The organism is Streptomyces sp. NPDC056883 (assembly GCF_042788835.1).
Taxonomy (GTDB): domain Bacteria; phylum Actinomycetota; class Actinomycetes; order Streptomycetales; family Streptomycetaceae; genus Streptomyces; species Streptomyces stoeckheimensis.
Window position 1 is genome coordinate 10058 of the sequence record NZ_JBHUBS010000022.1, and the last position, 53165, is coordinate 63222.

At 72.4% G+C, this 53165-nt stretch carries 60 protein-coding genes (1 of these 60 cut by a window edge); 38 read left to right on the forward strand and 22 right to left on the reverse strand.

From position 1 onward, the window contains the following. Window positions 1-144: 144 nt before the first annotated feature. Both ACFRU2_RS35645 and ACFRU2_RS35650 read right to left on the reverse strand, forming a co-directional pair. On the reverse strand, window positions 145-561 hold the full coding sequence (locus tag ACFRU2_RS35645; protein WP_382980158.1) for a pyridoxamine 5'-phosphate oxidase family protein: 417 nt from the start codon (window positions 559-561) through the stop codon (window positions 145-147). 144 nt (window positions 562-705) lie between these two features. Then, window positions 706-1368 carry a response regulator transcription factor gene (locus ACFRU2_RS35650; RefSeq protein WP_250738766.1) on the reverse strand — a complete coding sequence of 221 codons (663 nt, stop codon included), beginning with the start codon at window positions 1366-1368 and terminating at the stop codon, window positions 706-708. A 325-nt stretch (window positions 1369-1693) separates the two neighbouring features. On the opposite strand from ACFRU2_RS35650, the gene pdhA reads away from it, so the two are divergent. The 6 genes from pdhA to ACFRU2_RS35680 all read left to right on the forward strand — a co-directional run bounded on the left by pdhA (window position 1694) and on the right by ACFRU2_RS35680 (window position 8357). Continuing rightward, window positions 1694-2896, forward strand: coding sequence for a pyruvate dehydrogenase (acetyl-transferring) E1 component subunit alpha (gene pdhA / locus ACFRU2_RS35655; protein ID WP_382980160.1), 1203 nt, complete (start codon window positions 1694-1696; stop codon window positions 2894-2896). Between the two features lie 5 nt (window positions 2897-2901). Next, the gene (locus tag ACFRU2_RS35660; protein WP_351371472.1) at window positions 2902-3882 is read left to right on the forward strand and encodes an alpha-ketoacid dehydrogenase subunit beta; all 981 of its coding nucleotides are present in this window, start codon (window positions 2902-2904) and stop codon (window positions 3880-3882) included. 13 nt (window positions 3883-3895) lie between these two features. Continuing rightward, window positions 3896-5344 (forward strand): dihydrolipoamide acetyltransferase family protein, encoded by a 1449-nt coding sequence (locus ACFRU2_RS35665; protein ID WP_382980162.1) that lies wholly within the window; start codon window positions 3896-3898, stop codon window positions 5342-5344. 128 nt (window positions 5345-5472) lie between these two features. Then, window positions 5473-6414 (forward strand): GNAT family N-acetyltransferase, encoded by a 942-nt coding sequence (locus tag ACFRU2_RS35670; RefSeq protein ID WP_382980163.1) that lies wholly within the window; start codon window positions 5473-5475, stop codon window positions 6412-6414. A 183-nt stretch (window positions 6415-6597) separates the two neighbouring features. After that, window positions 6598-7566: a hypothetical protein gene (locus ACFRU2_RS35675; RefSeq protein WP_382980164.1), complete on the forward strand. Its 969-nt coding sequence runs from the start codon at window positions 6598-6600 to the stop codon at window positions 7564-7566. Window positions 7567-7607: 41 nt separating this feature from the next. Further along, the gene (locus ACFRU2_RS35680; protein ID WP_382980165.1) at window positions 7608-8357 is read left to right on the forward strand and encodes a hypothetical protein; all 750 of its coding nucleotides are present in this window, start codon (window positions 7608-7610) and stop codon (window positions 8355-8357) included. A 12-nt stretch (window positions 8358-8369) separates the two neighbouring features. On the opposite strand, the gene ACFRU2_RS35685 is transcribed toward ACFRU2_RS35680, so the two are convergent. Together ACFRU2_RS35685 and ACFRU2_RS35690 are read right to left on the reverse strand one after the other, a co-directional pair. Continuing rightward, a complete protein-coding gene (locus ACFRU2_RS35685; protein WP_382980166.1) occupies window positions 8370-8780 on the reverse strand; it encodes a PPOX class F420-dependent oxidoreductase in 411 nt (136 codons plus the stop codon). Window positions 8781-8873: 93 nt separating this feature from the next. After that, window positions 8874-9233, reverse strand: coding sequence for a winged helix-turn-helix transcriptional regulator (locus ACFRU2_RS35690; protein ID WP_382980167.1), 360 nt, complete (start codon window positions 9231-9233; stop codon window positions 8874-8876). 96 nt (window positions 9234-9329) lie between these two features. Here ACFRU2_RS35690 and ACFRU2_RS35695 point away from each other — a divergent pair, with 96 nt between their 5' ends. Further along, window positions 9330-9983 carry an FMN-dependent NADH-azoreductase gene (locus tag ACFRU2_RS35695; RefSeq protein ID WP_382980168.1) on the forward strand — a complete coding sequence of 218 codons (654 nt, stop codon included), beginning with the start codon at window positions 9330-9332 and terminating at the stop codon, window positions 9981-9983. A 3-nt stretch (window positions 9984-9986) separates the two neighbouring features. Here ACFRU2_RS35695 and ACFRU2_RS35700 read toward each other — a convergent pair whose 3' ends face one another. Next, window positions 9987-10961 carry a LysR family transcriptional regulator gene (locus ACFRU2_RS35700; RefSeq protein WP_382980169.1) on the reverse strand — a complete coding sequence of 325 codons (975 nt, stop codon included), beginning with the start codon at window positions 10959-10961 and terminating at the stop codon, window positions 9987-9989. Window positions 10962-11082: 121 nt separating this feature from the next. Between ACFRU2_RS35700 and ACFRU2_RS35705 the strand changes: the two genes are divergently transcribed. Next, the gene (locus ACFRU2_RS35705) at window positions 11083-12042 is read left to right on the forward strand and encodes a DMT family transporter (protein ID WP_382980170.1); all 960 of its coding nucleotides are present in this window, start codon (window positions 11083-11085) and stop codon (window positions 12040-12042) included. Window positions 12043-12077: 35 nt separating this feature from the next. Continuing rightward, complete coding sequence (locus tag ACFRU2_RS35710) at window positions 12078-13295, forward strand: DUF418 domain-containing protein (RefSeq protein WP_382980171.1); 1218 nt, start codon at window positions 12078-12080, stop codon at window positions 13293-13295. Between the two features lie 18 nt (window positions 13296-13313). On the opposite strand, the gene ACFRU2_RS35715 is transcribed toward ACFRU2_RS35710, so the two are convergent. Genes ACFRU2_RS35715 through ACFRU2_RS35725 form a run of 3 tightly spaced genes read right to left on the reverse strand, consistent with a single transcriptional unit; the run spans window position 13314 to window position 15539 of the window. Then, window positions 13314-13907: a GNAT family N-acetyltransferase gene (locus tag ACFRU2_RS35715; RefSeq protein WP_382980173.1), complete on the reverse strand. Its 594-nt coding sequence runs from the start codon at window positions 13905-13907 to the stop codon at window positions 13314-13316. Continuing rightward, window positions 13904-15133, reverse strand: coding sequence for a DUF1266 domain-containing protein (locus ACFRU2_RS35720; protein ID WP_382980174.1), 1230 nt, complete (start codon window positions 15131-15133; stop codon window positions 13904-13906). The genes ACFRU2_RS35715 and ACFRU2_RS35720 overlap by 4 nt, the downstream gene beginning before the upstream one ends. Before the next feature lie 10 nt (window positions 15134-15143). Beyond that, complete coding sequence (locus tag ACFRU2_RS35725; RefSeq protein ID WP_382980176.1) at window positions 15144-15539, reverse strand: ATP-binding protein; 396 nt, start codon at window positions 15537-15539, stop codon at window positions 15144-15146. Window positions 15540-15766: 227 nt separating this feature from the next. Here ACFRU2_RS35725 and ACFRU2_RS35730 point away from each other — a divergent pair, with 227 nt between their 5' ends. The 5 genes from ACFRU2_RS35730 to ACFRU2_RS35750 all read left to right on the forward strand — a co-directional run bounded on the left by ACFRU2_RS35730 (window position 15767) and on the right by ACFRU2_RS35750 (window position 19758). After that, a complete protein-coding gene (locus tag ACFRU2_RS35730; protein WP_382980359.1) occupies window positions 15767-16642 on the forward strand; it encodes a helix-turn-helix domain-containing protein in 876 nt (291 codons plus the stop codon). Further along, complete coding sequence (locus ACFRU2_RS35735) at window positions 16639-16809, forward strand: DUF397 domain-containing protein (protein WP_382980177.1); 171 nt, start codon at window positions 16639-16641, stop codon at window positions 16807-16809. The genes ACFRU2_RS35730 and ACFRU2_RS35735 overlap by 4 nt, the downstream gene beginning before the upstream one ends. After that, entirely contained in the window at window positions 16806-17297 is a 492-nt protein-coding gene (locus ACFRU2_RS35740) for a GNAT family N-acetyltransferase (protein WP_382980179.1), read from the forward strand. Before ACFRU2_RS35735 ends, ACFRU2_RS35740 begins: the two co-directional genes overlap by 4 nt. 42 nt (window positions 17298-17339) lie before the next feature. Beyond that, window positions 17340-18548 (forward strand): FAD-dependent monooxygenase, encoded by a 1209-nt coding sequence (locus tag ACFRU2_RS35745; protein WP_382980180.1) that lies wholly within the window; start codon window positions 17340-17342, stop codon window positions 18546-18548. Between the two features lie 277 nt (window positions 18549-18825). Further along, a complete protein-coding gene (locus ACFRU2_RS35750) occupies window positions 18826-19758 on the forward strand; it encodes a hypothetical protein (protein WP_382980181.1) in 933 nt (310 codons plus the stop codon). 70 nt (window positions 19759-19828) lie between these two features. On the opposite strand, the gene ACFRU2_RS35755 is transcribed toward ACFRU2_RS35750, so the two are convergent. Beyond that, window positions 19829-20416 carry an alpha/beta fold hydrolase gene (locus ACFRU2_RS35755; protein ID WP_382980182.1) on the reverse strand — a complete coding sequence of 196 codons (588 nt, stop codon included), beginning with the start codon at window positions 20414-20416 and terminating at the stop codon, window positions 19829-19831. A gap of 89 nt (window positions 20417-20505) precedes the next feature. On the opposite strand from ACFRU2_RS35755, the gene ACFRU2_RS35760 reads away from it, so the two are divergent. Further along, complete coding sequence (locus ACFRU2_RS35760) at window positions 20506-21165, forward strand: TetR-like C-terminal domain-containing protein (protein ID WP_382980183.1); 660 nt, start codon at window positions 20506-20508, stop codon at window positions 21163-21165. Here the strand turns inward: ACFRU2_RS35760 and ACFRU2_RS35765 are convergent. Then, window positions 21131-21649 (reverse strand): antibiotic biosynthesis monooxygenase, encoded by a 519-nt coding sequence (locus ACFRU2_RS35765; RefSeq protein WP_382980184.1) that lies wholly within the window; start codon window positions 21647-21649, stop codon window positions 21131-21133. The two genes, ACFRU2_RS35760 and ACFRU2_RS35765, sit on opposite strands and share 35 nt — an antisense overlap. A gap of 280 nt (window positions 21650-21929) precedes the next feature. On the opposite strand from ACFRU2_RS35765, the gene ACFRU2_RS35770 reads away from it, so the two are divergent. From ACFRU2_RS35770 to ACFRU2_RS35785, 4 genes are all read left to right on the forward strand, one after another. Beyond that, complete coding sequence (locus ACFRU2_RS35770) at window positions 21930-23849, forward strand: C1 family peptidase (protein ID WP_382980185.1); 1920 nt, start codon at window positions 21930-21932, stop codon at window positions 23847-23849. 25 nt (window positions 23850-23874) lie between these two features. Beyond that, window positions 23875-24180, forward strand: a complete 306-nt coding sequence (locus ACFRU2_RS35775; protein ID WP_382980186.1) for a protease inhibitor I42 family protein — start codon at window positions 23875-23877, stop codon at window positions 24178-24180. 71 nt (window positions 24181-24251) lie between these two features. Continuing rightward, entirely contained in the window at window positions 24252-24911 is a 660-nt protein-coding gene (locus tag ACFRU2_RS35780) for a GntR family transcriptional regulator (protein ID WP_382980187.1), read from the forward strand. After that, window positions 24908-26440 carry a nitrate/nitrite transporter gene (locus ACFRU2_RS35785; protein WP_382980188.1) on the forward strand — a complete coding sequence of 511 codons (1533 nt, stop codon included), beginning with the start codon at window positions 24908-24910 and terminating at the stop codon, window positions 26438-26440. The genes ACFRU2_RS35780 and ACFRU2_RS35785 overlap by 4 nt, the downstream gene beginning before the upstream one ends. A gap of 241 nt (window positions 26441-26681) precedes the next feature. Here the strand turns inward: ACFRU2_RS35785 and ACFRU2_RS35790 are convergent, their stop codons facing one another. Both ACFRU2_RS35790 and ACFRU2_RS35795 read right to left on the reverse strand, forming a co-directional pair. Beyond that, the gene (locus ACFRU2_RS35790) at window positions 26682-27308 is read right to left on the reverse strand and encodes a helix-turn-helix domain-containing protein (protein WP_382980189.1); all 627 of its coding nucleotides are present in this window, start codon (window positions 27306-27308) and stop codon (window positions 26682-26684) included. A 32-nt stretch (window positions 27309-27340) separates the two neighbouring features. Then, window positions 27341-28171, reverse strand: a complete 831-nt coding sequence (locus ACFRU2_RS35795) for a maleylpyruvate isomerase family mycothiol-dependent enzyme (RefSeq protein ID WP_382980190.1) — start codon at window positions 28169-28171, stop codon at window positions 27341-27343. 172 nt (window positions 28172-28343) lie between these two features. Between ACFRU2_RS35795 and ACFRU2_RS35800 the strand changes: the two genes are divergently transcribed. Together ACFRU2_RS35800 and ACFRU2_RS35805 are read left to right on the forward strand one after the other, a co-directional pair. Beyond that, window positions 28344-29123, forward strand: a complete 780-nt coding sequence (locus ACFRU2_RS35800; RefSeq protein WP_382980191.1) for a carbon-nitrogen family hydrolase — start codon at window positions 28344-28346, stop codon at window positions 29121-29123. An 88-nt stretch (window positions 29124-29211) separates the two neighbouring features. After that, a complete protein-coding gene (locus ACFRU2_RS35805) occupies window positions 29212-29964 on the forward strand; it encodes a hypothetical protein (RefSeq protein WP_382980192.1) in 753 nt (250 codons plus the stop codon). A 6-nt stretch (window positions 29965-29970) separates the two neighbouring features. Here ACFRU2_RS35805 and ACFRU2_RS35810 read toward each other — a convergent pair whose 3' ends face one another. Next, on the reverse strand, window positions 29971-30477 hold the full coding sequence (locus ACFRU2_RS35810) for an LURP-one-related/scramblase family protein (protein WP_382980194.1): 507 nt from the start codon (window positions 30475-30477) through the stop codon (window positions 29971-29973). Between the two features lie 32 nt (window positions 30478-30509). Between ACFRU2_RS35810 and ACFRU2_RS35815 the strand changes: the two genes are divergently transcribed. Continuing rightward, the gene (locus ACFRU2_RS35815; RefSeq protein WP_382980196.1) at window positions 30510-31313 is read left to right on the forward strand and encodes a hypothetical protein; all 804 of its coding nucleotides are present in this window, start codon (window positions 30510-30512) and stop codon (window positions 31311-31313) included. On the opposite strand, the gene ACFRU2_RS35820 is transcribed toward ACFRU2_RS35815, so the two are convergent. Continuing rightward, on the reverse strand, window positions 31310-31726 hold the full coding sequence (locus tag ACFRU2_RS35820) for a hypothetical protein (protein WP_382980198.1): 417 nt from the start codon (window positions 31724-31726) through the stop codon (window positions 31310-31312). The genes ACFRU2_RS35815 and ACFRU2_RS35820 overlap by 4 nt on opposite strands. Window positions 31727-32014: 288 nt before the next feature. Here ACFRU2_RS35820 and ACFRU2_RS35825 point away from each other — a divergent pair, with 288 nt between their 5' ends. The 4 genes from ACFRU2_RS35825 (at window position 32015) to ACFRU2_RS35840 (ending at window position 36446) form a co-directional block, all read left to right on the forward strand. Next, a complete protein-coding gene (locus tag ACFRU2_RS35825; RefSeq protein WP_382980200.1) occupies window positions 32015-32536 on the forward strand; it encodes a SigE family RNA polymerase sigma factor in 522 nt (173 codons plus the stop codon). Beyond that, complete coding sequence (locus tag ACFRU2_RS35830; protein WP_382980201.1) at window positions 32533-33420, forward strand: hypothetical protein; 888 nt, start codon at window positions 32533-32535, stop codon at window positions 33418-33420. Before ACFRU2_RS35825 ends, ACFRU2_RS35830 begins: the two co-directional genes overlap by 4 nt. A 197-nt stretch (window positions 33421-33617) precedes the next feature. Then, the gene (locus ACFRU2_RS35835; RefSeq protein ID WP_382980203.1) at window positions 33618-34550 is read left to right on the forward strand and encodes a serine hydrolase; all 933 of its coding nucleotides are present in this window, start codon (window positions 33618-33620) and stop codon (window positions 34548-34550) included. A gap of 57 nt (window positions 34551-34607) precedes the next feature. Further along, window positions 34608-36446 (forward strand): NHL domain-containing thioredoxin family protein, encoded by a 1839-nt coding sequence (locus ACFRU2_RS35840; protein WP_382980205.1) that lies wholly within the window; start codon window positions 34608-34610, stop codon window positions 36444-36446. Window positions 36447-36548: 102 nt separating this feature from the next. On the opposite strand, the gene ACFRU2_RS35845 is transcribed toward ACFRU2_RS35840, so the two are convergent. The 4 genes from ACFRU2_RS35845 to ACFRU2_RS35860 all read right to left on the reverse strand — a co-directional run bounded on the left by ACFRU2_RS35845 (window position 36549) and on the right by ACFRU2_RS35860 (window position 41665). After that, window positions 36549-37847: a M18 family aminopeptidase gene (locus ACFRU2_RS35845; protein WP_382980207.1), complete on the reverse strand. Its 1299-nt coding sequence runs from the start codon at window positions 37845-37847 to the stop codon at window positions 36549-36551. Between the two features lie 99 nt (window positions 37848-37946). Then, window positions 37947-38690 (reverse strand): hypothetical protein, encoded by a 744-nt coding sequence (locus tag ACFRU2_RS35850; RefSeq protein ID WP_382980209.1) that lies wholly within the window; start codon window positions 38688-38690, stop codon window positions 37947-37949. 272 nt (window positions 38691-38962) lie between these two features. Beyond that, window positions 38963-40789: an acyl-CoA dehydrogenase gene (locus ACFRU2_RS35855; protein ID WP_382980211.1), complete on the reverse strand. Its 1827-nt coding sequence runs from the start codon at window positions 40787-40789 to the stop codon at window positions 38963-38965. Between the two features lie 207 nt (window positions 40790-40996). After that, window positions 40997-41665 carry an NADPH-dependent F420 reductase gene (locus tag ACFRU2_RS35860; protein ID WP_382980213.1) on the reverse strand — a complete coding sequence of 223 codons (669 nt, stop codon included), beginning with the start codon at window positions 41663-41665 and terminating at the stop codon, window positions 40997-40999. Window positions 41666-41775: 110 nt separating this feature from the next. Between ACFRU2_RS35860 and ACFRU2_RS35865 the strand changes: the two genes are divergently transcribed. Continuing rightward, the gene (locus tag ACFRU2_RS35865; RefSeq protein WP_382980214.1) at window positions 41776-42252 is read left to right on the forward strand and encodes a winged helix-turn-helix transcriptional regulator; all 477 of its coding nucleotides are present in this window, start codon (window positions 41776-41778) and stop codon (window positions 42250-42252) included. Here ACFRU2_RS35865 and ACFRU2_RS35870 read toward each other — a convergent pair. Continuing rightward, the gene (locus tag ACFRU2_RS35870; RefSeq protein ID WP_382980216.1) at window positions 42163-42519 is read right to left on the reverse strand and encodes an ATP-binding protein; all 357 of its coding nucleotides are present in this window, start codon (window positions 42517-42519) and stop codon (window positions 42163-42165) included. The genes ACFRU2_RS35865 and ACFRU2_RS35870 overlap by 90 nt on opposite strands. Then, the gene (locus ACFRU2_RS35875; RefSeq protein WP_382980218.1) at window positions 42516-42722 is read right to left on the reverse strand and encodes a hypothetical protein; all 207 of its coding nucleotides are present in this window, start codon (window positions 42720-42722) and stop codon (window positions 42516-42518) included. Before ACFRU2_RS35875 ends, ACFRU2_RS35870 begins: the two co-directional genes overlap by 4 nt. Before the next feature lie 120 nt (window positions 42723-42842). Between ACFRU2_RS35875 and ACFRU2_RS35880 the strand changes: the two genes are divergently transcribed. From ACFRU2_RS35880 to ACFRU2_RS35895, 4 genes are read left to right on the forward strand one after another with little or no spacing between them, the layout of a single operon-like run. After that, window positions 42843-43694 carry a helix-turn-helix domain-containing protein gene (locus ACFRU2_RS35880; protein WP_382980219.1) on the forward strand — a complete coding sequence of 284 codons (852 nt, stop codon included), beginning with the start codon at window positions 42843-42845 and terminating at the stop codon, window positions 43692-43694. Then, window positions 43675-43878, forward strand: coding sequence for a DUF397 domain-containing protein (locus ACFRU2_RS35885; protein ID WP_382980221.1), 204 nt, complete (start codon window positions 43675-43677; stop codon window positions 43876-43878). Before ACFRU2_RS35880 ends, ACFRU2_RS35885 begins: the two co-directional genes overlap by 20 nt. A 48-nt stretch (window positions 43879-43926) precedes the next feature. Next, window positions 43927-44388, forward strand: coding sequence for an SseB family protein (locus ACFRU2_RS35890; RefSeq protein WP_250738814.1), 462 nt, complete (start codon window positions 43927-43929; stop codon window positions 44386-44388). 23 nt (window positions 44389-44411) lie between these two features. Further along, window positions 44412-45371: a helix-turn-helix domain-containing protein gene (locus ACFRU2_RS35895; RefSeq protein ID WP_382980223.1), complete on the forward strand. Its 960-nt coding sequence runs from the start codon at window positions 44412-44414 to the stop codon at window positions 45369-45371. A 4-nt stretch (window positions 45372-45375) separates the two neighbouring features. Here the strand turns inward: ACFRU2_RS35895 and ACFRU2_RS35900 are convergent, their stop codons facing one another. Then, window positions 45376-45813, reverse strand: coding sequence for a hypothetical protein (locus tag ACFRU2_RS35900; RefSeq protein WP_382980224.1), 438 nt, complete (start codon window positions 45811-45813; stop codon window positions 45376-45378). A 205-nt stretch (window positions 45814-46018) separates the two neighbouring features. On the opposite strand from ACFRU2_RS35900, the gene ACFRU2_RS35905 reads away from it, so the two are divergent. From ACFRU2_RS35905 to ACFRU2_RS35935, 7 genes are all read left to right on the forward strand, one after another. Further along, window positions 46019-46381, forward strand: coding sequence for a hypothetical protein (locus tag ACFRU2_RS35905; protein WP_382980226.1), 363 nt, complete (start codon window positions 46019-46021; stop codon window positions 46379-46381). 91 nt (window positions 46382-46472) lie between these two features. Then, window positions 46473-46637: a hypothetical protein gene (locus ACFRU2_RS35910; protein WP_382980227.1), complete on the forward strand. Its 165-nt coding sequence runs from the start codon at window positions 46473-46475 to the stop codon at window positions 46635-46637. A 134-nt stretch (window positions 46638-46771) separates the two neighbouring features. Beyond that, a complete protein-coding gene (locus tag ACFRU2_RS35915; protein ID WP_382980229.1) occupies window positions 46772-47770 on the forward strand; it encodes a pirin family protein in 999 nt (332 codons plus the stop codon). A 285-nt stretch (window positions 47771-48055) separates the two neighbouring features. Continuing rightward, window positions 48056-49615 (forward strand): peptidoglycan-binding protein, encoded by a 1560-nt coding sequence (locus ACFRU2_RS35920; RefSeq protein ID WP_382980231.1) that lies wholly within the window; start codon window positions 48056-48058, stop codon window positions 49613-49615. Further along, the gene (locus ACFRU2_RS35925; protein WP_382980233.1) at window positions 49612-50355 is read left to right on the forward strand and encodes an ABC transporter ATP-binding protein; all 744 of its coding nucleotides are present in this window, start codon (window positions 49612-49614) and stop codon (window positions 50353-50355) included. The genes ACFRU2_RS35920 and ACFRU2_RS35925 overlap by 4 nt, the downstream gene beginning before the upstream one ends. A gap of 5 nt (window positions 50356-50360) precedes the next feature. After that, window positions 50361-51611, forward strand: coding sequence for an ABC transporter permease (locus ACFRU2_RS35930; RefSeq protein WP_382980361.1), 1251 nt, complete (start codon window positions 50361-50363; stop codon window positions 51609-51611). A 52-nt stretch (window positions 51612-51663) separates the two neighbouring features. Continuing rightward, window positions 51664-52428 carry a hypothetical protein gene (locus ACFRU2_RS35935; protein ID WP_382980234.1) on the forward strand — a complete coding sequence of 255 codons (765 nt, stop codon included), beginning with the start codon at window positions 51664-51666 and terminating at the stop codon, window positions 52426-52428. Here ACFRU2_RS35935 and ACFRU2_RS35940 read toward each other — a convergent pair. After that, a protein-coding gene (locus ACFRU2_RS35940; RefSeq protein WP_382980235.1) for an NAD(P)-dependent oxidoreductase crosses the window boundary here: on the reverse strand, window positions 52394-53165 show its 3' portion. Its footprint extends 119 nt past the window's final position; the window shows 772 of its 891 coding nt (coding positions 120-891); the start codon falls outside the window, past its right edge — the gene reads right to left on this strand; it ends in the stop codon at window positions 52394-52396. The genes ACFRU2_RS35935 and ACFRU2_RS35940 overlap by 35 nt on opposite strands.

The window sequence follows — 53165 nt, forward strand, 5'->3', positions numbered from 1 at the left end:
CCCTTAGAAAGAACGACGCGAGCCCGAGGCTGGTATAAGACGGACCCCTCCCCCCCCCCCAAACCGCCCCCCGATCACTCCCCCCGCACCCCCCCCCCCCCCCGGGCCGTTTCCGTACGGGACCAAAGTCCCGGAGCGGATGGGTCAGAGCGCGTGCTGGTACTGCCGGTCCAGGTTGCCGGCGAGGGTGTGGACGGTGACGAGGTGCGGCTCGATCCGCATGTAGACGGGGTCGAAGACCGCGCCGTCCACGAAGTGCGGACCGGGTCCGAACAGTTCCAGTTCGGCGGTGGTGGGTTCGACGAGGTTCGCGGTGCCGGTGAACTGCACCGACCACAGGTGCGACTCGCCGGAATTGAAGTTGTCGGCTCCGTAGGCGACCACACTGCCGTTGCAGGCCTGGTGGTAGCCGAAACCGGAATGCATTCTCAGGAGGACCTTGCCGTTCACCACGATGTGGCGCGCGACGGCGAGGAAGGGCAGCGCGCGCATGCTGGTGGCGGCTCGGCCGTACGGCACGCGGCGCAGCAGTTCGATGGCGTGGAGTTCCTCTGGGGACATGTCATCCACTGTCGGGTACCGACACCGTGTGGGAAAAGAGGAGCCCGCCCCGCACATGAAGGACGTTGGTCCCGAATTAAACAGTGCGCCCCGTGGAATCGTGCAACCACGGGGCGTGACACTGAGTAACGGAATTCCGTGAAGCTAGTTCCGCTTCTCGGCCTGCAGGCGGGCCACGTAGGCGGCGGCCTGGGACCGGCGCTCCATGCCGAGCTTCGACAGCAGGCTGGAGACGTAGTTCTTGATCGTCTTCTCGGCCAGGTGCAGCCGCTCGCCGATCACGCGGTTCGTCAGGCCCTCGCCGATCAGGTCGAGGATCTTGCGCTCCTGCTCGGTGAGGTTGGAGAGCCGGTCGTCGCCCTTGCCGTTCTTGCCGTCGCGCAGCCGCTCCAGCACCCGCGCCGTGGCGACGGGGTCCAGCAGGGACTTGCCGGCCGCCACGTCACGCACCGCGTTGAGCAGCTCGTTTCCGCGGATCGCCTTGAGCACGTAGCCCGAGGCGCCGGCCATGATCGCGTCGAACAGCGCCTCGTCGTCGGCGAACGAGGTCAGCATCAGGCACTTGATGTCCTCGTTTTGGGAGCGCACCTCGCGGCACACCTCCACACCGCTGCCGTCCGGGAGGCGGACGTCGAGAACGGCCACGTCGGGGCGGGTGGCGGGGATCCGGACCAGTGCGTCGGCGGCCGTACCGGCCTCACCCACGACCTCGATGTCCGATTCCATCGACAGCAGCTCGTGAACACCCCGACGTACCACTTCGTGGTCGTCCAGGAGGAATACCTTGATTTTTCCGTTTTCGCGCACGAACTCAGTTTCACACACTCACCCCTTCCCTGCCGGTGACGAGCGGGATAACGTGCCGTTGTTCCGGCCCCCTGCAAGGCTGTGACCAGTGGTTGTTCCCGGTTCCGCCGATTTACTTGGAAATCCAAGCAAAATCGCAGGTCAAACGGGGTTTCGCAGTTATGCGACGCACTGGGTAACGTGCATTGCGCAGGGCACTCGCCGGGGCACCTGTCACGCCTGAATCCCAGACCCGAAGCGCACCCACCCCGTGCGCGGGCAGAGATACAGGTGAGCCGCACTGGACCCCGGAGAACCCGGGTGCCGGACCGACGGAGGAGCAATCGTGACCGTGGAGAGCACTGCCGCGCGCAAGCCGCGCCGCAGCGGCACCAAGCGGCCGGCCGCGGCAAACGCCGCCAAGCCCGCCGCTGCCACCGCGAAGACGCATGACGCTGAGCCTCAGCTCGTACAGCTGCTGACGCCCGAGGGGGTGCGCGTCGACGTCGCGGAGAATCCCGACGTCGCGGAATTCGCGCCCTTCGTCGCCGACATCACCACCGATGACCTGCGCGGTTTCTACCGCGACATGGTCATGACCCGCCGCTTCGACGGTGAGGCGACCGCCCTCCAGCGCCAGGGCGAGCTGGGCCTGTGGGCCTCGCTGCTCGGCCAGGAGGCCGCTCAGATCGGCTCCGGCCGGGCCCTGCGCGACGACGACTACGTCTTCCCGACGTACCGCGAGCACGGCGTGGCCTGGTGCCGCGGGGTCGACCCGACCAACCTGCTCGGCATGTTCCGCGGTGTGAACCACGGTGGCTGGGACCCGACCACCAACAACTTCCACCTGTACACGATCGTCATCGGCTCCCAGACGCTGCACGCGACCGGGTACGCGATGGGCGTGGCCAAGGACGGCGCCGACTCGGCCGTCATCGCCTACTTCGGCGACGGCGCGTCCAGCCAGGGCGACGTCATGGAGGCCTTCAACTTCTCCGCCGTCTACAACTCGCCCGTGGTGTTCTTCTGCCAGAACAACCAGTGGGCGATCTCCGAGCCCACCGAGCGCCAGATGCGCGTACCGCTCTACCAGCGCGCGCAGGGCTTCGGCTTCCCGGGCGTCCGGGTGGACGGCAACGACGTACTGGCCTGCCTCGCGGTGACCCGCTGGGCACTGGAGCGGGCCCGCCGGGGAGAGGGACCCACCCTGGTGGAGGCCTTCACGTACCGGATGGGTGCGCACACCACCTCCGACGACCCGACGAAGTACCGGCGCGACGAGGAGACGGCGGCCTGGGAGGCCAAGGACCCGATCCTGCGCCTGAAGGCCCACCTGCTGGCCACCGGAGGCGCCGACGAGGCGTTCTTCGAGCAGCTGGAGGTCGAGAGCGAGGCGCTCGGCAAGCGGGTGCGCGAGGTCGTGCGCACGATGCCGGACCCCGACACGATGGCGATCTTCGAGAACGTCTACGCGGACGGGCACGCGCTCGTCGACGAGGAGCGCGCGCAGTTCGCCGCCTACCTCGCGTCCTTCGAAGGCGGGGAGTGACCGTCATGGCCGTACAGAAGCTCACCATCGCCAAGGCGCTCAACGACTCCTTGCGCAAGGCCATGGAAGAGGACCCCAAGGTCCTGATCATGGGCGAGGACGTCGGCAAGCTCGGCGGCGTCTTCCGCATCACCGACGGACTCCAGAAGGACTTCGGCGAGGAGCGGGTCATCGACACCCCGCTCGCCGAGTCGGGCATCGTCGGCACCGCCATCGGCCTGGCCCTGCGCGGGTACCGGCCGGTCGTGGAGATCCAGTTCGACGGGTTCGTCTTCCCCGCGTACGACCAGATCGTCACGCAGCTCGCCAAGATGCACGCGCGCTCGCTCGGCACCATCAAGATGCCGGTCGTCATCCGCATCCCCTACGCGGGCGGCATCGGCGCGGTCGAGCACCACTCGGAGTCCCCGGAGACGCTGTTCGCGCACGTCCCGGGCCTGAAGGTGGTCTCGCCGTCCAACGCGAGCGACGCCTACTGGATGCTCCAGCAGGCCATCCTCAGCGACGACCCGGTCATCTTCTTCGAGCCGAAGCGCCGCTACTGGGACAAGGGCGAGGTCGACGTCGAGGCCATCCCCGACGCGCTGCACGGCTCGCGCGTGGCCCGTACGGGCACCGACGTCACCCTGGCGGCCTACGGCCCCATGGTGAAGGTCTGCCTGCAGGCGGCCGAGGCCGCCGCCGAGGAGGGCAAGTCGGTGGAGGTCGTCGACCTGCGCTCGATGTCCCCGGTCGACTTCGACGGGATCCAGGCGTCGGTGGAGAAGACCCGCCGGCTCGTGGTGGTCCACGAGGCGCCGGTGTTCCTCGGTGTGGGTTCGGAGATCGCCGCTCGCATCACGGAGCGGTGCTTCTACCACCTGGAGGCGCCCGTGCTGCGCGTGGGCGGCTACCACGCCCCGTACCCGCCGGCCCGCCTGGAGGACGAGTACCTGCCGGGCCTGGACAGGGTGCTCGACGCAGTCGACCGCTCGCTGGCGTACTGAGGAGAGCCCTGCGATGACGATCCGCGAATTCAAGATGCCCGATGTGGGCGAGGGCCTCACCGAGGCCGAGATCCTCAAGTGGTACGTCCAGCCGGGTGACACCGTCACCGACGGCCAGGTCGTCTGCGAGGTGGAGACGGCGAAGGCGGCCGTCGAGCTGCCGATCCCCTTCGACGGGGTCGTGCACGCGCTCCTCTTCGAGGAGGGCGTCACGGTCGACGTCGGCCAGGTGATCATCTCCGTGCAGACGGGTCCGGCGGACGAGGCTCCGGCCGAGGCCGCAGCCGCGGCCCCGGTTGCTGCCGCACCGGCCGCCGCCGCGGAGCCCGAGGCCCCCGCGGCCCGGCAGCCCGTCCTGGTCGGCTACGGCGTTTCCACCGCCTCTACGAAGCGCCGCCCGCGCAAGGCTCCGCAGCCCGCGGTCGCCGCGCAGAACGGCACGGGCGTGGCCCACGCCGCGGCCGCCCCGGCGGCCCCCGCGGTTTCCCCCGCGGTGGTCCCCGCCCAGGGCGGCGCGGGCAAGGCACTGGCGAAGCCGCCGGTGCGCAAGCTCGCCAAGGACCTCGGCATCGACCTGGCCGCGGTGGTCCCCACCGGCGACGGCGGGGTCGTGACCCGCGAGGACGTCCACGCGGCGGCCGCGGCGGCCATCGCGCCGCAGACCGTGGCTCCGGCCGTCCCGGTGGCTCCGGCTGCCCCGGTGGTCCCCGCGGCGGCCCAGGCGGCCCCCGTACAGGCCCCGGCCGAGGTGTCCGGGTCCGCCCGCGAGACCCGCATCCCGGTCAAGGGCGTCCGCAAGGTCACCGCCCAGGCCATGGTCGGCTCGGCCTTCACCGCGCCGCACGTCACCGAGTTCATCACCTTCGACGTGACCCGCACGATGAAGCTGGTCCAGGAGCTCAAGGACGACCCGGACCTCGCCGGTCTGCGGATCAACCCGCTGCTGCTGATCGCCAAGGCCGTCCTCGTGGCCATCCGCCGCAATCCCGACGTCAACGCGTCCTGGGACGAAGCGGCCCAGGAGATCGTGCTCAAGCACTACGTCAACCTGGGCATCGCGGCGGCCACCCCCCGCGGGCTGATCGTCCCGAACATCAAGGACGCGCACGCCAAGACGCTCGGCGAGCTGTCGCAGGCCCTGTCCGGGCTGGTCGCCACGGCCCGCGAGGGCAAGACCTCCCCGGCCGACATGCAGCACGGCACCATCACCATCACCAACGTCGGCGTCTTCGGCGTCGACACCGGTACGCCCATCCTGAACCCCGGCGAGTCCGCGATCCTCGCGGTCGGCGCGATCAAGCTCCAGCCGTGGGTCCACAAGGGCAAGGTCAAGGCGCGCCACGTCACCACCCTGGCGCTGTCCTTCGACCACCGCCTCATCGACGGCGAACTGGGCTCCCGCTTCCTCGCGGACATCGCCGCCGTCCTGGAGCACCCCCGCCGTCTGATCACCTGGTCCTGACGGCCCGGCGTTCCGGCCTCCGGGTATCCCACCCGGAGGCCGGAATTTCGCATGAAACCGCCCCTGCACTGCCTCTGACGTGCAGAAATCCCTTGGGGAACGACTCCGCAGGGTGTGATCATCGGCCCATGCACTTCCGCGCTGCCACAGCAGACCCCACCGACCTGGACCGCGCCCTCGCCTACCCGGCAGACGGCCCCGTCCCCGCCCTCACCCCCGAGAAGATCCGCGAGGAGCTCGCCGAGGGCCGGATGCGTCCCGAGTGGACCTGGTTCGCCGAGGACGAGAACGGCGAGGTCCTGGCCCGCGCCCTGTGGTGGGGCCGCGCCCACAGCGAGCGCCCGGCCGTCCTGGACTGCCTCCAGGTCCGTGCCGACGTGGCCGACCCGGCCGCCGTCGCCGCCGGACTGCTCGCCGCCGGGCACGAGGCCTTCGGCAAGCTCCCCGACTACAACATCTCCCTGCCGCGCGACTGGCGCACCTCCCCCGACGGCCTGGCCGAGGCGGTCGCCTGGCGGCAGAAGGCGGCTGCCGAAGCCGGCCTGGTCCGCGAGATCGAGCGGCTCCGCTTCGAGTGGACCCCGGCCGCCGGCACCGCGGAGCCCACCGGCCGGCTGGTCTTCCGCGAAGGCACCGACGAGGAGTTCCTCGACGCCTTCGTCCGCCTCTCGCAGGGCAGCCTGGACGTGCACACGCAGAGCGAGCTCCGCACGATGGACGCCGAGGCGCTGGCGCGCGACGACATCGAGTTCTACACCGACTGCCCCGGCGAGCGCTCCTGGTGGCGCCTGGCATACCTCCCGGACGGCACCCTCGCCGGTATGGCGATCCCCTCCGCGACCCCGTACCACCGCAACGTCGGCTACCTCGGCGTCGTCCCCGAGCAGCGCGGCAAGGGCCTGATCGACGAGATCCTCGCCGAGATCACCCGCTTCCACGCGGGCGAGGCCGCCGACCGCATCACCGCCACCACGGACACCGTGAACGCCCCGATGGCCGCCGCCTTCACCCGCGCCGGCTACGAGGTCACCGAGATCCGCCTGGTCCTGGAGCCGGCCCCGGGGGCCTGACCGCTCGCCCGGCGGCGGTGGCCGTACGGCTGCTACTCCGTCAGCCAGCCGCGCTGCACGCACCGTACGCCGGCCTCGAACCTGCTGCGCGCGCCGAGGCGTTCCATCAGGTCGGCCGCGCCCAGATCGGCACCAACTGGTAACCGCGGGACCGTACGCGGGCCGAGGGACGAGGATGGGAGGATGCTGCACCCCATCGAAGCCCTCGAAGCAGAGCGGTCCCGGACGTCCCTCCGGCCGGATTTCGCCTCCGCGCCACCGGTCCTGGCCTCCGTCGAACTGGCCGTGGACGGGGACCCGGTGCGGTACGCGAGCAGACTGCGCGGGGTCCTGGACGCCGTCCTGCGCATCGCCGCCGCGGAGTCATTCGACGGGGACGACGGCCTGCCCGCCGGCACCGTCCCGGGCTGGTTCTCCGGCGTCTGCCGGGGCGGAGGTCCCCCGGAGCACTTCGCGGCCGAGGGGCGTGACCGCTACACCGAACGGACCGGCGGCGCGCCCTGGGCACTGCAGAACTGGCTCTCCCGCTTCGACCCCGACCTGGAGGTCCGCGGCTGGGCCTGGTGGGACCTGACGGCCGCGCCCACCGGGAACGGGGTGCTGCGGCTCTGGGTGGACACCTGGGGCGAGCCCTCCTTCGCTTGGGAGGACCTGCGGTGGCTCGCCTTCGTGGCGGGCGCGCGGACGGTGGCGGACCCGGTGCTGTTGAAGCCGGAGGTCTGGGCGGGCGAGCTGTCCGTGGGCGGCGGCGGGGAGAGCGCCCTGATGGTCGACTGGACCCCGGGGGACACCACGGTCCGGTGGAGCGGCCCGGCGGGGAGCGTGGAGAAGACGTACGCGCTACCGCCCCGGTCCGTCATGGCGTGGCGGGAACGCGGCGAGACGCTGGTCCTGGTGGTGGAGGAGTGCGATTCCGCACCCTTCACCCCGTCGGACAACGCCGTGGTCCACCGGGCCGACGGCTCGGAGCGGTTCCGCCTGCACCCGCCGCACGATCTGCTCCGCACCCCGTCCGACGTGCACGGTTTCTACTTCGCCATGCCACAGGATGGACGGCCGCTGGTCATCATGGTCACGCGCAACGCGGGCGATTTCCAGGGCCGCATCGACCTGGAAACGGGCGAGATCACCGACACCAACACCTGGCGCTGACCTGAGGGGTAACCTCCCCGCCGGGAGAGGGGTGGGACGGGGTGTCCATCGCGGAGTTGCAGGTGTGTGCCGTCGAGGCGGCCGACGTCACCGGCGGGGTGTGCGTCGTGCGGTGCATCGGGGGAGTGGCGCGGGCCGGGCAGGCGTACGCGGCCGGCGAGCTGCGGACCAGGCTGCGGGGGATCGAGCGGTACGGGCGCACGGTCGGGTCCTTCGACGCGGGGCACGTGGCGAAGGTGCACCTCACAGGGCCCGTGGTCGCGTTGCTCGCGCGCGGGCAGGTGCTGACGTACGTACCGCCGGACGGGCACGGGCTGGCCGACCTGGAGGAGTGGCTGGCCACCGGGCCCCCGCTGCTGGAGGAGCCGCATCCGGAGCAGCTGCGGTCCCTGGCGACGAGCCGGATGCAGGGCGAGGAGCTGCCCGAGCGGGTGCGGCTGCGCTGGGGCCGGGTCGCGCTGGCGGCCATCGAGCGGTCGGAGCGGTCGGAGGAACGGCCGTACGTACGCAGCTACTTGATCCGGTGCTTCGGTCCCGGCGAGGACGGGGATCCCGACCGGGACCCCGCCGCCCTGTGCCGGGACGTACTGGCCCGCTTCGAGCTGACCCCGGCCCAGGCGGCGGCGCAGGCCCGGGTCTGGCGGGAGCTGCCGCGCCCCGACATCCTCCGGCTGCGCCGCATCAAGAACCTGATCCGCTGCACGGAACCGGCCCGGCCGTACCTCGCGCCGACCGACCCCCTGGCGCTGGCCGTGGACGCCTGGACGGCGGTGCGGCCGGGGCTTCCGTAGGCCTCGGGGGCCTCAGCGGGCCGCGTTGCCGAGCACCTTGGCCGGGGTGAGGCGTACGACGACCCGGACCTGCTCGGCCGGAGCGTTCGCGTACTCCTCGCCCGCGCCCGGCCCCTCGTACTCCTCGGCGATGCGGACGGCGACGGCCCGGCCGGCGTCCTCGGTGACGGTGGCGGTGCCGCGGATCTCGGCGTAGAGGAAGGGGTTGGCCAGGTCGAAGACGGTGAGGCCGATCCTGGCGTCCCGCGCGATGTTGCGCTCCTTGCGGCGGCCGCGCTCGGTGGAGATCAGGATCTCGTCCCCGTCCCGGGTCACCCACACCACCGAACTCTGCGGGCTGCCGTCGGGGTTGAGCGTGGCGAGCACCGCCGGATGCGGGGCGTCGAGCAGCTTTCGTACGGTGTCGTTCAGCACAAGAGTCATGGGGGGAACGGTAGACGGGGAGGGTGGCGGCTCGCCGTCGATTTCCCGTGGGCGCGGGCGACTAGGGCAGGTCGGCCGGTGCGGGGCGCCCGGTCAGCAGGAGTCCTCGCCCTTGAGCAGGCACTTCTCCGCCCACTCGCCCAGCTCCGTGAGCGCGGGCTTGAGTGCGGCTCCCCGGTCCGTCAGCCGGTAGGCGACCCGCAGGGGCGGGCCCTCGTCGACCTCGCGCAGGACGAGGCCGGCCGCCGCGAGCTCGACCAGGCGGTCGGACAGCATGCGCTCGCTGATGCCGGAGATGGACCGGCGCAGGTCCGCGAAGTGCACCGGGCCCTCCATCAGCGAGGCCAGGATCACGCCCGTCCAGCGCTTTCCGAGCAGCCCGAAGACCTGGGTGATGCCGTCGCTCACCCGGCTGCAGGCCCCGGTTTCCTGGTGCTTCCCCTTGTCCGCCATGGCTTCAGGGTACTACCTGCGCCTTAGGGGGTGAGAAAAAGTAAGCGACTGTGCTAATAATAGTGACGTACGAAATTGCACTCACTGGAGGTTCTCATGGTCACCCTTCTGCACCTGGACTCGTCGCTGAACTCCGCTGCTTCCTCCTCGCGTGCGGTGACCGCCGCGTTCCGCAAGGCCTGGGAGGAGCAGCACCCCGAGGGCACGGTCGTCTACCGCGACCTGGCGGCCGACCCCGTTCCGCACCTCGACGGCGCCGCCTGGTCCGCCGCCTTCGCCGACCCCTCCACCCACAGCCCCGAGCAGGCCGCGGCCTTCGCCGAGCGGCTGAAGCTGGTGGCGGAGCTGGAGCAGGCGGACGCCGTGCTGATCGGCGCCCCGATGTACAACTTCTCGATCCCCTCCACGCTGAAGGCATGGCTGGACCAGGTCATCGTGATGGGCCGCACCGCGGGCGCCGACTCGCCCCTCAAGGGCCTGCCGGTCACCGTCGTCGCGAGCCGCGGCGGCTCCTACGCGCCCGGCACCCCGCGCGAGGGCATGGAGTACGTGCAGAACTACCTGGCCGGCGTGCTGACCGAGATGTTCGGCGCCGAGGTCGACTTCATCGTCCCCGAGCTGACCCTGGCCACGTCCGTCCCGGCGATGGCCGGACTCATCCCCCTCGCGGAGGCCTCGTACGCGCAGGCCCTCGCGGACGCGGAGTCGAAGGGCAAGGCCCTCGCGGTACGCCTCGGTTCGGCCGCCTGAGGCCTAGGCCTGGATCGGCCCCGCCTGGATCGGGGCCGCGCCCTGCCGGAGTGCTTCGAGCAGGGCGCGTACGGGGGGTCGGCCCAGGGACACCTTGCGCACGGCCGCGTACACGGACCGGACCGGGCGCGGATCGCGGACCGGGCGTACGACGACCCCCGGATGGCGGCCGCCCGCCACTGCCGTTGCCACGGCCCCCGTCCCTGCCGCGGTCTCCGCCCCGGGACCGGGCCCCAGCCCCATGCGGGGCATCAGGCCGATGCCGAGCCCGGCCGCGACGAACCCCTGCGCCGTCGGGTAGTCCTCGCTCTGCACCACGAAGTCCGGGCTGAAGCCCGCCGCCGCGCAGGCTTCGAGCACCGGCTCCAGGCAGGGGCCGGGCGGCTCGCTGCCAACCCACTGCTCCTCCGCGAGCTCCACGAGGGCGATCGTCTCCCTGGACGCGAGCCGGTGCCCGGCCGGGAGCACGGCGTCGTACGCGTCGTCGAGCAGGTGGATCAGCTCCACGTCCTCGCGCGGCCGGGTCCGGGGCGCGATGACCAGGGCGAGGTCCGCGCGGCCCTGCTCCACCTCCTTCAGCGGATCCTCGGGGTCGGTCATCCGCAGGTCGATCCGCACGCCGGGGTGCTCGCGCCGCAGCCCGGCCAGGGCCGGGGCCACCAGGGCCGCGCCCGCCGTGGCGAAGTAGCGGACGGCGAGCCGGCCGGTGCGGCCGGCCCTGAGGTCGGCCAGCGCGGTCTCCGCCTCGGCGAGGTCGCGGCTGATGACCGCGGCGTGGTCGGCGAGCAGCCGGCCCGCCGCCGTCGGCCGGACGCCCCGCCCGACCCGCTCCAGCAGGGGGATGCCGGCCTGCCGCTCCAGCGCCGCCACCTGCTGGCTCACCGCGGAGGGGGTGTACCCCAGGTGGGCCGCGGCGGCGGTCACCGATCCGCTGGTGACGACCGCCCTCAGGACCTGCATCCTTCGCACATCGAGCATGTAGTACACGTTAACGGTTGGTGCAGAACCATTTGCTTGTCCTGTCGTATCGGGTCCCGCACCGTGGGAGGAGGAGACCGCGGCCCCAGAGGCGTGCGGCCCGATACCCGAGGAGAAGACCGTGATCGGTGCCGGACGCGTCGGTGTGCTCGCCCTCCTGTGGGGCTCGACGTTCTTGTGGATCGACCTGGCCCTGAAGGGCTTCACCCCCGTCGAGGTCACGGCGGTCCGCTGTGCGCTGGGCGCCCTCGTCCTCGGGATCGCGTGCAGGTTCGCGCGCCAATGCCTGCCCCGCGGGCGGGCGGTGTGGGGTCACGTCCTGGTGGCGGCGTTCTTCTGCAACGCGCTGCCGTTCGTCCTGTTCGGCATCGGCCAGCAGAGCGTCGATTCGGGACTCGCCGGCGTGCTGAACGCGACGACCCCGCTGTGGTCGCTCCTGATCGGCCTCGCCACCCGCGCCGAACGCCGCCCGCACGCGGTCCGGTTGGCCGGTCTGCTGGTCGGACTCGCCGGAACCGCGCTGATCTTCGCCCCGTGGCAGCGGTCGGGGCACGCGGGCTGGGGCGCCCTCGCCATCCTGGGGGCCGCCGCGAGCTACGCCTTCGCCTTCACGTACATGGGCCGCCACCTCGTCGGAAAGGGCGTGCCCACGCTGTCGCTCGCCACCGCCCAACTCCTGGCGGCCACCGGCCTCACGGCGCTCGCGCTGCCCTTCGGCGGCCCGTCCTCCGGCGGCCCGGCCGCGGTCCGGTTCCAGACGGTGCCCCTGCTGGCCGTCGTGGTCCTCGGCGTCTTCGCCACCGGCGTCACCTTCTACCTCACGTACCGGATCATCGCCGACGAGGGCGCGACCAACGCCGCCACCGTCGGCTACCTCCTGCCGGTGGTCTCCGTGGCGCTGGGAGCGCTCGTACTCGGCGAGGAGCTCAGCCCGCGCGTGGTCGCCGGCATGGCAGTCGTCCTGCTGGGCGTGGCCCTCACCCGCCGCCGGGCTACGGTCTCCACTGAAGGCAGGCGCCTTTTCCCCCGGCCGGACGACCGAACGATCCCGGCCGCAGCCGCCGTACGGCGCCCGGGGTAGGTGCCCTGCGCACCTACGACCACTGGGGGGAACCAGTGCCCACGACCGCCGCCGCACACGAACGGACGGACCGGCCGGACCAGCCGGACCGGCCCGCCCGAATACCGGAGGTCGACGCCCTGCGCGGCTTCGCCCTCCTGGGGATCCTGCTGGTCAACGCGCTGATGATGGCCGGTCCGTACGGCACCGGGGGCGGCGTCGATCCGGACGCCTCCCCCCTCGACCGGGGCGTCGACGGGGTCGTACAGGCCTTGGCCGTCGGCAAGTTCTACCTGATGTTCTCGTTCCTCTTCGGCTACAGCTTCACCCTCCAGCAGGCCTCCGCCGCACACGACGGCGCGAGCCCCGCCCCGCGGATGCTCCGCCGTACGCTCGGCCTGCTCGTCCTGGGCGTCCTGCACGCCGTCCTGCTGTACACCGGCGACATCCTCATGACCTACGCACTGCTCGGTCTGATCCTGATCGCCGCACGGAACTGCGCGCCCGGGACGGCCCTGCGCGCGGCCCGGATCGTCTACGGATGCACGAGCGCCTTCCTGCTCCTCCTGGGGCTCGGCTCCGTATTCGTGCCGGACGCCGAGACGGCCCGGGCGGACGAGGAGCTCACCGCGGGCTTCGCCGCGATGGTCGCCGACTACCGCGGCGACGCCGCGTCCGTCGTGCGGGCCAACCTCGGGCAGCTGCCCGACGCGCTGCTCGCCGTACCGCTCATGGGCGGCTTCGTGCTGGCGGCCTTCCTGACCGGCCTGTACTGCGGCAAGCGGCGGCTCCTCGCCGACACCGGACGGCACGTGGCGCGGATGCGCCGCATCTGCGTGCTCGGCACCGCCGTGGGCCTGCCCGGCAGCCTCTTCATGGCCGTGGCCGCCGGCGGCGCACTCGGCCCCCGGTGGGCGCTCCTCGGCACGGTCGTGGGCATGGTCACGGCCCCCGCGCTGACCGCCGCGTACGTCTGCGGCCTGCTCCTCTTCATGAAGACGGCCCGGGGCGGGCGCGCCGCGCTCCTCCTCGCCCCCGCCGGCCGGATGGCCCTGACGAACTACCTGAGCCAGTCCCTCGTCATGGCCCTCGTCTTCACCGCCTACGGCCTCGCCCTGTACGACCGCCTCGGCGCGGCCGTCGTCGTACCCGGCGCGCTCCTCCTGTACGGGTCCCAACTCCTGCTCAGCGCATGGCTCATGGCCCGGTACCGGTACGGCCCGGTGGAGTGGCTGCTCCGCGCGGTCACCCTCGCACGGCTCCCGAGGCGCTGAGGGCCGGCGCCCTCGCCCTCAGCCCCGCAGGTCGAGCAGCATCACGTCACGGAGGTACGGGTCCGCGCCCCCGTCAGCGCCCTCGGCGCTCGGGGGCCGGGCCTCGCCGATCTTGCGGTACCCCCAGGCCCGGTAGGCGGACAAGGCCGCCCCGGCCTCCTGGTGGACCTTCAACAGCACCCGCTCGGGCGTGATGCCTTCGAGCAGCGCCGTGTGCAGCCGCCGCGCCACACCCTGTCCGCGCCACGGCCCGCGCACGGCGAGCTCGATGAGCCCGAAGGTGCGGCGGCCGTCCTCCCGCCGCACGGCGTCGGGCACGGGCTCGGTGAGTTCGTCCCACCACACCGCGTCGTGCTGGAGCATCCAGCCGTAGGCCATGCCGGCCGGTTCACCGTCCGGGGTGCGGGCCAGGGCCGCGCGGAAGGCGGTCCTGCGCGTCTGCGCGGGGAAGCGGAGGCGGGCGGCGGCGAGCTCCTCCTCGGTCTCGTGGTGCGGAGCCTCCGCGAACGCCTCGGCGTAGACCAGCCCGAACGCGTCCGCGGCCCGGAGCGCGGCCGGGCCCTCCATGCACTCCGTCGTGAGGCTTTCCCGCTGCGTTCTCCGCTGCGTCATGAGGCTCCTTCGGGCGTCCGCCAGGGAATGTTGCGCCAGGGGCTCGCCGGGTCGCTGGTCAGGGTGAGGTGGGTGGCCAGCACGCCCGTGTACCACTCGCCGAACTCCTCCTCGTCGAAGTGCAGGCAGCGCCCCAGGGCGTACCCGGCGGAGAACTCCTCCCACGAGCGGTACGCGGCCCTCGCCGCCTCCCCGGCCTGCAGTACGCCGTGTTCCGCGTCGGTCAGCGTGCCGTAGCGGGTCCCGAGGCCCCAGCGGGCCATCTGCGAGGCCCGGCCCAGGTCCCAGCCCTCCACGGAGCGGACCCAGCCGTCCTCGGGGAGCAGTCCGTCGGCGCGGAAGCGCTGCTCGTAGCGGGCGATGCGGCCGATCAGCCGCTGTACGCCGGCCACTTCGCCCTCCACCTCGGCGGTGGGCCGGGGCGCGGCGACGGTGACCCCCTCGGGGGTGAGCTGCGGTTCGGCGGCCCGTTCGGCGTTGCGGCGCAGGGCGGTGCCGGTGGCGTGGCGCCAGTGCTCCACGTCGACGGGGCCGGCGAAGTCGGAGGCGAGGAGGCGGCGCACGCGCAGGGCGAACTCCCAGACCGGACTGACCAGTTCGGTGGCGAGCAGGCGGCGCAGCGTGTCGTGCCACTCGGCGGCGGTGGTGATGCCCCAGCCCTTGCGCAACCGTTCGCGTTCACGGGTGTAGCCGTTGCCGTGGTAGGCCAGTGCGTTCCAGAACTCCCCGTTGGAGACGGCGAGATGGGCCCCGACGGCCAGCCCGTGCGCGACCGTCCCGTGCAGCGGGCCGCCGACGTGCAGGGAGTGCACGGCTCCGGGAGCGAGCCCCCACTCCGGGGCGGCGGCGTCCCAGTGGGCGCGCCAGCGGGCGAGGTCGGCGGGGGTGGTGGTGAGGTAGGCCTCGGCGGGGGAGCCGGGGTTCACGGCGAGGTGCGGCGGGTCGGCGGAGTCCCAGGCGTTCGCGAACCAGGCGAGGGACCGGGGCAGGTACACGGTGTGCGGGTCGGGGACGGGCAGCATCCCGCGGGTGTGGACGACGAGGCAGCGCCGGTCGGGGGTGGGGTGGAAGCGTGCCTGTGTCGGCTCGGCGTCGACCTGGGCCCGGGACTGCGCGAGGAACAGCTCGCTCCGTGCGAGGACGTCGAGGTACCCCGCCCAGTCCCCGCGCGCCTTGGCTCCGTACAGCTCGCGCTCGATGGAACTCGGCGCCGTCCACCCATCCATGCGGATCAGCCTAACGGGGGCCTTTCTGGGCCAGCTCGGCCCATACCGTCTTGCCGACGATCCGGTCGCAGGCGCCCCAGCGCTCCGAGAGCGCACTCACGATGTGCAGGCCGCGCCCGAACTGGTCGTCGTCGGACACCGCTCGCGGTTCGGGGCGGCGCTCGCCTTTCGGATCGGTGACCTCGATGCGGAGCACTGCTCCGGTGAGCTGGACGGCGACCCGGAGGTACCGGTCCCACAGCGAGCCGTGCAGCAGCGCGTTGGTGAGCAGCTCGCTCGTCAGCAGCGCCACGTCCGAAGCGAGCTCGGGCTGCCCCCAGGCGACGGCCAGCCAGGCGGAGTGCCGGCGGGCCCTCGGTACGGAGTCCTGGCGGGGCGGGTAGTTCCGTACGTCCTGACGCTCCATGGCTGTGCACCCTCCGGTACGGGCGGTGGCATGCCGGTGCCTTTGTCTTTGTGGGCAGCCCGGTGCGCTTCCGCCAACTGACTCTGTGCGGTGAGTAGTTCGCTCGACACTGACCGTAGGGATGACACCTCTGGGGCACAAGCAGTTCGGGGAAGATGTTCCCTGAATGGGTGACGGTGTCGACTTCGGCCGGAGGATGGCGGGAGACTGACGCGGTGAACCGTGGAATGCGAGAGCCCGAGGGCAACCGGGTGTCAACCGTGTTGGGCCGCAGGCTGGGTGGCGAGCTGTCCAGGCTGCGTGCAGCGGCGGGCCGAACTCAGGCCCAGGCGGCCCGGGAAATCACCGCGACTCCGACGAAGATCCAGAAGATGGAGAGCGGCTGGGTGCCCATGAGGGACCCGGACATCCGCGTCCTGTGCGAGTTCTACGGAGTGACGGACGCGGAGTTCGTGAACGGCCTGCTCGACCTGGCCAAGCTGGACCGCGAGCGCCGCAAGGCCAAGGGGTGGTGGCACTCGCTCGATGCCGGCGCGATGGCCGAGTACATCGCGATGGAGGACATCGCCTCCCGCGTTCGTACGTGGCAGCTGTCGCTGATTCCCGGACTGCTCCAGACCGCGGACTACGCACGCGCCCTGGCCGTGAGCGACGAGTACTGGCAGGACCCGGACGACATCGAGCGCGTAGTGGCGGTGCGGATGAAGCGGCAGCACCGGCTGCGGAGCGAGAAGCCCCTCCACCTGCATGCCGTCGTCTCGGAGGCCGCGTTGCGTCAGGAGATCGGTGGCCCGGCGGTCATGCGTGCGCAGCTGGATCACCTCCGGGAGCTGTCGGAACTCCCCAACGTCCATGTGCAGGTACTGCCGTTCCGCTCCGGCGGACACCCGTGCATCGTCGGCCCGTTCAGCCTGATCTCCTTCGCTGAGGCGGAGGCAATCGACGTCGCTCACATGGACGTCATCGGTTCTACTGTGTGGGTGGAGAGCGGCCAGGAAAGCGCTGTGTACAGCCGGTACTTCGACCGCACGGCCAGGCTGAGTCTGGCCCCGCGTGACTCCGCGAACCTGATCGACAGCATCGGCAAAGGACTCCAGGCGTGACACAGTTCCACTTCGTAAAGTCCAGCTACAGCGCCTCCAGCGGCGAGTGCGTCGAGGTGGCCACCAACGTGGTCGGGACCGTTGCCGTCCGGGACAGCAAGGACGCCGACGGGCCCGTCATCCGGGTCGCCGCCAGCGCGTGGGCCGCCTTCGCGGCCTCGGCGTGATCATCCGGACCGGGCGGCTCACGCTGCTGCCGCTGGAGGCCGCGCATGCCGAGGAGATGGCGGCCGTGCTGGGCGATCCGGAGCTGCACGGCTTCATCGGTGGAGCCCCGCTCACCGTGGCGGAGCTGCACGCCCGCTACGCGCGGCTCGCCGCCGGGTCGCCGGACCCCGACACCACCTGGTGGAACTGGGTGGTGCGGCTCGACGAGGCGGACTGCCTGGTCGGCACCGTGCAGGCGACCGTGAGCGGCGGCGTCGCCGAGGTCGCCTGGGTGGTCGGCACGCCCTGGCAGCGCCGCGGCATCGCCACCGAGGCCGCAGCGGGGCTGATCGGGTGGCTCCGTACACAGGCGGCGGTCCACGCCGTCATCGCGCACGTGCACCCCGACCACACCGCATCCGCGGCCGTCGCCCGCGCGAGCGGCCTCGTTCCCACCGACGAGTGGCACGACGGCGAGGTCAGGTGGGAGCACCCGGAACGCCAGTAGGGTGTCGGGCCCCGGGGGACTCGTCGCGGCAGAGGAGCAGCCATGCGGAGCGGTACGGGTTCGGTCGCGGTGGTCGGAGGTTCCATCGCGGGCTGTGCGTTCGCCACGGCGGCCGCGCGGGCCGGGGCGGCCGAGGTGGTGGTGCTGGAGCGTACGCGCGGGCGGCTCGCGGACCGTGGGGTCGGGCTGTGCGTCCACGACGACCGGGCCGTCGAACTGCGGGCGAGCGGGGCGCTGCCCGAGGGGATCGCCGCGCACCGGCTGGAGCGCCGCCGGTGGGTGGTGCGCGACCCGGAGGCGGGGGCGGCGGGCCGGCTGATCTGGGAGCAGCCGTTCCCGTTCCACTCGTACCACTGGGGGCAGCTCTGGCGCGGGCTGCGGGAGGCGGTCCCGGACGCGGTGGTCTACCGGCAGGGCGAGACGGTGACGGGCGTGGCCGGGGACGGCGAGGTGCGGCTCGCGGGCGGTGGGGCCGAGCGGTACGACCTGATCGTCGGCGCGGACGGGTACCGGTCCGTGGTGCGCGCGGCGGTCTGTCCCGAGTCCCGGCCGCACTACGCCGGGTACGTGTGCTGGCGCGGCAACCTCGACGCGGGACTGCTGCCGACCGGCGCCGTGGACCCGCATCCGGAGGCGGTGACCACCGTCTGCTTCCCCGGCGGCACCTGCGTCATCTACCGCATCCCGGGGCCGGACGGGCCCCGGGTGAACTGGGTCCTCTACGCCCCGCCGCCACGGGACGGCGGGTTGCGCTACGACGACCCGACGAGCTTCCCGCCCGGCGCGCTGACCCCGGAACTCACGGAGCACCTCGGGGCACTGCTGGAGCGGGAGTTCCCGCCGTACTGGGGCCGGGCGCTCGCGACGACGGACCCGCGGGACACCTTCGTCCAGCCGATCTACGACCTGGAGACCGCGCGGACCACGGCCGGTCGCCTGCTGCTGGCCGGGGACGCGGCCAGTGTCGTACGCCCGCACAACACGAGCGGCGCCGCCAAGGCACTCCAGGACGCCACCGCCTTCGCCGACGGCTGGCGGCGGGCGGACTCCGTCGAGGAGCTGCTGCGCGGGTACGAGGGGGTGCGCGGCGGGGCCGGGCGGGAGCTGGTCGCCCTGGCGCGCCGGCTCGGTCGTGCCCAGGTCGAGCGGACCCCGGCCTGGGCGGACATGAGCCGCGACGAGGTGGAGGCGTGGTGGCAGGGGCAGCTCGCGGGGGTGCCGGGGATCGGCGGGCAGTCGATGACCCCGTAGCCGGGGCCGGGGCGGTGGCTCTTGGTGGCGGGCCCGCCTGACGGGGCATCGGTCGGGGGTGACGGTGTACACGCAGGTCACGGGCGTCCGTAGGCCGGTTGCGCGGCGTGTCGGCGCGGGGCGAACAGGGGCTCCGGTTGCGGGAGGTGACGGGCTGTCCGTGAGTGGACCGTGACACGTCCCATGTCACGTGCCAGGTCACGCCCCGTCCCCGGCGCACCCCTGGCATTCCCGACACCGCTGTCCCCCATCGGTGTCCCACCGACAGGAGAGCCCGTTGCACCGCATCACGCGCTACACCGTCCCCGCCGCCCTCTGCCTGACCCTGCTGACCGCGTCCCCCGGCCTGGCATCGGCGTCGGCTTCCGCGCAGTCGCCCGCGCAGCCCCGGGCCGCCGCGGTCTTCGCCGCCGCACCGGCCGGGAAGGCCATCCCGGGCACCGAGGCCCTGCTCGCGCAGGTGCAGTCGCTGGGCGGCGTCGGCGGACTGCTGAAACCCGTCACCGATCTGCTGGCCGCGGTCCTGAAGTCCCCCGACGGCAAGCTCCCGGAGGCGGACCTGGCCGCCTTCAAGGAGAAGATCGACGCGGCCATCGCCGAGCTGAAGAAGAGCCTCCCCGCCGCCCCGGCCCTGCCCGTACCCGTCCCGCCGGTGGACGCCCCCAACCTCCCGGTCGACCCGCCGAAGCTCCCGGTGGAGGCCCCGAAGCTGCCGGTGGAGGCTCCCAAGCTCCCGGTGGAGGCGCCGAAGCTGCCGGTCGAGGCTCCGGCGCTGCCCGTGGAGGCTCCGAAGCTTCCGGTCGAGGCCCCGAAGCTGCCCGTTGACGCCCCGAAGCTCCCGGTCGACGCCCCGGCCCTCCCCGTGGAGGCGCCGAAGCTGCCGGTTGCGGCCCCGGCGCTGCCCGTCGACGCCCCGAAGCTGCCGGCCGCGGCCCCCGCGCTGCCCGTCGCCGCGCACCAGGCCAAGCGCGCCTTCGGCCCGCTCGACCTGGCCACCAGTGCCATCGACAAGCTCAAGGGCTCCGTGGACGGGCTCACCAAGGCCGCCGGTCCCTGCGGCTGCTCCACCGACGCCAAGGCCAAGGCCACCGACGTGGTGACCGACCTGGTCGCCGCCCTCATCGCCCTGCTCACCGGCCTCGGCCTGCCGGGACTGCCCCCGCTCCCGATCCCGGCCCCGGAGCTGCCGGTCCCGCTGCCCGTCGAGTAGCGGCTGCGCTCCCGGCCCCGGCGCTCGCGTTCGAGCAGCGGTTAGGGGCAGGGCGCCACGGTGGGGCGGCTCAGCCGCGCTTGTCGAGGACGTCGGTGACGAGCCGTACGGCGTCGGGCAGCTCGATGTGGTCCTCGGGGTAGGCGCCGAGGTGGGCACCGCTGGGCAGCACGGTGGCCGTGGCCCCCAGGCCGCGCACGAGTTCGGCGACGTGCTCGATCGGGTCGGGGGTGTTCACCGGGTCGTCGATCGCCGCCAGGACCTGGAAGTCCGCGGCGGCGGCGCGGATCCGCTCCCAGTCGAAGCCACCGTCGAAGAAGTCGGCGAGCTGGTCGTAGCCGACCTCGTGGGAGGCGGTGGACACCAGCACGGCGCCGGCGAAGGGTCCGGCCTTCTCGGTGTCATGGGCCTCGAGCATCCGCAGCACGTTGACCCCGCCGATGCTGTGGCCCACCAGCACCGTGTCACCGGCCGGGCCGGCCTGCTCGGCGGCATCGGCGAACGCCTTGCGCCACACCTCCGCCACGGGCGCCTCGCCTCCGGGGAGGTTCGGGATGACCACCTGGTGGCCGAGGGCTTCGAGTTCAGCCTGGAAGGAAGGGAACCACACGCTGTCCTCGCGGGCGGTGTAGCCGTGGGAAACGACGATCGTGCTCATAGCTCTCCTTGGCAGTGCGTCAACAAGAAACAATCGAAACGCGCCGTCGCGTTTCGATTGGAAAGTATCACACTGCTACGGTGATCGGCGTGTCTCCGCAGAAACCTTCCGTCCCGCCCCGCCCGCCCCGTACCGGCGGTCGACAGCGCAGCCAGGACGCGCACGACGCGGTCCTCGCCGCCGCCGTCGAACTCCTGGAGGAGGTCGGCTACCAGAGCGTCACCATCGAAGCCGTGGCCGCCCGCGCGGAGGTCGCGAAGAGCACCATCTACCGGTGGTGGAAGTCCAAGCCCGTCCTGGTGATGGACGCCTACCGCCGGACCGTCGAGGAACGCATGCCCGTTCCCGATACCGGGACGGTGGCCGGCGATCTCACCTGCTTCGTCGGCGAACTGCACCGCGTGGCCGAGCACCCTCTCCGTGTCAGGGCGCTGCGCGGCCTGATGGCCGAGGCGCAGCTGGATCCCGCCTTCGAAGAGGTTTTCCGCACGTGGGTGGAAAGCCGCCGGGACGTCCTCAAGGAGCTGCTGGACCGTGCCGTCGGCCGCGGCGAACTCCCCGCCGGTGCCGACCTGGACTTTGCCGCCGACCAGATCTTCGGACCGTTCTGGTACCGCCTCCTGGTCGGTCACGCACCCCTGCACCCCGGTCAGGCCGCCCGGCGCGTCACCGCCCTCGTCGCCGGTCTGCGCACCGGTGAGGACGGAGCTCAGGTCACCGGTACAGCCACCGCGCCGACCAGCGGCTGAGCAGCGGCATGAGCACCCACGTCATCAGCGCCGTGAGCGTCGGAGCGACGATGGCGAAGCGCAACGGGAGTGCGAGGTGTTCGAGCAGCGGCCCGGCGATCGTCACCAGCAAGGTGATCGTCGGGTAGACGGCGCACAGCGACAGCAGCCACATCTTCCACCGCGCCGGCGGGCGCACGACACGGCCCCCGGGCAGGGCGAACCAGGCGTCCATCCCGGCCAACTCCCGCTCCTCCGGCGGCTCTTCCGCAAGCTCTGCGGAGCCGGCGATGAGAGCGGCCCTGGCTGGTGAGCCCTGCCACCTCGCCAGGTTCTCCGCGCTGTCGAACCGGTACACGACCGCGTATTCACGACCGCCCGCGGAGGGGCGGATCACGGCCATGCCCTGATGCCCCGGAAGTGCCCCCGCCTCTTCCCCGAGACGCTCGAGGAAAGCCTCGAACTCCCGCTCGCGCCCCTCCCGGACCCGCCGGGTCACCAGCATGGTGACCGGACTGGAGTCCGTAACTCCGTTTGTTTTCCGTGCTGTTGGTGCCATACGAATGTGCTCCCCCGAGATGTCGAGCCCATATCAACGCATCGGCCCCGGCGCGTCCAGGCCCGGTCCACCATCCGAAATGCCCGCCCACCCCGTTCCCCCCCAGCGGCAGCGTCCCCGTGCGACCGGCGTGCCGCCGCGCGACCGCACGGACCCCCTTGACGGGCTCTCCGCGCAGGTGGACGCTCCCTGGGCTCGGATCCGTACGGTGCGTTGGGGGGCCGGAATGCCGGAGCAGTCGGAGGGGCGCGTCCAGACGGCGGGGGAGCTGCGGGCCCTGCTCGCGGCGCGCGGGGCGCGGTGGTCCGTGAGCGAGCACCTTGCCGACGGGGATCCCGTACCGAAGCCCGCCCTGGGCCTGGGGGCGAGCACGGCGGCGGCACCGGACCTGACGCCCGCCGGGGCCGCGCCGCCGGTGGACCTGCGGAGCCTCGTGGGCCGGGCCAGCGGAAATCCGCACCTCACCCGGCGCAGGAGGGCGCACGGACTGCTCGCGGGGGCGGACACCGGCGCGCCGGCGGCGGCCCGGCCGTCCGCCGTCGACTGGCGGAGCCGGTGGGGTCACGCCTGGCTCACCAAGGTGAAGGACCAGAACCCGTGCAGCTCCTGCTGGGCGTTCGGGGCGGCCGGCCTGGTGGAGTCGATGGCCCGCATCGAGCACCACGTGTGGGCCGAGCGGTCCGAGGGGGACGTGCACGACGGGCTGAAGGCCCGCTGCGGACAGACGGGCAGCCCCGAGGCCGCCCTCGACTGGATCCGGACCAACGGCGGACTCGCGGACCCGGGCTGCTGGCCGTACTCGCCGCCGCCGCCCGGAACCCCCGTGGACCGCCGGGAGGCCTGGCGGGCGGAGTACACCCCGAGCTGGGACCGCTCCGGGCGGACCGTCCGCATCGCCGGGTACGTACGGCTCGGCGACGTGGAACAGCAGAAGGTGTGGCTGGACACGGTGGGCCCGCTGACCGCCTGCTTCGACGTGTACGAGGACTTCTTCGGCCTGGGCTCCGGCGTCTACCACCGCACCAGCGACCGGCTGGCGGGCGGTCACTGCGTCCTGATCACCGGCTACGACGACGCGGCCGGCTGCTGGCTGTTCAAGAACTCCTGGGGCACCGGCTACCACGTGGGCGGCTACGGCCGGATCGCGTACGGCGAGGCGCGCATCGACGACTGGGCGAAGTGCGGGCTCCAGGACACCAACATCGACCCGTGGAGCAAGCGCCGCCTGCACACCGGCAACGTCTACGAGAGCGGCAACGGCCGCGCCCACCGCAACTTCGAGCTGGCGGCACTCGCCGACTCCGCAGGCGGCCCGCTCCGGCACTGGTGGCGCGAGGGCGACGCCCCGTACGCCTGGAACCGCGCCCAGGGCTTCGCCTCCGACGCCTCGGGCCAGCCCGCCTTCACGGGGACCACCTACAACCGGAACATGGAGTCGCTGCACGTCACCACCGGCGGCCGGCTCCGCCACTGGTACTACGAGCACTTCGGCGGAGCCTGGCGCGACGGCGGAGCCTTCGGCCCCGGCGACGCGGCGGTCGGCTCGACCCCGGCCTTCATCCAAAGCGACTACGGGGCGCCGGGCAACTTCGAGGTGGTCGTCCGCACCGCCGACGGCCGCCTCAACCACTGGTGGCGGATCAACGGCGCGCCCTGGACCTGGAACGACGGCGGCCGCTTCGCCACCGGCATCGCCCACTTCGGCCCGGCCCTGGTCCAGACCCGCTCCCGCCACCTCGACCTGGTCGCCACCCGCACGGACGGCCGGATGCAGCTGTGGTGGCGCGACGACCCGAACGGGTTCGTGTGGCGCCCCGGCGAGATCTTCGGCTCCGGCATCACCTCCGCGCCCTGCCTGATCGAGGCGCAGTACGGGGCGGCCGACGAGGACACCGCCGGGAACTACGAGCTGTGCGTGACGGGCCCGGGCGGCCGCGTCGAGCACTGGTGGCGCGGCAACGCGGGCGGCGCCGCCTGGCAGCGCTCCGCCCTCTTCGGCCACGACGTGCTGGCGGTCACCGGGATGCTCCAGGGCAGTTTCGGGTTCAACCTGGAGGTGATCGTCCTGCGCACCGACCGCGTGCTCCAGCACTACTGGCGCGACGGCTCCGGCTGGCACGAGGGGGCGGTGATCGGCCCGGCTTAGGCCGCCACGGGAGAGGAGGGTCCGCGTGGAGGTGCGCGAGGTGGTGCTCGCGCCCGGTGAGCCGTACGAGCTGCGGCTCACCGGGCGCGGTGCGCGCGGCTACGTCTGGACCTGGCGGGTGACGGGCGACGCGGACGCCGTCGCGGTGGCGGAGGGTGCGCCGCAGCCGCCCGCCGCGGAGCCGCCGCCGCCCGGGGCGACGGTGGAGCGGGTGTACGTCGTACGGGGGCGGGTGGCGGGCCGGGCCAGGATCCGCTTCGCGCAGGTCCGGCCGCCGTATCCGGAGGAGGCCGCGTACGACGAGTTCGTACTGGACGTCGTGGTGCGCTGATGTCCACGGAGTGACGGTCCACATCCTGGACGCCCTCCGACTTGCACCTCTGTTGTATCTATGCTGTGCGCATGCCATCCGCCAGTACCGCCGGTACCACCGTGACCGCTGCCGAACGCGTCTACCAACACGTGAAGCAGGCCGTGCTCGACCGCCGCTACGAGGGCGGGGTGCTGCTGACCGAAGGCGAGCTCGCGGTCGCCGTAGGCGTCTCGCGCACACCGGTCCGCGAGGCGCTGCTGAGGCTGGAGACCGAGGGACTGCTGAAGCTGTACCCGAAGAAGGGCGCCCTCGTCCTCGCCGTCTCCGCCCAGGAGATCGCCGACGTGATCGAAACCCGGCTGCTGGTCGAGGAGTTCACCGTGCGCCGGGCCGTGCCCGCCCCGGCCGGGCTGCTGGAACGGCTCGCGGAACTGGTCGAGGAGCAGCGCCGGCTCGGTGACGCCGGCGAACTCGGGGCGATGATGGCCGCCGACCGTGCCTTCCACGCGGAGATCGTGCGCAGCGCCGGCAACCAGATCCTCTGCCGCCTCTACGACCAACTGCGCGACCGCCAGCTCCGCATGGGCGTGGCCCTGCTGCACGCACACCCCGAGCGGGTCGAGCGGACGCTGGCCGAGCACCGGGAGATCCTCGCCGCCCTGCGCGCGGGCGATGCGGACACGGCCGCCGCGGCGGTACGGGCCCACGTGAGCCGGGTCGGGGAACTGGTGCGGGGGTCCGCCCGATGAGCTCCGCCTCCGCCTCCGCCTCCGCTTCCGCCTCCGCCTCCGCTTCCGCCTCCGCCTCCGCCTCCGCCTCCGCCTCCGCTTCCGCCTCCGCTTCCCCCGCCCCGACCGCACCCGAGGCCTCCGTTTTCCGGGACCCGCCGGGCGGCCGCAAGGCGGTGCTCGTCTGGTCCATCGGCGTCGCCGTCTACTTCGTGGCGGTGATCTTCCGCACCAGCCTCGGCGTGGCCGGGCTGGAGGCCGCCGACCGCTTCCACGTGAACGCCTCGGCGCTGTCCACCTTCTCCCTGCTCCAGCTGCTGGTCTACGCGGGCATGCAGATACCCGTCGGCCTGATGGTGGACCGGCTCGGCACCAAGAAGGTGCTCACCCTCGGCGCCGTGCTCTTCACCGCCGGACAGATCGGCTTCGCGCTCTCCCCTTCCTACGGGATGGCCCTGGCCGCCCGCGCCCTGCTGGGCTGCGGGGACGCCATGACCTTCATCTCCGTCCTGCGGCTCGGCACCCGCTGGTTCCCGGCCCGCCGGGGCCCGCTGATGGCGCAGCTGGCCGGCCTGGTCGGGATGGCCGGCAACCTGATCTCCACGCTGGTGCTGGCTCCCGTGCTGCACGGGGTCGGCTGGGTGCCGGCGTTCGCGGGCAGCGCGGTGGCGGGCCTGGTCGTGCTGGTCCCGCTGGTGCTGTTCCTGCGTGACCACCCGGAGGGTCACGAGCCCGCGCCGCAGGCGGCCACCGGGGCGGGGGGCTTCGTACGGCGCCAGATCGCCGACTCCTGGAAGGAGCCCGGCACCAAGCTGGGTCTGTGGGTGCACTTCACGACGCAGTTCCCGGCCATGGTGTTCCTGCTGCTGTGGGGCATGCCCTTCCTCGTCGAGGCCCAGGGGCTCTCGCGGACCACCGCGGGCGGGCTGCTCACGCTGGTGGTCGCCTCGAACATGGCGCTCGGCCTGGTCTACGGCCAGATCGTCGGCCGCCGGCAGTCCTCCCGGATCCCCCTCGCCCTGGGCACGGTCGCCCTGACCGCGCTGCTGTGGGGCTCGGTCCTGGCCTATCCCGGGGACCACGCGCCGATGTGGCTGCTGATCGCGCTCTGCCTGGTGCTGGGCACCTGCGGGCCCGCGTCGATGATCGGCTTCGACTTCGCCCGCCCCGCCAACCCGGCGGACCGTCAGGGCACCGCCTCCGGAATCACCAACATGGGCGGTTTCATCGCCTCGATGACGACCCTGCTGGTGGTGGGGCTGCTGCTCGACGCCACCGGGGACAACTACCGCATCGCGTTCTCGTCGGTCTTCGTCCTGGAACTCCTGGGCATCGCCCAGATCCTGCGCCTGCGCGGCCGCGCCCTGGCCCGCGAACGCGAGCGGGTGGGCACGGGCGCAGGCGCGGGCGGAGGAACCCCGGTCCCGCCGGTGGCACTTCCCTCGCAGTCGGTGCCTCCGCCGGCCCCGGTTCCGGTCGCCACCGCCGTGGCGGCCGCCGGGGCCGGCACCCCCGTCGGCACCCCTGCCGACCCGCGGCCGGCCCGGTGACGTCCGGTGCCGGCCCGGCATGCGCGCAGGCCCCCGCACCGAGGAGGACGGGCCGGGGCGGGACAGACCCCCGTCCTTTCCCACCTGTCCGTCCGTCGACTCCGCGGAGTCGGGTTCCGGCCAACGCCTGCCGAGCCTATGAGGGCTCCGCGCGGCCGCGTGTGCACTGAGCGCAGGGACCGTTGACAATCCGCGCAACAGCCCCGGCTGTGGTTTAGGGGGTTGGGCGGCGCCGTGCCGATCAGGCCGGGCTCGCGGCCGCGGAACCCGCCTCGGCATCGGCCTCCGCCTCTGCCTCCGCCGAGGCCTGCGCCACCGCCGCGCGGCGGAACTCGCTCGGGCCGGCCCCGTACGTCTCGCGGAACAGGCGGCTGAACACGGAGGCGTTGGTGAATCCCCAACACAGGGCCACGGTGCGGACGGGGACGGTGACCTGACCGGGGTCGGAGAGGTCCTCGCGGCAGCCCTCCAGGCGGCGCCGCCGGATCGTGGCCGCCACGCTCTCCCCGCGCTCCCGGAAGAGGAGCTGGAGCCGGCGCAGCGACATGCCGTGCCGGGCGGCGACCACGGACGGGCTCAGGTCGGGATCGCCGAGGTTGTGCCCGATGAAGCGGTCGATCCGCGCCGACAGTTCCCGGGCCCGGCCCTCCTCGGACGGCTCGTCCTCGGCGCCGGGCCGCCCGGCGAGGCAGGCACCGGCCAGGTCGAGGGCGATGGCGCCCAACTGCTCCAGCTCGGCGGGCGCGCACTCCTCCCCGTGCGCGGCGAGGGAGCGCATGTACTGCGCGAGGATCGCCCCCATGCCCCGGTCGGCGGGGATCTGCTCCGCGAGCACCCGGTCCGCCTGGACCACCTGGTCCGACCACACCAAAGGTTTCTCCGGCCTACGGGGTCACGGGGTCACGGAGTCACGGAGAAGTGGGCCAGGATGGCCTCGGCCAGCGCCGGGTCACCCTCCACCTTCACCCGGTCGGCCACGGTGTGCGCACGCACCCGGCCGGCCGCGAGGCGCACGTACGTCTCCCAGTCCAGGGTCAGCGTCACCGCGGGCCCCAGCGAGGGGGCCTTGTCGATGGTGCCGCGGCCCTCCGCGTCGACCCGTACGGTCCGCATGAACTCCAGCGCGCCGTGCACGTCGATGACGACGGCCGAGTTCGCGGGCGCGCCGGCCTTCTTCGCGACCACCTTCGGCAGCCCGGCGAGCAGGAGGTCCCTGGCCACGTAGGCCCCGGGCGAGTCCCAGTTCCCCGGCTGCCCCAGGGCCGCCCGCAGGTCCTGCTCGTGGATCCACACGTCGAACGCGCGCAGCCGGAGCGAGTGCTCCAGGGTGGCCGGCTCGCCCAGCGGGCCGCGGATCACGGTGTCCGGATCCCGCTTCTCGTTCCGCAGCTGACGGGAGCGGCGGATGATCGTGTACTCCAGCTCGGAGGTCATCTCGGGCGCGGTGTGGTGCCGCCGCACGTCGACCTGCACTTCCATGTACCGGGAGAACTCGTCGACCACGTGGAGCAGGTCCCGCGGCAGGGTGTGGATCGGCCGCGGGTCGCCCAGCTGCTCGCACTCGATCCCGATGACGTGGGACACGACGTCGCGCACGGACCAGTTCGGGCAGGGCGTCGCCCGGCTCCACTCGCCTTCCGTCAACGGGAGGACCAGCTCGGATATCGCCTCGATGGAGTGGGTCCACGCGTCGGCATAGGGCTGAAGGCTGGGATGCGGATGGACGGTCAACGGGACCCCTCGCGTGCTGTTCATCGGCCTGTTGGCGCGTTAGGTGCAGTGGCGCGTTCTGGAAGCTTGTGCAATGGCTTCAAAACTACGCTGCCGGTGAGCACCCCGGCAGTGCTTTCGTGTGACGATCGTAGGCCCGAGTTGACGGCTTGAAAGCCAGGACGGTGGTACTGTGCGCGCTTCCCTGATCCAAATCGCGGTGAATGAGGGCGAGTCGGTGGTTTCCCGCCGCTCCCGGGTCGCCGACCTCGTACGCGAACAGTCCGGGTCGGACCTCGTCGTCCTGCCCGAGCTGTGGACCGTGGGCGCCTTCGCCTACGAGCAGTTCGAGACAGAGGCGGAGCCGCTGGACGGCCCGACCTACGGGGCCATGGCCGCGGCCGCCCGCGACGCCGGGGTCTGGCTGCACGCCGGCTCCTTCGTGGAGCGCGCGGGCGACGGCTCGCTCTACAACACCGCGCTCGTCCTCTCCCCGACGGGCGAGCTCGCCGCCACGTACCGCAAGATCCACCGCTTCGGCTTCGACCAGGGCGAGGCCGTCATGATGTCCGCGGGCGAGACCCTGACCACGGTCGCCCTCCCGGAGCAGACCCTCGGCCTGGCCACCTGCTACGACCTGCGCTTCCCGGAGCTGTTCCGCGGCCTGGTCGACGCCGGGGCGACGACGCTGGTCGTCTCCGCGGGCTGGCCGGCCCGCCGCCGGGAGCACTGGACGCTGCTGAACCGGGCCCGTGCCGTCGAGGACCAGTCGTACGTCCTCGCGTGCGGGTCGGCCGGCAGCAACGGGGGCGTGGAACAGGCCGGCCACAGCCTGGTCGTGGACCCGTGGGGCGAGGTCCTCGCCGAGGCGGGCCCGGGGGAGGAGGTCCTGACGGTGGACCTCGACCCCAAGAAGGTCGCCGAGACCCGCGAGCAGTTCCCGGCCCTGAAGGACCGCCGTCTCGGCCTCTGAGCCCGTCGGAGGGCCCGCGCCACCTGCGTGCTTTACTCGCCCGGAGCCCTCGGGGGACGAGAGCGAGTACACGGACGGGGTGCGGGCCATGACGGACGCGAAAGCAGACGAGAGACCGGCGCAGACGGGCGCCGAGCAGTCGGGTCCGGCGGCATCGGGTCCGGCGGAATCGGGTCCGGCGGAATCGAAGCCGGCGGAACGGGCCCACTGGCTCCAGCGCTCGATGGCCGGTCTCGCCGCCCTCCTCATGGTCGCCATGACGGCCTTCTGCGCGACGTCCCCGCTCGGCATGGTCCTGCTCCTCCCGCTCGTCGCCATCGCCTGGACCCCCTTCGTCCGGGAGCGCGATGCGTTCCGGACCCTGTGCACCGCCGCCGGCGGCTTCGGGCTCCTCATCGGGATCCTGCTGGCCTGCTTCGGCTTCTTCCCGGTGATTCCGTCGGCGATCGTCCTGCTGCTCGCCGCCTGGGCCGATCCGCGCCGCAGCCCGGCCCTCGCCTGGGCGTCCGCCGCCGTCGCCGTGCTGGTGTCCGCGGCGTCCCTGACCGCCGCGGGCTGGCTGGCGTACAACGCCTACCTGAGGCCCTCGTACGCCTACTCCGTGGAGATCCCCAGCTCCCTGTACAGCGAGGACGGCCTCCCCAAGGTGGACCTCCGGCTGGACGGGGTGACAGGCGTCCACGAGGCGTTCGACGATCCCGTGACCCGCGTGCAGGTGACGTACGACAAGAGCCTCACCGGACCCGAGCGCGCCGCCCTGCGCGAGGCCCTGCGCGAGGCCCTGAAGGCCGTCCCCGGCGCCGGCCCGCTCAAGGACTGCGGCCTCGGCGACTGCGACTGAGCGCCCCTAGGGGGTGTCGCCCGGACCCTCCCGCTCCTTCTCCGCCATCCGGATCACGCACACCGCGACGGCGATCAGCAGCGAGGCGTCCGCGTCCTCGCGGACCACGTCGACGGCGTACGTCTCGCGGACCCGGTACCACTGGCGGGAGATCAGCGCGAGCAGCTCCCCGTCGTACTCGACCTTGAACTCCCGGTCCAGGATCCGCCCGCTGACATCGAGCTCGGTGCCCTCGCTGAGCGTCACCAGGTAGTGGTTGCGCAGCAGCGAGAACCGCTTCTTCCGGATCACCGCGAGCCGCCGCTCGTCGCGCTCCAGCGTCATCGCGTCGCGCAGGGCGAAGAGCTTCTCCCGCAGCGTGATGAGGAGCCGCCCGTCGGGGTCCTTCAGCTCCAGGGTGTCCCGGAACCGCAGGGCCTTCCCGTCCACGAGGAAGGCGTGCCGGCCGTCCTCGTCCTCGATCCAGTAGTCGTCCCCGATGGCCAGCATTTTGTCCCGTACCAGGTATTTCACGCCCTCATCGCTGCCCGCGATAGGTTCCGGTCATGCCACTCCTCTACGTGACCGACCTGTCCTACCCGGCGCGCGGCCGCCGCTACGGCGACGAGGACGTCTTCCTCACCGCACGCCTGCGCGAGCACTTCCCCCTCGCCCTGTGCCACCCCCTGGACGCGGAGGCGCTCCTCCCGGCCTTCGACACCGTGGTCGTCCGCAACAGCGGCCCGGTCCTCCACCACCAGGAGGCCTACGACTCCTTCCGCGCGGCCGCCCTCGCCGCCGGCACCCGCGTCTACAACCCCCTGACGGGCCGGGGCGACATGGCGGGCAAGCAGTACCTGGTGGACCTGACCGCCTCCGGGCACCCGGTCATCCCCACGATCGACGACCCGGCGCACCTGTCGCTCCTCCCCGCGTCCCCCAGCTACGCGGTGAAGCCGAAACAGGGAGCGGACTCGATAGGCCTCACCTTCACCCCGCACCCGGACTGCGCCCCGGGGGAGTTCCTGATCCAGCCGCGCATCGACTTCGCGTACGAGGTGTCCTTCTACTTCGTGGACGACACCTTCCAGTACGCCCTCTACGCCCCCGACCCGGCCCGCCGCTGGGAGCTGGTCCCCTACGACCCGACCCCCGCGGACCTGGACTTCGCCCGCACCTTCATCGCCTGGAACACCCTCACCCACGGCATCCAGCGCGTGGACGCCTGCCGGGCCCCCTCGGGCGACCTCCTCCTGGTGGAGCTGGAGGACCTCAACCCGTACCTCTCCCTGGACCTCCTCCCGCCCGAGGTCCAGAACACCTTCATCACGTCCCTGGTCCGCTCCCTCCGGAGCTTCGGAGCCTCTTAGCCCCGCGCACCCTTGGCGACGGCCCGCCGGGCCACGTAGCGGAGCAGGGCCCAGATCGCCCCGGCGTTGACGAGGGCGCCGACCAGGACCGCGCCGTAGAGGCCGAGCTCGCCGAACATGCCGAGCTTGGAGTCGTCGAGGGACGTGTCCGGGGCCACCCAGTCCGAGGGGAGCGGGGCGGAGTCCGGCACGGACTCCACGGGCGGCTCGTCCCAGGCCGACTCGTCCGGGGTGGGGATGAAGGCGCTCAGCAGGAGGAGGCTGACCGGCGCGGTGGCCAGGATCGGCAGGGCCGCGAACATCCCGATGTCACCGGTCCGGCTGCCGATCGCGATGTAGACCAGCATCGAGAGCACCACCGCCAGGTATCCAGCGGGCACCCACATCTCGGGCTTCGACCAGCGCCGTCCCATCACGTTCCTCGTTTCCCGTTCTGTGTTCTGCGTGCGTTCCGCTTCGTTGTGCAGTCAGTCTCGAAGCTGCCGCGGCCCGCCACCTGAGTACGCCTACTCATCCTGTGCCGCCCTGCGTACCTGGTCAGAACCGTGCAGGGGCGCCGGAGGAGGTGCGGAAGATAACGCTTGGGTCACGGTCGGGGATCGCGTGCAGCAGTCGGGGAGTTGCCTCCGTCAGGTACGTCGGGGGAGCCAACGGGGCTTCGGGAGGGGTGCAGATGCGCAAGAGGCACGGGCCGGGTGGCCATGCGAACCGCTGACGTTCCCGCCTTCACGGCCTTCGTGCAGGCACGGTCCTCGGCACTGTTCAGGACCGCCCTGCTGATCACCGGCGAGCGGCACGTGGCCGACGACCTGGTGCAGTCCACGCTGGAGCAGGTGTGCCGGCACTGGCGCAAGGTCCGCTCCGCCGATGCACCGGAGGCCTATGCGCGCCGGATCCTGGTGAACCTCGCGAACGACCGCTGGCGCAGGCTGCGCGGCCGTCCGGAAGTACCCCTGGACGACGGCATCGGGGGCGGGCACGTCGATCCGTACAGAGGTCTCGTGGTCCGCGACGAGCTGATGCGCGAACTGCAGTCCCTGCCGGTCGGCATGCGCACCGTGCTCGTACTGCGGTACTTCGAGGACCTCGACGACGCGGAGATCGGCCGCTTGATGAACATCTCGACCGGCTCGGTCCGGTCCCAGGTGGCCCGGGGCCTGTCGAAGCTCCGGTCGACCGTCGGTACACAGGCACTGCGCGCGGGTTCGGAAGGGGCGGCATGAAGGACTTCGACCTGGAGGAGGAGCTGGCCGCGGCCATGCTCGACCGGGCGCAGCAGGAACCGCCGCGCGGCTACGACGTGGACGGACTCATCGGGCGGGTACGGCAGCGCAGGCGCCGCCTGCAGACGGGTGCGGCGGCGGCCGCGGCGATCGTGGCCCTGGGCGCCGGCTTCGCCGTCCAGGAGGGCCGGGACCGCACCTCGACGCCCGCACCGGCAGCGACCGCACCGGGTCCCAGCCTGCCTCCGGCCCCGTCCCAGCCCGTCAAACGGCCCCCGGTCGACCCGGCCAAGGCGACGCACACCCTGTTCCTCGCCGCCCTGCGCTACCAGAACCCGGCCACCCGCTCCCAGGTGGATCCGGCCGAGGTGGCGGCGCTGTTCGCCAACGAGCCCACCTACCGGCGGATCTGGGGCACCGACTCGCTCGGTGTGACCTGCGGCTCCGCGGTCGACGGCGTGCTGGTGCCGGGTCAGGTCCTGCTGTACCAGGGGACCGAGCCGCTCGACGAAGCCCCCTCCCTCACCTTCGACGGGACCACGGGTCTGGTGGTCGACCTGACCTGCTCGACGGGCTCCGGAGGCGGCAAGGGCGGTGACCCGACGGTGTCCGGCTTCTACGGCGGACTGGTGAAGGCCACCAAGTCCGGTGACTCCACGGCACTGGAGACGCTCGCGCAGCAGTTCGTGACCGCGCAGCTTCGATCCGCCCGGGGCTCGCAGCACGGTGGCACCTGCTCCTACACCGCGCCCCCCTTCTGGCTCGCCGACAACCCCTCGTCCGGAACCCTCACCCACGGATGGACCGTGGACCTCGGCGGCACTCGGGCCTTCCCCATCGACATCGACCAGAACGACAAGATCGCCCGATCCTGCGGCGGATGAGCCGCACCGCCGGCGGCCGCTGAGCCGGCCGCCGGCCGCACCCTGACGGCGCCCTGCCGCATTCCGGCGGGCCCGGCCGCGCTCCCACACGCGCCTCCACCCACACACGCCACGGCTCGCTCCGGCATGCCCTGACGCGCCCTGACGCGCCGCGGGGCGATGTCCGCGTGCCCGGACATCCGAAAGCGAGTCCCCGCATGAAGCGCCGGACACCCTTACTCGTGCTCCCCCTGCTCGTGGGCGCCACCCTGGCGGCCCACTTCCTGATCCCCACCCCGGGTGCCGCCGAGGGCACGCCCCCGCGACCCCTGCGGATGGCGGCGACGGCCCCGACGGCGACCGCGCCGACGGCACCCGCCCCGCCCGTGCCCGGCACGCCGCCGCCCTCCCCGGACACGGCGACCCCGGAGCAGGCCGTCCACCGCGCGCTCGACGGGCTCGGGCCGCACCACGGCCGCTACGCGCTCGCCACCCTGGACCTCACCTCGGGCCGCGCGGCGACGTACGGCCCGTCCACCGAGACCTTCACCTCCGCGAGCATCATCAAGGTGAACATCCTGGCCGCCCTCCTCCTACGGGCCCAGGACCGCGGGGTCCCGCTCACCCCCGCCCAGCGGCGGCTGGCCTCGGCCATGATCCGCGTCAGTGACAACGACGCGGCGCAGGAACTCTGGACCGCCATCGGCCGACGCCAGGGCCTGGACGCGGCCAACGCACGCCTCGGCCTCACCCCGGCACACGCCGGCCAGCGGGGCCCCTGGGGCCTGACCCGCACCACGGTCGCCGACCAACTCGCCCTCCTGAAGGCGGTGTTCACGGAGAACTCCCCCTTGACCACCGCATCCCGCTCCTACGTCCGCGCCCTCATGGGTGACATCGCCGCCGACCAGGACTGGGGCGTCGGCGCAGCGGGCACCCCCGGTGCCCGGCCCGTGCTCAAGAACGGCTGGCTCCCGGGCGGGACGCCCCCGCGGTGGGCCGTCAACAGCATCGGCCTCGTCGAGCGCGACGGGCACACGCTCCTGATCGCCGTCCTCACCGACGCCCAGCCCACCCGCGAGGCCGGCACGGCCCTCATAGAGCGCGCCGCGTCGGCCGCGGCCGAGGCGCTGCTGGAGCGTACGGCCTGAGCAGGGGCTTCGTACGCGCGTGATCCCGAGTTCACGGGCGGATGGCAAGCTTGAAGCATGAACGATGCCGCCCCGGCGCCCACCCCTGCGCCCGCGCCCCGCCGACGTGCCCGTGTCCGTGCCCCCGAGCTGATCGGCAAGGGTGGCTGGCTCAACACCGGCGGCAAGGACCTCACCCTCGCCGACCTGCGAGGACGCATTACGATCCTCGATTTTTGGACCTTTTGCTGTGTGAACTGCCTCCACGTGCTCGACGAGTTGCGCGAGCTGGAGGAGAAGCACCGCGACACCGTCGTGATCGTCGGTGTGCACTCGCCGAAGTTCGTGCACGAGGCCGAGCACGCGGCCGTCGTCGATGCCGTCGAGCGGTACGGGGTGCACCACCCCGTGCTCGACGATCCCGAGCTCGCGACCTGGAAGCAGTACGCCGTCCGTGCCTGGCCCACGCTCGTGGTGATCGACCCCGAGGGGTACGTCGTCGCGCAGCACGCCGGGGAGGGGCACGCGCACGCCATCGCCACGCTCGTGGAGGAGCTGGAGGCCGAGCACGAGGCCAAGGGGACGCTGCGGCGCGGGGACGGGCCGTACGTGGCGCCCGAGCCGGTGGCGGGCGACCTGCGGTTCCCCGGGAAGGCGCTCGTGCTGCCCTCCGGGAACCTGCTCGTCTCCGACACGACCCGGCACCAGCTGGTGGAGCTGGCCCCCGACGGGGAGAGCGTCGTACGGCGCATCGGCGGCGGGGAGCGCGGCTTCGGGGCGGAATCCTTCAGCGAGCCCCAGGGGCTGGCGCTGCTGCCCGACGGGTCCGTGGTCGTCGCCGACACCGTCAATCACGCGCTGCGGCGCTTCGACCCCGCGACCGGGGCCGTGGAGACCGTCGCCGGGACCGGGCGGCAGTGGTGGCAGGGGTCCCCGACCTCGGGGCCGGCCCTCGACGTCGACCTGTCCTCGCCGTGGGACGTGGCCTGGTGGCAGGGCCGGGTGTGGATCGCCATGGCGGGCGTCCACCAGCTGTGGACCTGGGACCCGGAGGGCGGCGCCGTCGCCGTCGCCGCCGGAACGACCAACGAGGGGCTGCACGACGGGCCGGCCGCCGAGGCCTGGTTCGCCCAGCCGTCCGGGCTCGCGGCCACGGAGGACCGGCTGTGGATCGCCGACTCCGAGACGAGCGCGCTCCGGTACGTCGAGCGGGAGGGCGACGGCTACGCCATCCGCACCGCCGTCGGCTCCGGCCTCTTCGACTTCGGGCACCGGGACGGCGACGCCGCGCAGGCGCTGCTCCAGCACCCGCTCGGCGTCACCGCGCTGCCCGACGGCTCGGTCGCGGTGTGCGACACGTACAACCACGCCCTGCGGCGGTACGACCCGGCGACGGGGCAAGTCACCACGCTCGCCACCGATCTGCGCGAGCCCAGCGACGCCGTGCTCGTCGGCGACGACATCGTCGTGGTGGAGTCGGCCCGGCACCGGCTGACCCGGCTGCGCCTCCCGGAGGAGGCCGTACGGGTCGACGCGGTCGCCCACCGCACCCAGCGGGCCGCCACCGAGGTGGCCCCCGGCACGCTCCGCCTCGACATCGTCTTCCAGGCCCCGAGCGGCCAGAAGCTCGACACCCGCTACGGCCCCTCGACCCGGCTGCTCGTCTCCTCGACCCCGCCCGAGCTGCTGACGGCGGGGGAAGGGGCCGGGACCGACCTGTTCCGGGAGCTCGCGCTGAACCCGGACCTGACCGAGGGCGTCCTGCACGTCTCCGCGATGGCCGCGTCCTGCGACGACGACCCGGAGAACGAGTACCCGGCCTGCCACGTCCACCAGCAGGACTGGGGAGTGCCGGTGAGCATCACCGCGGGCGGCGCGACCCGACTGCCCCTGGTGCTGGCCGGGATGGACGACTGAGCCACGGCATGGACGACCGAGTCGCGGCGTCGACGTCACCGACCGTGCCCGCCGGGGGAGATCCCCCGGCGGGCACGGTCATGACGGCGTGATGACGGCCGGTCAGTTCTCCAGGAACGCCAGGATGACGTTGGCCAGGAGGTACGGGTCGTCCGCGCCGCACAGTTCGCGGGCGCTGTGCATCGAGAGGATGGCCACGCCGATGTCGACCGTCTGGATGCCGTGGCGGGCCGCGGTGATCGGGCCGATCGTGGTGCCGCACGGCATCGAGTTGTTGGAGACGAAGGTCTGCCACGGGACGCCGGCGCGCTCGCAGGCGGCCACGAACACCGCGCGGCCGCTGCCGTCGGTCGCGTAGCGCTGGTTGACGTTGACCTTCAGGATCGGGCCGCCGTTGGCGCGCGGGTGGTGCGTGGGGTCGTGGCGCTCCGCGTAGTTGGGGTGCACGGCGTGGCCGGTGTCCGAGGAGAGGCAGATCGCGCCGGCGAAGGCCCGCGCGCGGTCCTCGTAGGTGCCGCCGCGGGAGAAGACCGAACGTTCCAGCACGTTGCCCAGGAGCGGGCCGTCCGCGCCGGTGTCCGACTGCGAGCCGTTCTCCTCGTGGTCGAAGGCGGCCAGGACGGGGATGTGGGTGAGGGTGTCGGCCGTGGAGGCGGCCACCAGCGCCGCGACGCCCGCGTGGACGGAGAGCAGGTTGTCCATGCGCGGGCCCGCGAGGAGCTCGCGGTCGCGGCCGAGGTAGGCCGGGGGCTCGATCGAATGGACCATCAGGTCCCATCCGGCGACGGAGCCGCGCTCGAGGCCTTCCTCGTCCTCCAGGAAGGCGATGAGGTCGCCTTCGTGGACGTCGCCGAGGCCCCAGATCGGCTGCATGTGCCGCTGCTTGTCCAGCTTGAGCCCGTCGGTGTTCACCGACCGGTCGAGGTGCACGGCGAGTTGGGGTACGCGCATCAGCGCACGGTCGATGTTGACGAGCCGTTCGGTGCCGTCGAGGAGGGTGAGGCGTCCGGCCAGGCCCAGGTCGCGGTCGAGCCAGGTGTTGAGCAGGGTGCCGCCGTAGATCTCCACGGCGATCTGCCGCCAGCCCTGGGCGCCGGTGTCGGGCAGCGGCTTGACCCGGAGGTTGGGGGAGTCGGTGTGCGCGCCGATGATCCGGAACGGGGTGTGCGCGGCCGCGCCTTCGGGCACGTACCAGGCGATGATCGCGCCCCCGCGGAGTACGAACTTGCCTCCCGTGCTCGCGTCCCACGCGTCGGTCTCGGCCAACTGCCTGAATCCGGCCTTCTCCAGCCGCTCGGCCGCGTTGGCCACGGCGTGGTACTGCGACGGACTCGCCGCCAGGAAGGTCATCAGATCGTCGGTGTGGCCGCGGTCGAAGCGGGCGGCGGCGGGAGAGCTCATGTGGGTCACCTTAACGACGGTCGTGTTCGTCATGGCCGGACTGCGGCGGATAGCCGGAGGAAGGGGCCGCGGGGGTGTGGTCCGGGCCCCCGGGCTGTGTCAGCCCGGCGGACGGTCGAAGCGGCGCTGCAACTGTCTGCGCTCGCCCCGGCGGATGCGCGGGAGCATTTCCGGGGTCTGCGCGGAGCGCTGCGCGCGCCTCTTGCGTCCGGCGCAGAAGATACAGGCCTCACCGGGAGGGGCGTCGGGGTCGATGGGTGCGCCGGGGTGTTCGGAGCAGCCGGAGGCGTTGCGCGGCCGGGACAGTTCGCGGGCCACGATGAAGGCCCGGTGCAGGTCGTCGGCCATGGCGACGAAGTCCTCGGGGGGCGAGGACAGGCTCAGGTGGAAGCGCCGCTCCTCGACCGTGCGCAGGCGGGCCTGGAGGGCCTGGAGCGTGTACGGGGGCTCGGGCACGGGGTATCCGAGCCGGCGCTGCTCGCCCGCGGGCGGGGCGGCGGCGGACGCGGCGCGGGCGCCCTGTGCGCGCAGTCCGAGGCGGCGCCGGTCGTTGCAGATCAGGCAGCGCCCCCAGCCGTCGGGCGCCTCGGGGTCGAGGGCGCCGTTGGGGTGCTCCGGGCAGCCGGTGTAGCTCTTGGCGGGAGCGAGCCCGGCGGCGGTCTGGAAGGCGGTGTAGAGGGCGTCGGCCACCGATTCGTACTCGGTGGGGTGGGCGCCCTCGTAGAGCTCCTTGAGGTGGTCTCCGAGGCTGCCCACGGCGGACTGCAGCTCCTTGAGGGCATAGGGCCGCCCGGTCGGGACCGAGTACCCCCTGCTGCCGCGCTGCTGCTCCTGTGGACTCATACCCACGAGCGTCCCACGAACCACCGACATCCCGGGAACCCCGCAGGTCCCGCCGGGGGTGGAGCCATGGGGTGCGGGGTTCCGCGCCGGGCCGGTCGCCGGTCGCCGGTCCCGGCTCCGGTCCCGGCTCCGGTCCGGGCCGTGGCCCCCGACGCCGCCCCCGCCGCGCGAGCCCGAGCGCACGCCGACGGCCGGGCCCCCGTGCGGGAGGGCCCGGCCGTCTGTGTGTACGTACACCGCGTACAGGTGGGGGGTTGGAGGGACCCGTGAGGCTAGAACGCGGCCTCGTCGAGCTCCATCAGGGTGTTGTCGACGGCCTCGGCGAGCGCGCGGGCCACCGCGACGCCCGGCAGGACCTCGCCGGCGAAGAACTTCGCCGCGGCGATCTTGCCGGTGTAGAACGGCACGTCCTTGGCGGAGGCGGCCGGCAGCTTCTCGGCGGCCACGGCCGCGCCCTTGAGGAGCAGGTAGCCGACGACCACGTCACCGGAGGCCATCAGCAGCCGGGTGGTGTTCTGGCCGACCTTGTAGATGTTCTTGACGTCCTCGCCGGTGGCGGTGAGGTCGACGACCATCTGGCCGACGATGGCCTCCAGGTCGACGGCCGCCTTGGCGAGCGCGTCGCGGGCCGGGGCCAGCTCCTCGCCGCCCTCGCCCTCGGCCAGGAACTTCTTGATCGTCTCGGTGAGGACGTTCAGGGCGGCACCCTGGTCGCGGACGATCTTCCGGAAGAAGAAGTCCTGGCCCTGGATGGCCGTGGTGCCCTCGTAGAGGGTGTCGATCTTGGCGTCGCGGATGTACTGCTCGATCGGGTATTCCTGCAGGTAGCCCGAGCCGCCGAAGGTCTGGAGCGACTGCGCGAGCTGCTCGTAGGACTTCTCGGAGCCGTAGCCCTTCACGATCGGCAGGAGCAGGTCGTTGAGGCCCACGAGGGACGCGGTGTCCTCACCGGCGGCCTGCTTGACCTGGATCTCGTCCTGGACGGAGGCGGTGTACAGGACCAGGGCGCGCATGCCCTCGGCGTACGCCTTCTGCGTCATGAGCGAGCGGCGCACGTCGGGGTGGTGCGTGATGGTGACCTTGGGGGCCGTCTTGTCCATGAAGTTGGCCAGGTCCGGACCCTGCACGCGCTCCTTGGCGTACTCCAGGGCGTTCAGGTAGCCGGTCGACAGGGTCGCGATGGCCTTCGTGCCGACCATCATCCGGGCGAACTCGATGATCATGAACATCTGGCGGATGCCGTCGTGCTTGTCACCGATCAGCCAGCCCTTGGCGGGGTGCTGGTCGCCGAAGGTCATCTCGCACGTGTTGGAGGCCTTGAGGCCCATCTTGTGCTCGACGTTCGTCGCGTAGACGCCGTTGCGCTCGCCCAGCTCGCCGGTCTCCCAGTCGAAGTGGAACTTCGGGACCAGGAAGAGCGAGAGGCCCTTGGTGCCCGCGCCGTGGCCCTCGGGGCGCGCGAGGACGTAGTGGAGGATGTTCTCCTCCATGTCGTGCTCGCCCGAGGTGATGAAGCGCTTCACGCCCTCGATGTGCCAGGAGCCGTCGTCCTGCTGGACCGCCTTGGTGCGGCCGGCGCCGACGTCCGAACCGGCGTCCGGCTCGGTGAGGACCATCGTGGAGCCCCAGCGCTTCTCGACCGCGAGCGCGGCGATCTTCTTCTGGACCTCGTTGCCCTCTTCGAAGAGGACGCCGGCGAACGCCGGGCCGGAGGAGTACATCCACACGGCCGGGTTCGCGCCCAGGATCGTCTCGGCGAAGGCCCAGATCAGGGAGCGGGGCGAGGTGGTGCCGCCGATCTCCTCGGGCAGGCCCAGACGCCAGTACTCGGAGTCCATGAAGGCCTTGTAGCTCTTCTTGAAGGACGCCGGGACGGGCGCGGTGTTCGTCGTCGGGTCGAAGACCGGCGGGTTGCGGTCGGCGTCCTCGAAGGACGCGGCCAGCTCGTTCTCGGAGAGCTTGGCTATCTCGCTGAGGATGGTCTTCGCGGTCTCGGTGTCCATCTCACCGAACGGGCCGGTGCCGTACACGTTGTCGCGCCCGAGCACCTCGAAGAGGTTGAACTCGATGTCGCGGAGATTCGACTTGTAGTGCCCCATGGCGACGGCTCCGTAGTGCTCGGTGAGACGGGAAGGATCCTCGTGCGTGCGTGCATACCAATCGGTAACGTAATGATGCTACCCGCCGGTAATAAAGTGCAACCCCTACCGGCGGGACTGTGACCTCTCTCTCGGACGACTGTCCCGAGAGCCCCCTCAGTCCGGCCTCAGTCCCGCCTCGGTCTCACTCGAGGGGCGGCCGCGCGCTCAGGCGCCGGCGCCGTGGGCGACGGCCTGCTCCGCCGCCACCGGCTCCGGGAAGGCCAGCCGGGGCGAGCCGCCCGCCCACCACACGCCGATCACGAAGGCGGCCGTGGCCTCCACGTACCCGGCCCGGTCCAGCCCTCCGGCCGGCATCGGGGTCCAACCCATCCCGGTGACCAGTTCCGCGACGCGCTCGGCGGCCCCCGCGTCGTCGGCGCAGTACGGCACCGCGGGCCGGGTCCCGCCGAAGGCGGAGACCGGCAGCCCCCACACGCTCTCGTGGGCCAGGTTGAAGGCCTTCACCACGTGCGCCCCGGGCGCCGCCGCCTGGACGCGGGCGGCCGTGCTCGGCCCGCCGTCGGTGGTCAGCATCACCCCGCCCGCCCCCGGAGCCAGCGGGTTCGTGCAGTCCACCACCGCCCGCCCGGCCAGCGCCGCCGCGTGCTCCGCCGCCAGCGCCGGGGCCGCCTCGGCCGGTACGGCGAGCAGCGCGAGCTCCCCGTACTCCGCCGCCCGCGCGAGGCTCCCGTGCCCGGCCGCCCCGATCCGCCGGGCCAGGGCCAGGGCCGCCGCCTCGTCGCGCCCGCCGACGAACACCTCGTGCCCGGCCCGCACCCAGGCCCCGCCCAGGGACTCCGCCATGGCTCCCGTTCCCAGTACGCCGATCTGCATCGCCGCCACCTCTTTCTGTTGTCTGTCGTTGCCGTCGTTCTCCGGTGGCCGAAGCTACGGATGGCGATACACACCGACCGGTGTCCATCGGGGGCGGCAGGATGGGGCGCATGGAGAAGCTGCCCGAACCGGCCGCGGGGCTGCCGGACCTCACGTACACGGCGGACTGCCGGGCGCGCGTCGCCTTCGAGGTGCTGGCGAACCGCTGGGACAGCGTCGTGGTCTTCACGCTCGGCGCGGCGGGCCGGCCGATGCGGCCGCGGGCGTTGGTCGCACGGATCGGCGGGATCAGCCCGAAGGCGCTGAACGAGGCGCTGCGGCGGCTGGAGCGCAACGGCCTCGTGGAGCGGCGGGCGTACGCCGAGGCCCCGCCGCGGGTGGACTACGCCCTGACCGCGGCCGGTACGGCCCTGCTCACGCCGATGCGGGCGATGGGGGCCTGGGCCGCGCAGCACGCGGACGACGTGCTCGACGCGCAGGACCGGTACGAAGCCCGCCTACGGCTGCGCGAGCTCGGCCCAGACGGTCTTGCTCCCGGGCCCCTGGATGACGCCCCATTGCAGCGCCAGCGCGTCGAGCAGGGCTAGGCCCCGCCCGGACTCCTGGTCTGCGGCTGCTTCCCGCGGTACGGGGCATGCGTGCGGGTCGGGGTCGGTGAGCTCGACCCGCGTACGGGCTGCCCTTCCGGTGACCCGCAGCGTGACGGGCGTGCCTTCGCCGAGGTGGAGGAGGGCGTTGGTGAGCAGCTCGCTCACACAGAGCTCGGCGTCGTGGCTGCGGGTGTGCTCGCGCACGGCGTGCCGGGCCAGGGGGACGGCCCCGGGGGTGGCGAGCAGCCGCAGCACGAGGGTCACCGCGCGCCCAGGGCGTCGGCGAGGCGCTGCGCGGTGGCGGGGTTGCAGTTGCCGAGGGCGATCAGGGGTGGGCTGGCGTACCGCCCGGCGTAGGAGAGGAGGTGGAGGTCGAGGGAGGGCAGCACGATCCCGTGCCCGGAGAGTGCGGAGCGGAGGTTCTCCAGGGCCTGGGTCGCCTCGTGGTCGTGGGGGTGGTCGCTCATGGGGACGTCGGCCTTTTCGCAGCGGGGAGTGACGAACTGCTCACAGCGTGGCGCGGCTCGGCGTAGCGTGGGAAGAGTTTCGAGTTCCGCTGGACAAGTGGCAAATGGCGGTGGTGGGTTGTGCCCGCTCGTAAGGACCCCGACGCTTCGGCGAATGTGCCGTCCTTCTATGGCGCCGAGCTGCGCTACAAACGGGAATCCGCGGGGCTCACGCTGGAACAGTTGGCGGAGGGCAGCTTTCGGGGAGTGCCGTTCCTGAGCCAGATCGAGCACGGCGAGCGGCGCATGCCGCTGGATCTGGCCCGGCACGTGGACGGGAAGCTGGGCACGGACGGGTTTTTCGAGCGGCGCTGTGAAGATGCGCGCAAGGCGAGGCAGTCCGGGCACGCGGAGTACTTCGCGGACGTCGCGGAGATGGAGCCGTACGCGGAGACCATCGAGGAGTGGGCTCCGATGCTCGTCCCCGGCCTGTTGCAGACACCCGCTTATGCGCGGGCGCTCACGCGGGCAGCGATGCCCCGGGCCCTCGACAGCGAGGTCGAGGAGAAGGTGCAGGCCCGAGTCGCGCGGGCCCAGCTGTTCAAGGGCGAGTCGCCCCCGGCCTACTGGGTGGTAGTGGACGAGTCGCTGATCCGGCGGCGGGTGGTGCCCGCGGGCGGGATGGTCGAGTTGCTGGACCACATCGCGAACGTGGTCAGAACCACTCGTTCCATTCTGCAGATCGTTCCGGAAAACGCTGCGGCCCATCCGTTCATGATGGGCATGGCCAAGGTGATGACCTTCGTGGATGCGCCGCCCGTCGTGTACACCGAGAGCCTGCACAGCGGACAACTCATCGACTTTCCGGCCCTCGTGAAGGACTACCGCAGGTCGTACGATCTGCTCAGGGCTGTCGCGCTGTCACCTGAGGCGTCCCTGGCGAGGATCGACGCAGCTGCAGAGGACTTCAGAAATGGCAAGCACCGCGATTGACTTGACGTCCGCCTGCTGGCGCAAGAGCAGCTTCAGCAACGGCACCGGCGGTGACTGCGTAGAGGTGGCCGACGGCCTGACCGGGCTCGTCCCCGTGCGGGACTCCAAGGTGGAGGGCGGGCCCGTCCTCATGATCGGGGCCACCGCATGGCACGGCTTCGTGCGGGGGCTGAAGTCCCACTGACCGGAACTCGTCGTCCCGGCGGGCCACGCCCTCGGTAGGCTTCGGGCCATGTACGGCTATGACCAGAACGTGAGCGCGGGGCAGCAGGGCTACGCCCAGCCCCAGCAGGGCTACGCGCAGCAGCCTCAGCAGCCGCTGTACCCCGAGCCCTCCCCGCCCTCCCTCGCGGACGCGGTCCGCGCGTTCACGACCGGGTCGCTGTCCGCCGAGGACTTCCAGCAGATCTTCGCCTCCTCGAAGGTCTACTGCCCGCGCGGCGACACCCCGGGCTTCCTCGCGCTGCACAACACGCAGCAGCCGGTCATCCCCATGTTCACCACGCTCAAGGAGCTGCGCCGGTACGCCGGCAAGGAGTCCAAGTACTTCGTGATCACCGGCGCCGAGGTGATCGACCTGCTGCCCACCGGGTACGGCTTCGTCCTCGACATGGAGGGCGACCACCGGATGGTCTTCGATGCGAAGGCGGTCGAGCAGATGGTCGACTTCGCCATGCGCCGCATGTACGGCTAAGAAGCCAACGCCGGGGGGCTGCCATGCTGCGCGTGCACTTCGAGGCCGAGGACCTGCTCAACGTCACCTTCGCGAGCGAGCCGCTGCCCTTGGTGGAGCTGGCCCTCGCGCTGGTGGCCGCACAGCGTACGGACCAGCAGGCGGTTTTCGGCCGTTGGCGGAGCCTTGCCGCGCGGGAGCTGCCGGGGCGGGTGCGGCCGCTTTTCGACCTCCTGCGTCCCGACGGCGACAACCCCCACTTCGTGGAGCCGTACGCGCGGAGCCTGGAGGAGGGCCTCACCGTCATCCGGGACCGGGTCTCCTTCCTGACCCCGGAGGGCCTGGCCCGCGCCGCCACCCGTGCGCCGGGGTCCCCGTCCTGGCTGCGCGCGTTGTGGGGGCAGGACCGGGAGGCCTGGGAGCAGCTCGACTCCGCGATCCGGTCCGCGTACGACGTGCTCATCGCCCCGCAGTGGCCGCGCATCCGGCAGTCCTTCCAGGCGGACGTGGCCTGGCGGACCCGGCTGCTGGCCGCGCACGGGATCAAGGCCTGCCTGGCCAGCACCCACGTGGCGGCCGACTGGTCGGGCCTGGTCTTCGAGGTGGACCGGCCGCCGGACTACGAGGTCCGGCTCGGCGGGCGCGGGCTGGTGCTGATGCCCTCGCCGTTCTGGACGGGCCGGCCGCTGCTGGACGACCACCCGGACGGGACGTACGTACTCCTCTACCCGGCGCTGACCCCTCTGCCGCTGGTGTCCCCGGACCGGGCGGAAGGCGCGCTGGACGCGCTGCTGGGGCGGACCCGGGCGGCGGTGCTCCAGCTGCTGATCGAGCAGCGGACCACTTCCGAGCTGGCCCGCGACCTCGACATCAGCCTTCCGTCGGTCTCGGAGCACACCCGCACCCTGCGCGCGGCGGGCCTGATCACCACGGCCCGGGACGGCAAGGCGGTCCTGCACTCCGCGACGGCGCTGGGCGTGGACCTGTTGCACAGCGGAGGCTGAGCCTTCAGGGGGAGCGGTGGCGGAGCCGCCAGAAGACCGCCGCCACCGCGGCCACCGCGACGGCAAGGGCGCCGTACGTCCACAGCAGGGCGAGGTCGGGGCGGTGGGCCAGGGAGGTGCGGATGCCCGCGAAGGCCAGGGCGCCGATCGCCTGGGCGGCGCCGTCCACGCCCTTGAACCCCGTCGACCAGCGCAGCAGCAGGCACCAGGCCAGGCAGAGGGCGCCCCAGGTGGCGAGGTAGGGCCAGGGCGAGCCGGGGAGCGGTTGCAGCGGGCTGACGGTGCCCGCCCACCGGTAGGAGGCGTACCCGACGGCCACGACCGCGGCCGTGACGGCTACGGACCAGCCCAGTGCGGCGAGCGCGGCCCGTAAGGTCCCGTGCCCGGTGCGCACCTCCGCCCTGGGCTGTGCGCCGTCGGCCTCGTTCGTCGGGGTGGTCACTGGTCGGGCTCCTGCCGTGCGGGGGCGTGCGTCGGTCCGTACGCATCGATCTTGAGGACGCCCGTCCGGGGCCTCTGGTTGTCCCGGGAACGACAGCGGCGGCTGCGCAGGTTTCGGCGGTACCCGAAAGGATCGCGGCGGCGGACGGGAGTCCCGAATATCAGTGCTGCGGGGGGAACCCGCTCCTACTGACAGGGGGACTTTGATGGGACGTACGTCCTTGGGCGCGAAGCTCGCGGCAGTGGCGGCCACGGGGGTGATGGCGCTGGGTACGGGGGTCCTGGCGGCATCGCCGGCGCAGGCCGTCGCGACCTACTGCCCGAGCGGGTACGCCTGCATCTACTGGGGCACCACCGAGGCCAGCGGGATCCGGCAGAGCTGGAAGTACGCGGGCGTGTACAAGATCTACGGCTACGACGGCAACCACCTGATCAAGAACAACCAGACCGACGGTTGGAAGATCTGGCTGTGCCACAACACCAACGGCACGGACTGTGACGGCGTGTGGCCGGGGCAGTCGGTCGTGCTCAACATGACGCCGTACAACTCGGTCTCCATCGAGCCGTAGGTCTACCGCGGGGGATGCACGGGGGGTCCCCCACGACCCTGCTCGATCTCCATCTCCATCTCGATCCGGATCTCGACCTGAGGAGCCAGCAATGACTCGTACTCGTAAGACGTCGACCACGCGTGCAGGGCTTCGTACGAAGGCGGCCGCGGTGCTGGCGACCGTGGCCCTGGCCATGGGCGTGGGCGCCCTCGCCGCGGCTCCGGCCGAGGCGGCGCCGGCGCACTGGTGCCGGTTCCACCCCAGCTGCGACTGACGGTGCCGCGCGCCGGGCGCGCGGTCGGGTGAACCTGAGACCCCGGGGGAATTCCCCCGGGGTCTTCCCTGTTCTGTCGGGTGGCAGAAAGTTCGGGTTTCAACTAAACTCGACGCCAGAAGGAGGTTCCGACCATGCCTGCAGTGACTGTGGAGAACCCGTTGACGCTCCCGCGCGTCGGGGAGCCGGCCCAGGAGACGACCGCCCGCAAGGTGCTGGCCGTCACGACCGCCCCGGGTGGCTTCGAGGGCGAGGGATTCCCGGTGCGCCGTGCGTTCGCCGGGATCAACTACCAGTACCTCGACCCGTTCATCATGATGGACCAGATGGGCGAGGTGGAGTACGCCCCGGGCGAGCCCAAGGGCACCCCGTGGCACCCCCACCGCGGCTTCGAGACCGTCACCTACCTGATCGACGGAACCTTCGTCCACCAGGACAGCAACGGCGGCGGCGGAGTCATCAACGGCGGCGACACCCAGTGGATGACGGCGGGCAGCGGCCTGCTGCACATCGAGGCTCCGCCGGAGTCGCTCGTGGTGTCCGGCGGGCTCTTCCACGGCCTCCAGCTGTGGGTGAACCTCCCCGCCTCCGACAAGATGATGCCCCCGCGCTACCAGGACATCGGCGGCGGCCAGGTCCAGCTGCTCTCCACCCCGGACGGCGGCGCCCTGCTCCGCGTGATCGCCGGTGAGCTGGACGGCCACGAGGGCCCCGGCATCACCCACACCCCGATCACGATGATCCACGCGACGGTCGCACCCGGCGCGCAGATCACTCTCCCGTGGCGCGAGGACTTCAACGCCCTGGCGTACGTACTGGCCGGGCGCGGCTCGGTCGGCGAGGACCGTCGGCCCATCCACACCGGGCAGACCGCGGTCTTCGGCGAGGGCGGCTCGCTGACCCTGCGGGCGGACGAGGGCCAGGACTCCAACGCGCCCGCGCTGGAGATCGTCCTGCTCGGCGGGCAGCCGATCCGGGAGCCGATGGCGCACTACGGGCCGTTCGTGATGAACAGCAAGCACGAACTCCAGCAGGCGTTCGACGACTTCCAGGCGGGCCGCCTGGGCCGCATCCCCACCACGGCCCGCACCGGCCTCGGCCACCGCGGCACGGGCGAGGCGTCGGAGGACTGACCCCGGCCCGGAAGTCCGGGCCCCGCACGGCGAAGCCCCTGGCCCATTCGGCCCGGGGCTTCGCCGTGTGGTGGTGCGTCGGCGAGGCCGGAGGATCATGGCCGGAACTTGATCATCTCGGGCTGATGGGACGTGGACGTACCCGCAACTACGTCCTATTCTTTGGGCGCTCGGCCCGGAAGGCGCCGGCAGACTCGTGCCCCGGTCGGCCTCTGGCGCATCCGCCGGGCGAGGCCGGAGGGCTCCTGCCGACCCGCCCCCTCCGCGATGCGAAGAAGGACACGGATGGCGCAGGACGTGGGCACGACGACGACCGACGTGGCTCGGCTGAGCCTCCCGGAGTCCGAAATACCCGGAACGGCAATCGAGACGGCACCCGAGACGGCACCCGAGACGGCACCCGAGCCGACCGGCGGTACGTCCGGTCGGCGCCGTCGACGGTGGGTGGTGGCCGTGGCCGTCGGTGCCGTGGTCGCCACGCTCGGCGGGCTGGGTGCGGCGCTGCTGGTGAAGTCGCCGGCGCAGGTCGCCGCGGACGCCGCCGCGCCCCGGCCCGACGTGCTGACCGCGACGGTGGAGCACCGGGTGCTCACGTCGTCCGTCATCACCCGCGGCCAGGTCGTCGCGGGCCAGACGGTCGAGGTGATTCCCCAGGTGACCGCCGGGGTGGGTGCCGCGCGTCCGGTGATCACCAAGATCCGGGTCCGGCCGGGGGACACGGTGCAGCCGGGACAGGTCCTGATGGAGGTGTCCGGGCGGCCCGTGTTCGTGCTGGAGGGCAACCTGCCCGTCTACCGCGACCTGAGCCCGGGGGCCACGGGCGACGACGTCGCTCAGCTGCAGAAGGCGCTGAAGGCGCTGGGTCATTCCTCGGCGCCCGACGCCGGGGGCACCTTCGGTGCCGGTACGAAGGCCGCGCTCACCTCCTTCTACAAGGCCGTGGGATACACCCCGGTGTCCGCGAACGGCGCCGAGGGGGACCCGGTCGGGGAGGCCCGGAGCCAGGTCACCGCCGCCCAGCGGGCACTGGAGGACGTTCGGAGCGCGCAGGCGCAGGCGTCCAAGCCGGGGGAGAAGCCGGGTGCCAAGCCGGGCGAGGAGGCGGCGGCCACCGGCGGTGGCGACGGCGGCAGGGCCGTGCGCCGGGCGCAGGAGGACCTGGCCGAGGCGAAGAAGAAGCTCGCGGCCGCGGAAGCGGCCTCCGGGCCGAAACTGCCCGCGGCCGAGGTGGTGTTCCTGCAGAGCTTCCCCGCCCGGGTGGACTCGGTGGCGGCGAAGGTCGGCGGCGAGGCGACCGGTACCGCGATGACGCTGTCCGCGGGCAAGTTGGTGGTGCAGGCCTACGTTCCCGAGTACCAGAAGGACCTCATCCAGCCGGGACGTGCGGCCGAGATCCACTCCGAGGTGACCGGCCTGTCCGCGAAGGGCGAGGTCACGCTCGTCTCCGACAAGCGCTCCGAGGCCGGCCCCTCGACCGGACAGGCGAAGCCCGGTGCGGACGCGGCGCCCGCGCCGGGTGGCCAGGGGGCGACCGGGTGGCTCGTGGAGATCACCCCGAGTGAGCCGCTGAAGGCGGAACTGACCGGCCAGGACGTACGGGTCACCGTCACCGCGGCATCGACGGAGGGCAAGGCGCTCGTCGTGCCGATCACGGCGATCAGCTCCGGGGCCGACGGCCTGACCACCGTGACCGTGCTCGGCGAGGGCGGGGAGCGGCGCCGGGTGGAGATACGGTCGGGCACGGCGGGGGACGGTTTCGTGGCCGTCACACCCGTGGCGGACGGTGCGCTGGCCGGGGGCGACCGGGTGATCATCGGAGTCGCGCGCGAGAAGGCTTCCCCGTGACCGGTCTCGCCTTGACGGCGTCCGAGACGGCATCCGAGCCGGTCATCGAGTTCCGCGGGATCGGGCTGACCTACCCCGGGCCGCCTCCCGTGGCCGCCCTCAGGGCCTGCGACCTGACCGTCGGGCGGGGCGAGTTCGTCGCCGTCGTCGGTCCGTCGGGTTCGGGGAAGTCCACGTTCCTCAACATCGTCGGACTGCTGGACGCGCCCACCGGCGGAACGTACCTCCTGGACGGCATCGACACCGGCACGCTCCGGGACGCCGACCGCACCGCCCTGCGCGGGCTGCGCATCGGCTTCGTGTTCCAGTCCTTCCATCTGCTGCCCCAGCGCAGCGCGTTGGAGAACGTCACGCTCGCCCTGGTCTACGACGGCACCCCGCGCCGGGAGCGGCGCGCCCGGGCCCGCCATGCTCTGGAGCAGGTCGGTCTCGGCCACCGCATCGACTCGCTGCCCACGCGGCTGTCCGGCGGGGAACGCCAGCGGGTGGCCATCGCCCGCGCACTGGTGACCCGGCCCTCCCTGCTGCTGTGCGACGAACCGACCGGAAACCTCGACACGGCGAACGCCGATTCCGTACTGGCCCTGCTGGAGCGGCTGCACGCCGACGGCATGACGGTCCTGGTGATCACCCACGATCCTCTCGTCGCCGCCCGTGCCAAGCGCACGGTGACGATCCGGGACGGAGTGCTGAGCGTCTCGGACCCGGCCGCGTCCGAGGTGTCGGAGGTGGCCGGGTGAGGCCGGTGTGGCCGGTGTGGCGTGCGCGGCGCAGGAACGGGATCCGGCCCTCCGTGTTCGGCTGGCGCGACGTGCTCTCCGAGTCCCTCGCCGGAATGCTCCAGCGGCCCGGCCGCTCGGCGCTGACCGCCCTCGGGACGGTGCTCGGCGTGGGCACGTTCGTGGCGATCCTCGGGCTGACGGCCACCACCTCGTCCCAGATCGACACCCGGTTCAATGCGCTGAGTGCGACCGAGGTGACCGTCGAGGACATCGCGCAGGAACAGAACCAGTTCGCCGGACCGGCCTTCCCGAAGGACGCCGACGCACGGATCGAGGGCCTCAACGGGGTCGAGCACGCCGGGGTGTTCTGGCCCGTGAGGCTGTCCGCGGAGGAAGCCGTCAGCACCTCCGCCGTGGTCGGGGACCGCCGTACCCAGGGCGCCACCGACGTCGTGGCCGCCTCGCCCGGGGTGCTCGCCGCGGCGGGCGCCCGCCTGGCCGAGGGAAGGCTCTACGACGCCTACGCCTCGGACCGGGAAGCGCCGGTGGCCGTCATCGGTACGGGAGTTGCCGACCGGCTCGGCATCACCACGCTGGAGACCAACCCGGCGGTCTTCATCGGCGGCCGGCCGTTCACCGTCATCGGCATCGTCGCCGACACGGAACGCAAGGCCGACCTGCTGATGTCGGTCGTCGTACCCCGCACCACGGCGGCACGGATCTGGGGCGAGCCCACCTCCGGTGGGGCGCGGATGCTGGTCACGACCAGGCTCGGCGCGGCCCGGCAGATCGGGCACGAGGCCCCTACGGCGCTGCGCCCCGACCATCCGGAGTACTTCAAGGTCGTTCCGCCGCCCGACCCCAAGATGCTCCGGGGCCAGGTCGGCGACGACCTGAACCGGCTGTTCCTGCTGCTGGCGGCCATCTGCCTGGTGATCGGCGCCGTCGGCATCGCCAACACCACCCTGGTCGCCGTCCTGGAGCGCACGGGAGAGATCGGTTTGCGCCGGGCCCTCGGCGCACGAGGCCGCCACATCACCGTGCAGTTCCTCGCGGAGTCCGGAGCGCTCGGGGCGCTGGGCGGCCTCGTCGGGACCTCCCTGGGCGTCCTGACCGTGGTGATCGTCGCCGTGTTCCGCGACTGGACCCCGGTGGTGCACCCGGTGACGGCGGCGGCGGCGCCGGTCATCGGACTGGTGACGGGCCTCGTCGCCGGCCTCTACCCCGCATGGCGTGCCGCGCGCATCCAGCCGGCGGAGGCCCTGCGCCGCTGACGGCCGCCCCGGGCTCTTGCGGGCCGCGCGCTCCTCGTCGATCGTCGTCTCCATGGGGATGCTGACGACCTGTCTGGTCTCGCTGGTGGGGGTGAACCTCGCCTTCGGACTGCTCCGGCTGTGGCGGCGGTCGGTGGAGGCCCGGATGGTCCGGCAGGTGCGGGCCCGGCCGGAGCTCGACGCCTACCACGCGGAACTGCTGGGCGCCGCAGAGCCGTTGTGCGCGAGGGACCACCAGCCCGACAGGCTGGCGCGCAACTCCCACCGGGCGTCCGCCGTGGCCCTGCGCCTGATGCGTGAGGACGGCGTGCTGCACGGTCGCGACGGCGGCGACGGTGGTGACGGCGACCGCGAAGGCGGCCTGGAGGTGAGGGAGGGCGCCGCCGTGCCGGCGCACCCGGTCACCGCGGCGGCGTTCCGTGCGCTCCGCCGGTACTCGACGGACGAGGGCGGCTCCCGCCTCGGCGTCGACGGCGGCGATCCGGGATTCCGGGCCGCCGTCCGCGCCCACCTGGACGAACTCTTCGCCCACGCCCCGGCCGCCCGCCTGCACATGACCCCCTTCGTCAACGACGCGGCCCTGTGGTCCTACGGCATCGGCGCGGCGGCCCCCGCCGTCCACACCTTCTTCCTCATGCGCGCCACCGCCCCCGGGGACCCGGACATCGCGCAGGGCTCCTTCGTGCTGGCCTCGCTCGTCTTCGTGGCGGGCCTGATCGTGCTCACGGCCCAGGCCGGCAACACCTGGCACCCCCTCGCGGAGCGGGATGTCCCCGCCGCGTTCAGGCTGCCGGGGCCGCCCCCCTCAGCAGGCTGACCAGCCGCGAGCTGCTGTCGGCGCCGAAGCCCGCGGCGACCCCGCGCCGGTAGAGGTCGGCGTGCGCGGTCAGGATCCCGGTGTCCACACCGGAGTCGGCGGCGGTGTGCAGGACGTGCTCCACGCTCGCCGCGCACATCGCGAGACGCTGGTGCGTGCCCTCGTGCGCGCCGGCGTCGATGAGCGGGGCGGAGCCCTCGTAGAACATGCGCATGGTGTCGGCCGTGTAGCCGGCGTACGGCACGATGTCCGCGGCCGTCAGACCGTTGGCCTGCGCCACGGCGAGGGCCTGGTACCAACCGGTGTACGCGGTCCAGAACATGATCATGTTGAGCTGGTAGTAGAGCTGCGCGTACCCGGCGTCGGCGCCGCGGTAGTCGGTGTCGGCGAGCAGGTCGAGCGCCGCGCGGTGGGCGGCGTAGACGCGCTCGGGTCCGCTGATGAAGACGGACGAGCCCTTCTGACCGATGCCGGTCGGCGGGACGTTGACCCCGCCCGTGAGGTACGAGGCTCCGCGCTCCTGCGCCCAGCGGGCGGCCGCGCGGGCCTTGTCGGGTACGTCGGAGGACAGGTTGGCCAGGACCCGGCCGCCGAGGTCGGCGTCACCGAGGGCCGTGTACATGGCGTCCACGTCGATGAGGCTGAGCACGGTCAGCTCGCTCGCGGCGACCGCGTCGGCGGCGCTGCCGGCGCGCCGGGCACCGCGCGCCACGAGCTCGGTGTCCTTGCCGGGGCTG

Excerpts from the sequence above, each read along its gene's own strand:
- ACFRU2_RS35645 (WP_382980158.1), bottom strand. The coding sequence starts at position 561 with ATGTCCCCAGAGGAACTCCACGCCATCGAACTGCTGCGCCGCGTGCCG.
- ACFRU2_RS35660 (WP_351371472.1), top strand. The coding sequence starts at position 2,902 with ATGGCCGTACAGAAGCTCACCATCGCCAAGGCGCTCAACGACTCCTTG.
- ACFRU2_RS35665 (WP_382980162.1), top strand. The coding sequence starts at position 3,896 with ATGACGATCCGCGAATTCAAGATGCCCGATGTGGGCGAGGGCCTCACC.
- ACFRU2_RS35670 (WP_382980163.1), top strand. The coding sequence starts at position 5,473 with ATGCACTTCCGCGCTGCCACAGCAGACCCCACCGACCTGGACCGCGCC.
- ACFRU2_RS35675 (WP_382980164.1), top strand. The coding sequence starts at position 6,598 with ATGCTGCACCCCATCGAAGCCCTCGAAGCAGAGCGGTCCCGGACGTCC.
- ACFRU2_RS35685 (WP_382980166.1), bottom strand. The coding sequence starts at position 8,780 with ATGACTCTTGTGCTGAACGACACCGTACGAAAGCTGCTCGACGCCCCG.
- ACFRU2_RS35690 (WP_382980167.1), bottom strand. The coding sequence starts at position 9,233 with ATGGCGGACAAGGGGAAGCACCAGGAAACCGGGGCCTGCAGCCGGGTG.
- ACFRU2_RS35695 (WP_382980168.1), top strand. The coding sequence starts at position 9,330 with ATGGTCACCCTTCTGCACCTGGACTCGTCGCTGAACTCCGCTGCTTCC.
- ACFRU2_RS35700 (WP_382980169.1), bottom strand. The coding sequence starts at position 10,961 with ATGCTCGATGTGCGAAGGATGCAGGTCCTGAGGGCGGTCGTCACCAGC.
- ACFRU2_RS35715 (WP_382980173.1), bottom strand. The coding sequence starts at position 13,907 with ATGACGCAGCGGAGAACGCAGCGGGAAAGCCTCACGACGGAGTGCATG.
- ACFRU2_RS35720 (WP_382980174.1), bottom strand. The coding sequence starts at position 15,133 with ATGGATGGGTGGACGGCGCCGAGTTCCATCGAGCGCGAGCTGTACGGA.
- ACFRU2_RS35725 (WP_382980176.1), bottom strand. The coding sequence starts at position 15,539 with ATGGAGCGTCAGGACGTACGGAACTACCCGCCCCGCCAGGACTCCGTA.
- ACFRU2_RS35730 (WP_382980359.1), top strand. The coding sequence starts at position 15,767 with ATGCGAGAGCCCGAGGGCAACCGGGTGTCAACCGTGTTGGGCCGCAGG.
- ACFRU2_RS35745 (WP_382980180.1), top strand. The coding sequence starts at position 17,340 with ATGCGGAGCGGTACGGGTTCGGTCGCGGTGGTCGGAGGTTCCATCGCG.
- ACFRU2_RS35755 (WP_382980182.1), bottom strand. The coding sequence starts at position 20,416 with ATGAGCACGATCGTCGTTTCCCACGGCTACACCGCCCGCGAGGACAGC.
- ACFRU2_RS35765 (WP_382980184.1), bottom strand. The coding sequence starts at position 21,649 with ATGCTGGTGACCCGGCGGGTCCGGGAGGGGCGCGAGCGGGAGTTCGAG.
- ACFRU2_RS35770 (WP_382980185.1), top strand. The coding sequence starts at position 21,930 with ATGCCGGAGCAGTCGGAGGGGCGCGTCCAGACGGCGGGGGAGCTGCGG.
- ACFRU2_RS35780 (WP_382980187.1), top strand. The coding sequence starts at position 24,252 with ATGCCATCCGCCAGTACCGCCGGTACCACCGTGACCGCTGCCGAACGC.
- ACFRU2_RS35785 (WP_382980188.1), top strand. The coding sequence starts at position 24,908 with ATGAGCTCCGCCTCCGCCTCCGCCTCCGCTTCCGCCTCCGCCTCCGCT.
- ACFRU2_RS35805 (WP_382980192.1), top strand. The coding sequence starts at position 29,212 with ATGACGGACGCGAAAGCAGACGAGAGACCGGCGCAGACGGGCGCCGAG.
- ACFRU2_RS35815 (WP_382980196.1), top strand. The coding sequence starts at position 30,510 with ATGCCACTCCTCTACGTGACCGACCTGTCCTACCCGGCGCGCGGCCGC.
- ACFRU2_RS35820 (WP_382980198.1), bottom strand. The coding sequence starts at position 31,726 with ATGGGACGGCGCTGGTCGAAGCCCGAGATGTGGGTGCCCGCTGGATAC.
- ACFRU2_RS35825 (WP_382980200.1), top strand. The coding sequence starts at position 32,015 with ATGCGAACCGCTGACGTTCCCGCCTTCACGGCCTTCGTGCAGGCACGG.
- ACFRU2_RS35830 (WP_382980201.1), top strand. The coding sequence starts at position 32,533 with ATGAAGGACTTCGACCTGGAGGAGGAGCTGGCCGCGGCCATGCTCGAC.
- ACFRU2_RS35835 (WP_382980203.1), top strand. The coding sequence starts at position 33,618 with ATGAAGCGCCGGACACCCTTACTCGTGCTCCCCCTGCTCGTGGGCGCC.
- ACFRU2_RS35840 (WP_382980205.1), top strand. The coding sequence starts at position 34,608 with ATGAACGATGCCGCCCCGGCGCCCACCCCTGCGCCCGCGCCCCGCCGA.
- ACFRU2_RS35845 (WP_382980207.1), bottom strand. The coding sequence starts at position 37,847 with ATGAGCTCTCCCGCCGCCGCCCGCTTCGACCGCGGCCACACCGACGAT.
- ACFRU2_RS35850 (WP_382980209.1), bottom strand. The coding sequence starts at position 38,690 with ATGAGTCCACAGGAGCAGCAGCGCGGCAGCAGGGGGTACTCGGTCCCG.
- ACFRU2_RS35855 (WP_382980211.1), bottom strand. The coding sequence starts at position 40,789 with ATGGGGCACTACAAGTCGAATCTCCGCGACATCGAGTTCAACCTCTTC.
- ACFRU2_RS35860 (WP_382980213.1), bottom strand. The coding sequence starts at position 41,665 with ATGCAGATCGGCGTACTGGGAACGGGAGCCATGGCGGAGTCCCTGGGC.
- ACFRU2_RS35865 (WP_382980214.1), top strand. The coding sequence starts at position 41,776 with ATGGAGAAGCTGCCCGAACCGGCCGCGGGGCTGCCGGACCTCACGTAC.
- ACFRU2_RS35875 (WP_382980218.1), bottom strand. The coding sequence starts at position 42,722 with ATGAGCGACCACCCCCACGACCACGAGGCGACCCAGGCCCTGGAGAAC.
- ACFRU2_RS35885 (WP_382980221.1), top strand. The coding sequence starts at position 43,675 with ATGGCAAGCACCGCGATTGACTTGACGTCCGCCTGCTGGCGCAAGAGC.
- ACFRU2_RS35890 (WP_250738814.1), top strand. The coding sequence starts at position 43,927 with ATGTACGGCTATGACCAGAACGTGAGCGCGGGGCAGCAGGGCTACGCC.
- ACFRU2_RS35895 (WP_382980223.1), top strand. The coding sequence starts at position 44,412 with ATGCTGCGCGTGCACTTCGAGGCCGAGGACCTGCTCAACGTCACCTTC.
- ACFRU2_RS35905 (WP_382980226.1), top strand. The coding sequence starts at position 46,019 with ATGGGACGTACGTCCTTGGGCGCGAAGCTCGCGGCAGTGGCGGCCACG.
- ACFRU2_RS35910 (WP_382980227.1), top strand. The coding sequence starts at position 46,473 with ATGACTCGTACTCGTAAGACGTCGACCACGCGTGCAGGGCTTCGTACG.
- ACFRU2_RS35915 (WP_382980229.1), top strand. The coding sequence starts at position 46,772 with ATGCCTGCAGTGACTGTGGAGAACCCGTTGACGCTCCCGCGCGTCGGG.
- ACFRU2_RS35920 (WP_382980231.1), top strand. The coding sequence starts at position 48,056 with ATGGCGCAGGACGTGGGCACGACGACGACCGACGTGGCTCGGCTGAGC.
- ACFRU2_RS35935 (WP_382980234.1), top strand. The coding sequence starts at position 51,664 with ATGGGGATGCTGACGACCTGTCTGGTCTCGCTGGTGGGGGTGAACCTC.